Origin of the sequence: Paenibacillus thiaminolyticus, assembly GCF_003591545.1 — a bacterium.
Taxonomy (GTDB): domain Bacteria; phylum Bacillota; class Bacilli; order Paenibacillales; family Paenibacillaceae; genus Paenibacillus_B; species Paenibacillus_B thiaminolyticus_A.
In genome coordinates this window covers 1-54,996 of record NZ_QYZD01000035.1, presented here as the reverse complement: position 1 = coordinate 54,996, position 54,996 = coordinate 1, and the positions used below count along the sequence as shown (strand labels likewise).

Below are 54,996 nucleotides of genomic sequence, written 5' to 3'. Positions count from 1 at the left end.
CGCGACCGGACTCTCACCGGCTAGATGATGCGTGCTTCGCTGGGCACGCTAAAATGCAAAAAACACAGAGACCCCCATCTCTGTGTTTTTCCCGCTTCCAAAGACGTTATGTTTTCACCTTTTCCAGGTAGAAATACACCAACCCCATAAAGACGCTTCCCCCGATGATATTGCCTAAGGTGACGGGGATCAGATTATGCAGGGCGCCGTATACGGAGATGCCGGGCCGGTGCTCCATGATCAAGGCGATCGCAAATGAGGTCATATTGGCGATGCTGTGCTCAAATCCGGAAATGAAAAAACAGTACACAAACAGAATCATCGCAAACAGCTTTGGCCCGTCCCCCTTGAGGCTCATCGGGATAAAGAACGCCATGCAGACCAGCCAATTGCACAGGATTGCCCGGAAAAATAACTGAAGCGTTGGAGCGTCCATCTTATGTGCCACCACATCATAGAAAAATACATTGCTGTGCGGTTCCCGGAATAACCCGGTGCCCCACAAGAGGGCGGCGAAGAGGAGCGCGCCAATAAAGTTGCCCGCATAACTGGCCCCCCACATCTTTAGTACGTCCCCCCAGGTCGTCGATCCGCGCAGCGTAGAGAAGGTAAAGTAAAACGTATTTCCCGTGAACAAATCACCGCCCGCGTAACCGATCAAAATAATAGCCGCGCCAAATGTGACAGCGGCTGCCGTATAGGCAAACGGCGAAGCGCCTTCGTCGAACAGATTACCGGTCTTAAACGCAACAACAATGCCGAACCCGATAAACATACTTGCCAGGATGGAACGAAGCAGATACTGGAACTTGCCGGAGTCCCACGCCGCCTTCTTTTTTAATGCCAAGGCCTCCACCTGATCTAATGCATGCTGCTGTTCCATAACCTACTCCTTGTCCCGCTTCTTTTCCTGTAGCATGCCTCTAAGTCTTATCTCCCATACGTGAATATCCATTCATGCGAGCTGAGCCCCAACCAAGGCTTCGTTCTTCCAGCAAGCGGCCCACAAAAAGCCCCGATACCGAAAATATGCACCGGAGCCCTATATTCTTTGTTGAGCACTAATTGATTCGCGGCATCCCCAATCGTGCCTTCTTTTGTTTTTTCCGTGCTCTCTTTCTCCCTGAAGCCATCTAGATCAACGTTAATATCCGACGAGTCGCTGTTCGCGGTAAGCATTAAGGAAGCGGGAGCCGCTTTATAAGACACCGCGATATCTCCTGATGCCCCCGAGGATGCTGAAAAAACAGAATCCAAACATAATGGTTAGCTTGGCTTGCATGAATACGATTCGAATCAAAAAAATCGTTAAAAACATTAGGGCGGCAGAATCCGGAAACATCGGTTCACCTTCACCGTGAGGGCCTCACGCCATCAGCGCAACGGCAGCGAAAATCGCCACAATACAATACAAATGCTAATCCTCTAAAATAACTGGATACATTACTTTTTTCCCACTCTAGTCTCATCAGTTCAAGCATACAGATTGCCTCCATGAATTAGATTGATGAAGTACAGGTTGAAATATTGATTTCACTGGACTGCATCTCAAACAAAATATAAAGTGTTATGAGGATATTCGTTCATATAGAATCTCCTTGGGGACATCGGACTATTACCATAAAATATCTCCCACAAAATAGATCAATGAAGCTTCGTGGCAATGGGGATGCCTATGAAGAACACATGCGTGGAGGGAACAACAAGCGAAACACCTGACATTCCATGATAATTGGGTGTACTAATTCTTAAAACGCTCCACTGCATCCATAAAACGCCCATCCATCAGCCGAACGATGTGGTTCACGATCGCCTCACAAGGCGTTTTCATCCCATCCTCAATCCAATCCAGCAGCGTTCCTGCAAAAGCATGGCTGTAAAATTGAACGATGAACGTCTTGTTCTCTTCCGAAATCGCACGGGAATCCGACACTTCATTGATGACATTGCTTAGAAGTTCAAACAAAACCTGATTTAAAAACATCTCCAAATGCTCTTTTCCAAGAGAACGACATGTGTTCATACAGAGCGCCTTGTTCCTTTCCACATATTCTAAAATGATCAATAGCCCCTGCTGCCAAGTCGCATAGGATTTGTTATTCTGGATAGCATATCCTTCAATGCATCAGCCAATGCATGCTTGGTGTACGGATGAATTGGAACCCCCCCTTACGTTGCAATGTTTCTTACTATTTTACCATAATCTATAGATTTTTTTAGACACATGGCACCTGACGTTGAAATTTTAGACACAGGGCTTTCACTGTCTATTTTTATTCTATTCATATTCCTATAAAGTGGAGGTGTCAGGAACACTAAAGGAGGTTGTAAGGATGTATTATAGCAATGGTAACTATGAAGCATTTGCCCGTCCAAAGAAACCACTCGGTGTTGATCAAAAATCCGCCTATCTGATCGGCTCTGGTCTTGCATCACTGTCCGCAGCCGCGTTCCTCATACGTGATGGTCAGATGAAGGGGGAAAACATTCATATTCTTGAGGAACTCGATATTGCCGGAGGTGGATTAGACGGCATCTACGATGACGGCCGGGGTTTCATTATCCGCGGTGGCCGGGAAATGGAAAACCACTTCGAATGCCTTTGGGATCTATTCCGCTCTATTCCTTCACTTGAAACGGAGGGTGCATCGGTATTAGATGAATTTTACTGGCTCAACAAGGAGGATCCGAACTTCTCCTTACAGCGTGCTATCCTCAATCGTGGTGAGGATGCACATACCGATGGCAAATTCACACTTACTCAAACCGCTTCGATGGAAATTATCAAGTTGTTCTTTACTCCAGAAGAAGCGCTTGAAGATATGAAAATTACAGATGTCTTCTCGGAAGATTTCTTTAACTCGAATTTCTGGCTTTACTGGCAGACGATGTTTGCGTTTGAGCCTTGGCACAGCGCCATGGAAATGCGCAGATATATCGCTAGATTCATTCATCATATCGGGGGATTGCCAGATTTCTCAGCGTTGAAATTTACAAAATACAATCAGTACGAGTCTCTTGCACTGCCGCTAATGAAGTATTTGAAAGGCCATGGTGTCACTTTCCAATATGCAACGACCGTAACTAATGTTGAGTTTGATATTACGGAGAACAAGAAAGTTGCTAAAAAGCTGGTCTATGTTCAAAACGGACAAGAAAAACACATTGACCTGACTGAAAATGATCTGGTATTCATCACCAATGGCAGCAATACCGAAAGCTCCACTTTAGGCGACAACAACACTCCCGCCATTATGAACACCTCCCTCGGGGGAAGCTGGGAGCTTTGGAAGAAGATCGCGGAGCAAGATCCTGCCTTTGGTCGTCCAGACAAGTTCTGTGGCAACATTGCGGAAAGCAACTGGGAGTCTGCCACCATTACAACGCTAGATGACCGGATTCCGCCTTATATCGAAAAAATCTGCAAGCGCGATCCATTCAGCGGAAAGGTCGTTACCGGCGGTATCGTGACGGTAAAAGATTCAAAATGGCTGATGAGCTTTACCTTGAACCGACAGCCTCACTTCAAATCCCAGCCAAAAGACCAGCTCGTCGTATGGGTATACAGCTTGTATTGCGACGTGCCAGGTGACTACATCAAGAAACCGATGAAGGACTGCACAGGTATCGAGATCACGGAAGAATGGCTCTACCACATCGGCGTACCTGAAGCAGAGATTCACGATCTTGCCGTAAACTCCGCAAACTGCGTCCCTTGCATGATGCCTTATGTTACATCTTACTTCATGCCAAGAGCTGCGGGAGATCGTCCGAATGTAGTTCCTGATGATTGTGTCAACGCTGCCTTTATCGGTAACTTTGCCGAAACACCGCGAGACACGGTATTCACCACAGAGTATTCGGTACGTACCGCCATGGAAGCTGTGTACACACTTCTTGACATTGACCGCGGCGTACCAGAAGTATTTGGATCCGCTTATGATGTCCGTGTGTTGATGGATTCCACAGCGAAAATGATGGACGGCAAGAAACTAACCGATATGGAGCTGCCTCCAGCAATCCAATTAGCTGCAACGACGGGTGTGCAAAAAGTTTCTCACACCAGAATCATGCAGCTGCTTAAAGAGTATAAGTTGATCTAAACGAAAACGAATAGATGTAAAGCGATGAGGTTGTTGCACAATGGTGAGAGAATCAAATCACCGTGCTTCAGCCTCATTTTTTGATTATATAAAATTGTCATGATTTTAGATAATGCGCGCATTCATCATGCCAAACTGCTGCAACCCTTTTTGAAAGAGAATACTCGCTTACGCTTTTTCTTCTTGCCTGCTTACAGCCCGCACCTCAATATTGTAGAAGAGCTTTGGAAGTGGCTGAAATCCGATGTGATTAATAACGTGTTCTACCACACTGTTGGTGCCATTCCCAAGAATGTTCGAACCTTTATGGGCAATATCATGCTCGATCCTATGAAGACTATTGATCGACTATGCATCCGGTTCGAGTCGGGACATTTAGTAAATCATTAGTTCAATTTATATAGATTCAATATCATTTTCATGATAGTTGTTTTTCCAGCCCCATTCGGACCTAAAAACCCATAAATTTCTCCCTTGTTGACGTGCATATTGACATTCGAATGGATAAGTTTGAAACGAGGGAAGCACAATGGAATCGGCAACGTTAACCGTGAAGCATCAACCTGTAGATTGCACAGCCAAGGAGCTGGAGTTACTTCATTTCTTCTGCAAGCATCCGAATCATATCTTCACAACGGCTCAGCTCTACGAATTGGTATGGGGAAACGAAGTGTTCGGGGAAGAAAAAACGGTTACGATCCATATCTCCAAGCTGCGAATAAAAACTCGATTCACAATACATTTCGCATTAGGGCTGATTCTGTGGATGCTTGGGACGGGATTCATCATTATCACGTTATTTTAAGGCCTTCTTCCCCTGCTCGATATCCATGTCAGTCCAGACAATGAAGGATTGCTCGTTGGATGGATATTTGTGATCAGCACCTTGCTTTGTAATGGTCTATTTAGGTGGTATTTTGGCGGTCCGATCGGCTTCATTATGGCTGGATTCATCAACTCTCGCAGGACAATTACAAGCAGCCTGCCGGCTTGCCCCGCATGTATACCCGCAAAAGGAAGCTTCGCATGCGATACCGTCTGTATCAGGATGTGCTCCAACATCTCCAATCCTTGGGGGTCACATTGCAAGCGAGCGAAGTGGAGAGAACCAAAATCGAACAAGCCAAACAAGATTGGATTGCGGGAATTTCCCATGATCTGAAAAGCCTTCAACCTATATCAAAGGCTACTCCACCCGTTTATTAAATGAAGAGTATGAGTGGTCGAAGGAAGAGGCGAGATATTATATCGGGGAAATTGATATGTCAGAGGAAAGCATATGGAACAACAATTAATTTTCAAGATCTAAGCCTCGTCATCCAGCTTAATCGCGCGGACGGTGCCTTGTCATTACAGAAGACGAGCCAGGATGTCGTCGAATTTACAAAAAGGGTTGTGGCCGATATCTGCAATAATCCGCAAGCAAGCAACTATAATCTGCACTTTCAAACGGATACGCCTGCCATTCACGTTGACTTTGATTCGAAATACGTGCAGCGCATCTTGCAAAATATATTAATGAACTCCATTATTCACAATCCTTAGGATACAGATATCCATGTACAGCTTGCGGACAAAGGGGAATATGCAGCTATCCGTATCATGGACAATGGCGTTGGCATGCCCGCTCATACAGTAGAACATCTGTTTCAGCAATATTGCCGCGGCACCACCACGGATTCCTCCTCTGATGGCACCGGACTCGGAATGGCCATTGTCTACAAGCTGATTCAAGCCCATGACGGCACCATTACGGTCGAGAGCGAGCCTTCGCAAGGAACATCGTTCGATATCCGGCTGCCGAAAAAAGGACGGTCATAAAAAGGAGCGGGGCGTATCAGGGTTATTGTTCCGATAGGCCCCAGATCCTTGGACAACTCTTCTTATAGACCATACGTGTTCCTTCGTTTACATTGCTTATGTTTATTCATCGTCCCACTTTCTTTACTCTTACCGAAAATGGGTAGATTCAGCGCTAATCTAGTATTACATCTTATACTGCGAATACTGATACACCTCACAACTCAATCAGTTTCAGCGTAACACTACACGTTATAGCCTTCACGCCAGTGATGGTGGATCGAAAAAGCGCTAATTCAAACGAAAAATATCCGTAGCAATTAACTTACAAAAATTACTTCAACCTGGCAAAAGCCCCCCCTAAGGGTGGGCTTGTAAGATTTTTATTTGAGAACTTGCTGAACTTACTAAGTTACCGGAAAATTAAATTTGAAGTCCCAATTTGATTGTTGTCCTCTTTGAATTTTTGCAGTAATATTAATCCCTACGGTATAACCTAGCCCGTATTTCAGAATCGGAGTCCATCCATAATTTCTAACCAATTCAGTCCCCGAATCCTCAATGTTTATTGTCTTATCCTGTTTAGTAATAGCCTTCATATCAGGATAACCAACACCATTTTGTGCTATTTGCATTTGTTTAAATGAAACTTTATAAGAAGAGTCATTAATTTCAAATCTATGGCTAACTTTGTCAATTCCCACAAAGTTAAATCCATCCTTGTTTGTTGTAGTAATATAGTATATAGTGGCATAAACTTTCATTCCTAAACCCTTATCAGATTCACTTCCTGATTGTTGGTTATTTGTAGTTGAGTCTTCTAAAACGACATCTGTTCTAAACGTTGAAGCGGTTTCACCGGTTCGTGTATTTATAAGATCGTTAATTTTTTCAGTTGAAGTACTTTTCACTTCTACATTTAGAAGTTCTCCAGTTGTCTCATTAGTAAGTACCCCATTTCCATTCAAGAAATTGATTAGACTGTACTCATTAGGGACAATTCGTTCATTGTTGTAGTAAGTCTTTATAATCTGAAAATCTTCAAAGCCTTTTACAGAAATGATTTCACTTGCGTTTTGGCTTTCACTTGCGTTAGCGATTGTTCCAATGCCCAATGATGTAACCATAATAAGTAAGCTTAGAACAGAAACGAGAAATTTTCTTTTTTTCATAAAGAAACCTCCATCTGTTTATTTATGGTACAAATGTATTATATAATAAGAAAAGAAAAATATGAATCATTTATTATATATTCATGCAATATAATAAAAGCACAACACACACCTCCCTCTGTTGGCCACTCAAGAAATCATCTAGCTTTGATGTTAAGCACAAACTAAATTTCCTTACACCCGATTCGATATTTTAGATAGTTGAGTGAAATATTTTCAGAACTATCTGGTCGTAAAAAGGCTAAGAGGTAAATTTGTTCCCAACACACCTGTGGAGGTGAGCCATCAAAGAACTGCTGAAGTACTAGAGCCTATGCGAAATGTATAATTCCGATGGGACAAAAAAGGAGGTAACAAGAAATGAAGGGATTTAGATTTTTAATAGTCTTTTTATTAGTCGTAATAGTTGTGTCTGGATGCTCAAAATCAAGTGAAGAGGCGAGAGAAAAAGGTAAAAGTGACCATTGGAAAGCTGAGTATATCATAACTCATGGAGAAGATGCCGAAAGTTACATGATACTATTCAACCTTTCATTTACCGACCCTTCTCAAGTTGTTTATGATATGTCTTATGATATAACTAGCGAAGGGATTGGTCCTCAACTAAGTGGATCATCAAGTTCTTCAGATAAAAGTGGCAAAACTTCAACATTAATAAACAATACAATTTCAACTTCAATTAGTATGTACAGATTGCCAGAAGAAGGTAAGAAAATTACGATCACGATCAAATGGAATGGTGATAAGCAGGAAGAAATAATACTTATCCCTTAATAAACTTCAACTAATAGTAATAAAAAGGTTAACCTAATGAGAGAAGAAATTGAACAGAGCATTGTGCTCAATTTTATAAGTGGAACCCTTAATACTGGAATACACTTGAATAATGAATAGAATCTATAACTATCCGTTACCATTAAGCCAAGCAACATAGTGCTTGTCCGCCATTCCACCTGCGTGATCGCGAGCAGACATCTGATCTCTTCATGCTACCCTACCGTTATACGCAGGGTTGCTTTTTTGCCGCCATATGTAAAGGTAATGACGCCCTTGCCTTTGCTCACGGCGGTAATCGTGCCCTGATTGGCGGTCGCCTTGCCATTCGACTTGGATTGGGCGAGCGACGTTACATCGCTGATGTTCCCACTGCTGGATACAGCCTGTACCCGGTAAGTCGTCGTCTGATATGGAGCAAGCTTCGAGTTCGATGCCGTGACCGTCAGCTTCTGCAGCTTAGGTGTGACCTGAACCGGGATTTCAAATGTGCGATCGCCATAAACGCCGACGATTTTTGTCGTGCCTTCCCGTAGCCCTTTTATGCTGGAGCCTGTTGCTTTGGCGATTTGCGCGTTTTCGGATGTCCATGCCACCTTGCCTGCAAGCGACACCTTTTTACCGCTGGAATAGGTGCCGATCACTTTGATCGGTTTAGAGGCTCCGGCTCCAATCACGAGAGACACAGGTTGCACCTCGATGCTCGCCAAGTTCTCCTGCAAGATGACTGGGAGTGACACTCCTTTTCCTCCATAGTACAGTTTTACGCTGGCACGCCCCTGGGACTGGCCCGCCGCCGTAACTGTGCCGTTGCTCACTTGAATGCCTTTGCCGGCTGCTTTAGCCGTCACCTGTGAGGAGACATCCACCGTGCGCCCGCCTTCGTAAACCGCTTGAACGGAATAAGTGGCCGGCTTACCGGGAGTCAGCACCAGCTTTGCAGGCGTTACGATTAGTTTTTTAATCTTCGGCGTAACCTGCACGGGAATTTCGAACTTTTGCTGGCCGACAACGCCCGTAATGGTCGTACTGCCTTCCGCCACTCCCTTAATCGTTGCGCCGCTAACCGTCGCAACTTGAGCATTTCCGGATTTCCATTGAATTTTCGTTGCGATCGATGCTTTTTTTCCATTGGAGTAATAACCCGTTACTTTAATCGGCTTAGAGGAACCCGCACTTAATGTGACGGAAGACGGCTCCACTTCATACTTCACGAAATCCTCTTGTATATGAACGGGAATGGTAACCGTTTGATTGCCGTACGTGCCTTTCAGCTTCGCCGAGGCGCCATATCTGCCGCTCACCTTGCCTCCGCTGAGACTCAACACATCCGAACTGGGCTGCCACGTGACAGATCCAGTCACGTCCTCGATTCTGCCGTCCTTATATATAGCATTCACCTTAGGAAGATCGGTTTCTTTCCCGATGACAAGATATAATGATTTGGTCGCAGGTTTCAATTTAAAGGTAGCCGCCGCGGCATTGCTCTTGGCTTGTATGCTTGCCGGCCACGATAGGGTAAGGATAAGTATGGCACACACAACGAACACACCAAAACCGAAGCGGCCTTTTCCTGATTCAAATACTGACTTCAATACTGACTTCATAAGCTTCTCCTCTCTCAACTGCCTGGGTGCACATTTCAAGGCCTTATTCCGATCCCTAATGATTAGACCGTGTTCCTATCCGAAAAGATTCATATGATCCTGAAAGGCACCACTTCTTATATCGGCTGTTAATGGGAAAAGTGTTGCTTTTTCTTACAATATATTCTTAGGATTGATCTGAACGACAAATTACGCATCGATGTCCTCTGTGAAAATTAGAACAAATTGGACTATTGATTTGTGAAAAAAATCACAGTAAACTGTATGTGTGAAATAAATCACAATAACATTCAACCATTTGGTTCACCTAGATTTTACACTCGAGGAGGAATAACAATGAAAATTGCAGTGATTGGATGTACTCATGCCGGAACGGCAGCGGCGGTCAATGCCGCCAAGCTGTACCCCGATGCCCGGATTACCGTTTACGAACGCAACGACAACATATCGTTTTTATCTTGCGGGATTGCTTTGTATGTGGGCGGTGTCGTGAAGGAGCCGGAAGGGCTGTTTTACTCCTCCCCGCAGCAGTTGGCGGATTTGGGCGTCGTCACCCACATGCGTCATGAGGTCCTCTCTGTCGATACGGATGCGAAAATCATTCAGGTCCGCAACCTGATGACCGGAGAGGAATTCAAAGATAGTTTCGATAAGCTGATTGTCACGACGGGCTCTTGGCCGGTCATTCCACAGCTTCCAGGCATGGAGCTTGGCAACATTCTGATGTGCAAAAACTACGAACATGCCAATGCCATCATCGAAAAGGCAAAACACGCGAGCCATATTACGGTGGTCGGTGCGGGATACATCGGCGTAGAGCTTGTGGAGGCGTTCCAGCAAAGCGGGAAGCAGGTGACGTTGATTGACAGCGCAGACCGGATTCTGAACCGGTATCTGGATACTGAATTCAGTGGCCGGATCGAGGATGCGTTCCGCAGCAAAGGCATCGAGCTTGCGCTTGGGCAGACCGTGAAAGCTTGTAAAGGCAAGAACGGTCTTGTAAACCTCGTCATCACCGACAAGGGCGAAATCGCAACCGATATGGTCATTCTTTGTATCGGATTCCGCCCGAATACCGAACTGCTTGCGGGTCAGGTGGATATGCTGCCGAATGGTGCAATCATCGTGGATCAATATATGCAGACCAGCAAGCAGGACGTGTTCGCCGCCGGCGACAGCTGCGCCGTACATTACAATCCGACCGGCAAAGCAGCTTACATTCCGCTGGCCACCAATGCAGTGCGGATGGGAATGCTGGCGGCCCGCAATCTGATGGGGCCAACGACAAAGTATTTGGGCACGCAGGGCACGTCGGGCCTCAAAATATACGATCTCACCCTGGCTTCGACGGGACTTACCGAAATCGCATGCTCCGACGAGAACATCAATGCGGAGGCGGTTACGGTAACCGACGCCTACCGGCCAGAATTTATGCCTACGGCAGAGACGGTGACCTTGAAGGTTGTGTATGAACAAGAAAGCCGCTGTCTGCTGGGTGCGCAAATCATGTCCAAAGTCGATCTGACCCAAGCGATGAACACCTTGTCGGTATGCATTCAAAACGGGATGACGATCGACGAGCTGGCTTTCGTCGACTTCTTCTTCCAGCCTCACTTTAACAAGCCTTGGAACTTGCTGAATACGGCCGGCCTTGCCGCGCTTCCCAAGATCGTAGACGGGGAACGGCAGCACACATGAATGGACTAGCATCAATTTATCCTCCTCGAGCAATACTGGATGAGGACAACAGTTAAGAAGGCGTGCCCTACTGGGCACGCCTCTTTACGAATCCTTAATTATCATTGTTCTGAAACCACGTGTCAAAATCATCTTCGTCGGCTTCATTCTTACGTTTTCCTCCGGAAGAAGCGGCTTGCTTCCCCGTAGTAAGAGTTCCTGCATGAAGAGATGGATTCATATGCAAGATCCACCCTAATGTAAATAGGATAACAGCAAACAGCATATACTGTGCACAGTTTGTCATAAAGAAGTTAACAATTTCATATCTATTTTCACTGGCCACCAACTGATTCATCGCTATCATTTCGGAAATATAACCATAACTGTGGGACGCTGACCAAGCCGTATAGAGCATGAGCAACCCGGCGAGAGCATATAGAACCATACTCAAAATGGGAATCTTCTTTTTTCTCATGTTTTCCTTCTCTTTTCGCTAGATTTTTTGTTAAAAGTGCAGATGACTAAGTGCGAGCTGTCAATGTTCAATCCTCACGGCCACGACTTAGTCCGTTTCTCCAACTAAAAACAGTCTTCCCGCATGTATCCCCCAGACCTCATCAGCAATCGATGTAACCTTCTTTGAGTGGGTAACGATAATGACGCATTTGCCTTCATCATGGGCAAGCGAAGTGAAAATTTTTAAAATCTCAACTTCCGTATCTTTGTCCAAATTTCCGGTTGGCTCGTCGGCTATGATAATGTCTGGATGATGCGACAGCGCCCGTGCAATTCCAACGCGCTGCTGTTCGCCGCCCGATAACTTCAGTACCGGCCGATCGGCTGTTTCACGATCAATCCCAACTTTAGCAAGAATTTCATAGGCAAATGCCTTCTTATCCTTTTCAGGGCTCTTGCTGATGTTCATCGAGAGCACAATATTTTGAACCGCCGTAGCGTTAGTAAGCAGGTTATACGCCTGAAAGATAACGCCGATGCTTTTAGCCCTGTAATCGTCGCGGTCAATTTTTTTCAGATCATCGCCCCGATAATAAATTGCACCTTCCTTACAAGTGTCAAGACCTGACATCAGCGACAGCAGGGTGGACTTGCCAGAACCCGACTTGCCAATAATCGTATACACCTTTCCTGGCTCGAACGCTGTGTTTACCTCTTTAAGAACGTGCTTTTTGGCACCATCATATTTGTAGGAGACGTTTTTTAATGTCAATACACTCATATTTATCACTTAATTCCTTTCCATAAGAATTTTGATCGGTTCGTATTTTGTAATTCGGCTGATAGATATGAGACTGGCGACAGATACAAGCAGCAACGCGATACCTATAATTTGAAGAGCCGAGCTCATATTTAAGGAAAGATCGATGCTGCTGAGCGGTTCCACGTCAGTGCTGGAAAAGGAGCTCTGTGGAGCCATCATCATCATGCCTCCGCTTGGTTGCTGATTCGCTGCCTCTTCTGCCAATTCAATCTGGTTGGCAAGCAAGGCATTGGTGACAGGCTGCGCAGACAGGCTGCCCACGCCAAGTCCGACCGCCAAACATACACAAGTGATTAACATGATTTCAGACCACAATCCAAAAGCAACCTTCCCTTTTTTCAGCCCCATCGCCCGCAGGACGCCGATTTCATATTTGCGCTCTCGGATAGACATCGAGGACAGAAGTGCGATAATGATGCCCCCGAGGATTAACACGACCGCCATGAACGTGACAGCAATGCCTCTCAGTCCTTCCACGGGACCGATGATTTTGTTATAGGAAGCCTCATCCGTAGTAACGTTAAAGGTTTTCTCCAACCCTTTATCATATACTTCCTCAGCGAACGCATCCAACATGTCGGGTTGCTTCAAATAATAGGTCGCTTCAACCTTGATACCCGACATATCTGGTTGGATTTCCTGGACAACCGTATCATAGGTCGTAAGTATTTCATTGCGGCGGTTGGTAAAAGCGTTTTTCATTGAGCCTTCAGCGTATTCATCCGTCACGTCATAATAGGTTCCCACTACGGTCAATTCATATGATATATCCGCGCGCTTCCCTTCCATCATATTGTTCAATTCACCATATAACGATAGCTTATCCCCGATTTGAATCCCGTTTTGCTCCGCTAAATCCGTACTAATGATAGCCTCGTTACGTTCTTCCGGCATTCTCCCTTCCGCAAGCTCCCGCATTCCACCCTCAAATTCAGTAAAATTATTTCCGAGAAGACTCAGCATGAACTGCATCGGTTCATCCTGGGACATACCTGGACCGCCACCCATCCTCATCATGCCGCTTCCCGGGCCAAGCTCCGCATCAATCGCGGTTATATTTTCGCTATTTACACCTGTTCTGGCTGTATATACGCTGTTTTGCAGATATTCCGATTCACCGAACGCAATATATTGGTCAGCAGGGATCGACGGAATGGTTATCATCACCCGCCCATCTTTGCTGTTTGCCATTGCCTCCTCTCGTATCTTCTGCATGTCAGGTTCAAGACGCACTTCCGCTCCAAAACGGCCTTTATAGTCGTCTATGATGCCATTTGCGGTGTTGCGGATCATTATCGCAATCACGGTAGTCACGATAACACCCAAAATGATTGCGCCGATCAGAATGTTTCTGCCTCTATTTTGACTAACATTGTGAAGCGCATTTTTTAAAATATACATGTTCTCTCCTCCTGAAAATCCTTTTGCGACGAGCCCCGACTTCTCATCGGAAAACAGCATACCGTCCCAATCTAACTTTAATCTAACTTTGGATTTCAACATAAAAAAACCGGCAGGTTCTCCTGCCGGTCAATCGGTTAGACATCATTCCATTCGTGTGGTAGATCCATGCGAAATAACACGCCGTTATTCACATTTTCAAGCGTAAACGGGATTCCCATTAAATCGAGAGCTTTTTTCACAATGGTAAGGCCCAGGCCGCTGCGCCCCTGACTCCGCCTTCTGGCTTTATCCTCGCGGTAAAAAGGCTCAAAGAGCTTAGGCAGCATTTCCTCTTGAATCCTCACTCCGTTGTTGAAGACACAAAGACGAACGCATTTTTTCATTTCCTGCGTATAGATATGGATTCGTCCGCCTTCCGGCGTATTTTGAACCGCGTTCATGACAATGTTGGACAACGCTTTGCGGAACAGCTTCGGATCCAATGTGCAGCACAGGTTCTCTGGAATGTCCACATCGATGCGCTGCTCTCTTACATCGGCTAACGTGCGGTAGGAAGAAAGAATCCCGGTCACCAGCTCATTTAGCTGGATGCGCTCTTGTTCCTGTCCCGTCATGTCATTGCTCAACGTCACAATTTCTAAGATCTCCGAGACCAGTTTATTTTGTTCATTCATCATTTTCAAGCATTCGCGTACATATTTTGGATATTCCGCGGGCGGAATCACATTTTCCAGCATCCCCTCCAGCAATGCACTGGTGGCGGCGATGGGCGTCTTTAACTCATGCGAAGCCGCAGAGAAAAAATATCGCTGATTTTCTTCCATCTCTTTTTCCCGTTCAATTTCGATTTCCAATTGCTGAATCGTGACTTGCAATGTTTTATACATTTTGTAGACGTCTCCGGCAAGCTGACCAATCTCGTCTTTGCGGGGATCTGGAGCAGTAACTGGCTCCAAATCAGACATTTTCTTGGTGTCTTGCGCGATTTTTTCAATAGGCTTTGCGATTTGTCTCGCAAATAGGGCGGCGGCAAGGAGACTCGCCATAAATATCATCAAAAAAGCGAAAACCATTTTTTCTATAAATTCGTGGTAGACGGAAGCTCCAGATATCGTACCGGTAACATATAAGGTTACGCCCCCGGAAGCCTTCACCAGGAATTGAAACCGCTCGCTGGAATCGGCGGTTATAAAATGAAATTTACGCTCCGTAAATGCAGTTCCTTTGATAATTACATTGTTTGATGGCGGTAATTCGATATCAGTTCTCGTCATGGTAAAATTTTCAGTCTGATATAAAATTTGTCCGTCGGCAGCCTCCAAGCAAAATTCAAAGGAGGTGTTTTTTTCGTGAAAGTTTTTAGCTATATTCATAATCTCATCATCAGATTTTCCATGCAGACGATTGAGAAGAGGTTGAAATACATCTGATAATTGCTGTCGCTGCGTTGACTCAACGACTGATTTGACCTGGTCGAAGAAAAAGACGAACATGAAAAAGATAACAAAAAGCAATATCAATGCGGTATAGAAAAACACTTTTCCATAAATTCCAAACAATCTACGCTTGATGATCCTCGACCTCCAAACAATAGCCAATCCCCTTTACGGTCTTAATGAGGTTTTTAGGCAATTTATCCCTCAGCTTTTTGATGCTCGCGTGAATAATTCCCTCGTTGCCGTCAAAATCATATCCCCAAATCTTAATCAGTAACGTTTCATGTGACACAATTTTATGTCTGTTTTGTGCAAGCAGCATCAATATCTCGAATTCCTTAGGCGATAACTGAATTTTTTCGCCGCTATATTCCACTCCGTAGGTTTCGGGGAATAAAGTCAGCTTGCCCGCTGTAATTTCTTTTTTGATGGCCCCGCTGCGTCGTAGAAGAGCTTCAACACGTTTGACAAGAATCGGCATAGAGAACGGCTTGGTGACGTAATCGTCCACTTCATTGGTAAAAGCGGTCAGTTGATTCCGATCATCGCTCAATGCGGTCATCATCAATACCGGGGTGTCGTTTATTTTACGAAACTCCTTCAAAAGCTCCTGCCCGTTCGTGCCGGGCAGCATAATGTCCAGTATGATGAGGTGATACTGTGTGTTATAAAATTGCTCTAGCGCGTCATCGCCATCCGAACACGTATCGATACGATAACCCGCGTTTTGCAAAAATATTTGCACCATCGTTCTGATATGCTCATCATCCTCGACAACCAAGATTCTAATCTCCATAATCTCACCCGACACCACTATAACATGATCATCTAACTTTCATCTAACTAGGATGTAACATCATGACCCTGAATCATTTTCCAGAACGCATAAGAAAAATATAATTTGCAACTGTAAATTACTGTACATGCCAAAGTTCACTATAATTAAATGCAAAAAAGTGACAAACTTTAGGACAATTTGAAAAGCCCCCTTGACACTTCTTATGTGTTGTAACTATAATGGTTACACCGTGATGGTGTCAGTAATGAAACTAAGCAGCAGATTTTCCAAAGCGGTTCACATTCTTTCATTGCTTGTTCCAGCCAAGGATGCGTACTGCACGTCGGAATGGATTGGTAATAGCGTCGGCCCAAATCCGGTTATCATTCGGAAAATAAAGTGAACCCATTTTTTTGGAGTAGTTGTAATAAGGTTGGTTACAACATCAAATCTCGAAATCCATGGAAAGGAGAGACGTTGATTACGACATGCATGACATGCTGCTAGCCCAGGCATGAGCCGGGATCAAGCGATTGTGATAAACGAACATCTTAGCGGTAAAGCGAAGGAAATCGGGCACGGCTTGGAAGGAATCGCAGTCGTTGAATCTGTTGGGCAATGCCGGGAGCGAATCTGAGTAAGCAGCTTGTGCTGGCAGCGTTACGTTACTGTTTCTATAATTTTAATCCATATAAGGAAGAAGGAGATTTGCAATGTTTAGTAAGAAATCATCGATGGGAATTATTTTATTGCTTTGTATCACGTTATTGCTGAGCGCCTGCTCCGGCGAGGCGAGTACGACGAATACCGCGAGTGAAGGAACTCAGACGCCGGCGGTGGACCTCAAGATCACGCCGTTCAACCCTGGAGAAAGCGGCCTTTTCCCCGTCACCTCGAGCCTGATCGAAGGACCGAACGAGGTACTGCTCGTCGATGCTCAGATCGAAAAGAATAACGCCGAGCAACTGGTCAAGATGATCCGCGACACCGGAAAGAAGCTGACTACGGTTTATATCAGCCACAAGGATCCGGATTTCTACTTCGGCCTGTCGACGATCCGCGAGGCATTTCCTGACGTGAAGATCGTTGCCACCCCGGCCACTGTGGAAGAAATCAAGGCAACCATCCAGCTCAAAAGCGATTACTGGAGTCCGATTCTAAAAGAAAACGCCCCAACCGCGCTGATCGTCCCTGATGTCCTAGAAGGGGACAAACTAACGGTCGATGGCGAAACCGTGCAGGTGATCGGTCTCGACGGTTCAGCTCCGTCTCATACCGTCCTTTGGGTTCCGTCGAAAAAGACCATCCTGGGCGGTGTGCCGATCTACGAGAACCTACATGTCTGGATGGCAGACAACCAGACCCCGGAGAGCCGTGACCAATGGCGGGAGATTCTGGAGCGGATTCTTGCCCTGAAGCCGGAACGGGTTATCCCGGGCCATTACCTGGACAAGAGCTCCGAAGACACATCCAGCGTCGTCTTTACCCGTGACTACATTGCAGCATTTGAAGCTGCGGCAAAGCAGGCCAAGAATTCCGCTGAGCTGACTGCAGCGATGCAGAAGGCCTATCCGGACTTAAAGAACACAAGTGATCTGGAAATGGGCGCCCAGGTGATCAAGGGTGAGCTGTCCTGGCCATAATATAACGCCGACGCCGCACGTTAGGTGCGTAGATGGTTAAGCCGTAATGGTGACATTTCACCTGCTTCGACCCTTTCTTCCGCTACGATATTCGCTCGGTCGTCATCGTAATAGCGGGCCGTCACGCCGCCTGTGGAGCGTTCCACCATCAGGTTATCTCCATTGAGCGGTAGCTGACGGCCTTTCCTTTTCGGCCGACCTGCGTGAGGCGGTTGCGGCTCTCGTATGCATAGCTCGCTCCCTGAATGTTCAGCACTTGCTCGATAACCACGCAATCATAATGGTTTGCCAATTGGTGCGATTTCTTATGTAGAAACTCTTTTCGTTGGTTTGCAATCCTTTCGTGCAGCTTCGCTATTTTCAACTGTTGTTTATGCCAAGAGAGGAACCTTTCTTCCAGCGTGACAAGACACGCTGTTATTTGGATAATTTGCCCATGTCTTGATGATAGCAAACGAGGGTCGTTGGCTAAGCTGAAAAAATGCACCTCGCAGGTCTGATGCTCCCCTCACAAGGTGCATTGCATTTTCTTCAATCGTTCGCGTTGTGCCAAGAACCCAATAAAATCAACGCTTTCCGCCGCTCACCCTTGGGGTTTGTGTGAAACGACATCTCCTTCGTAAGGCGGGTTCAAACATCAATTACACTATCAAATGGCGTACTGAAGTTACGTTCAGAAGAGAAGCTGCCGTAGATATCAAACCATTCGTAATAAGTTGCATTACCGGCATGTTAAGAGCAAGGAACACCGAAAACATCTACAATAAGATCGAACGGAATTTGAATCGTGATAAATGCCCGATTGATTCCGCTATAAATCCGTAAACGAACTCCATTTGGCCCTACATTCAACAAACAGCCTGTAAATGATCCAAATAATGTGCGAACAACTACTACGCTACCTGCTAAGCCTCGAGCCAATCTCCTTACTTTTCTTTGCGTAGTGGCCGATACTCTTCTTGAAGTTGTAACTCTAAATTGACCATTCTCCCAGCTCCCTAATCAACGTATTTAATTTGACTCCTTATACATATAAATGTCCGGTGTCCGGTTCACGCAACTTGCGATGGGTAGATGCTGATAAGCATGATATTTGATAAAAAAGCCCACCGGAAGCCCATTCGTGAATACGAAAGTATGTCAATTCGGTCCATATAAGACATCTATTCCCTAACCATTCACCATGAAGCGCGGAAAAATAATAAGTGGTGAAAAAGAGGGAGGCTGCACTTGAATGAGCGACCTTCGCGGACAAGTTTATTCGCATAGCTAGAGAAAATAACTGAATAACTAAGAGAGGTTACTGACCATGTTGGAGGAACACCTACGGATACTAAATTTGAATGATTCGGGAATTGGGGTCATTTAATCCAATTACGGGTATATTAGAAGACCTTCTCTCATAAATTTACCGCTTAAACTAACGGATACGAAGTTAAACATAAGGGCTCCACATATTAGTTATCAATAATATGTGGAGCCCTTTATTTTTTGATGATTCTTGAGTTTAGGACTTGATAATGAAAAGTTGTAGCTTTATAACAAAGTTTGATCAAAAAAAAACCATAATCCCTAATTCCACTATAAATAAAAAGAATTAATTTTGAAAAAAAGTTTGATCAAAATGGATATTTCTCCAGCAGATATGCGATCATGTTTTATAAAAAAGTTTGATCATTTCTACCTATCTTACTCAACAATTTTGCTCAATTATTAAATAAGAAAAATACAGCTAAACAAGATTATAAAAAAAGAGACTTTTCTATTATTTGAGCCCCCCTATAATATCCAACTCTTTCGCCATTTAGAAATTATCCTCTATTTTCTAGCAAGTAATAGATACGAACCCTCTATTTAATTACTAAAATAACATGTTAAATGTATGCCAAACGTATCTTTTAAATATGCATCAGTTGCAAGAATAATTTGTTTCATTGAATTTGTAATCTCTGATATTGAGACTCCTGGCTGAACAATTGATATTTCAAATTCCGTATCAAATCCAGATTTAACCATTTTTTTCAACATATGAAGAGTTTGTAAATCTCCCTTCTCAAACCGTGTTTCAGTATAGTTTCTCTGTCTTATATTTTCTCGTTCAATCATTCTTTGAACAATTTCTAAGACATTGTCGTTCCACATAATTGATTTTTCAGCTTGACCACATACTTCATATAGGTCTGAAACACGAGCACCGGCATGTTCTCCGTGTGAGTACTTACAATGATATAGATGAAATACGACTTTCCGATGTTCTATATCAATTTTAACCGAAACGACATCTGCAATTTCTCCCGATCCATCATCATCAAAAATAATATCTGATGTCTGATCTACAATATTATGTATCGTAGCGTATTGAATTGAATCAGTCTTTCTTTCTCTCCCTTGAGATTCACATTTAATATTAACTCCTAATATACCCCAGTTAATAGCAAACAAAGAATCTAGGGGCAAATCAATGCCACTTTTTGGTTTGATAACTGTTTTCAAATTTTCTTGGACCACAACAATAGTTCCATCACTTTGTATGAACGATATTTCTGGTGAATATTCATACAGATAATCAGTCATTTTGACAGTTTTATTACCGGATTTCACTCTTAGCTCTTCACCTTCTATTTGCTTAAAACTATATGTGCTCTCATTAATAATCTGCTCAAAGATAAATTCTCTCTCATTTATCCAAAACTCAAAGCGAAGATTTCCATTAACTAAACTCGGGTTCTTTACATCCGTTTGAAAGAACGGAAATGCCTTTTGTTCTTTAGAGAGATACAACTGCCTTGTAGAAGAATTGGAAATTTCAATTGTTTCTGGCAACAATATTTTATAAGGGATACCTTCTGGGAATTCCTTAATAACTTCTAATGCGAGCGAATTATTTAATATATTGTTCGTATCAATGGTATCATCCAATACCTTCTTCCCTATATTCTGACACCAACCTGTCCAAAAGTTTATCCGTTCTACCCAACGCATCCAGACTTTTCCTTTGTATGAACAACCAATACTAATTCGTCCTCCAGCTTGATAGCCATAACCGAATAAATTTGATTTAGTCGAACCAGACACAACTGCCTCACTAATTCCAGACTTAATATCAGTCCCCGCAAACATTCTAAAGCTAATTCTACCGCTAGGTTGTTGCTTCAATCCCAAAGTTCCAAGCATTAATCGATTAATCCCATCTAAGCTACGATATATTGAATCACCCTTCATTGCCAGCGCTTTCGGGAACATACTTTCCACAAGTCGATTTCCTTTTCCAGCATCAGTTTCGTTTATATGAATGATTCCATTTTCTTTATCAAAAAACAACACAAAAAAATCATAATCATATTGCACTATATCCTTCTGATCTGACCAGACTACTTTTGTTTCAATTTCCTCAATGAAAATGTAAACAGAGTCTACTTCATTTATTAATGGGGTAGTTCTATTTGGATCCAAGACTTGTTTCCATCCCTCTACAAAAGTTCTTTTTAAAGGGTATCGAAACATTCGTGTACTTATTTTCATCTTTAGTTGGGATAAATCTATCTCCTTCATATGGCCTTTTTCAAATTTACCAATGAATTCACTGAGTTCAACTTCTTTATTGATTGCCTGATGTGAATGTATATTAAGAAGTTGATTCCAATCAGAATCTTGACGATACAACTCTTCAATCGATTCCTTCAAATCGTCCATTGCCACATTCGTAATAAGCTTTGCATTGCCCAAAATATCACTACTTGTTCGTGCGAAACGTCCAATGAATTGAAGTGTAATCGGAAGAGACTTATATTTATCATGAACTGCTGCAATTTTCAATGTTGGAATATCAATGCCTTCACCAAACATATCCACACATACCACAATTTTTGTTTTACCATCCCTAACTTGCTGCAAGTATTTATTTCTCTGCACCGATGGAATACCGGTGTGAATTATCACTGGATTATACTCTTTATATTGAGAGTATATTTTTTCATACAACTCATCAGCGCGTTTACGGCTCCTCGCTCTCGCTAGAAGTACATGCTCGTATCCTTGTTCCAAATCTTCACCCAAATGCTGAATTGCAATTTTTGCGATTTCTTCATCAGATTTTTGTTCATCAAATTCTTGAATTGGATAAAAGTCGATCGGCTTGAAATATCCCGCTTTTTGTGCCATTGCTAAACCATAATTAAAAATTATTTTACCATCGACCTTTTTGCCATCATTTCTAAACGGAGTTGCGGTAAATTGTAGAATCTTCTTTCCTAAAAATCTTTCTCTTACCGTTCCCCATTCGGGTGCTGCGAGATGATGTGCTTCGTCAAAAATCACAACTTCTACCTTTTCAACTAGTTTATCCCGAACAGACGGAGGCATTTTGTTTATCATGCCAGGGGTTGAAACAACTATATTAGCCTCCTCAAGTGCAGCAATCATAGCTACTTCATCCTTAGCTTCTACTTTTGATTTATAAAGAAGAGTAGTTGGATAAATAATTCCATCTGAAATCATTTCTAATTTTGGTAGTATACCAAAATGACTCGCTCCTTTAAATATTTGTTCCTCAAAAGATTAGATGGTACAATCACTAGTGTTGAAGCTATTCTTTCAGAAATAATCGTAGCATACATTGTTTCAGATTTTCCTGTTCCTGTAGGTAGGACAATTGTTGCTGGGGAATTTGATGTCGCCCAATGTGCACGAATTGCAGATAATGCTCCAAATTGAGGCAAACGTAAGCCAATCTCATCTTCATTCCGAGATACTTTCTCTATGTACGACACTTTCCAACTGTTAACAATTTCTTCACGACTGAAAACATTACCCTCAGCGTTCGTACAGCGACTTAACTTATTCTCACGACCTATTATTGAGATTACGTTTTTATATGTTACCAAAACAAATCCCTTCTCTCTGCAAAATTAAACAGCTCATTTTATGAATTCTATATTTTAACAGATACAAAAGAAACTTTATGTTACACCTTTTCAAAACCTATACATGCCACTTCAACATTAGAATGACTTGCTATATTTGTATTCATAATTTCCTCAATCAATCTAAGCACCCCTTATACTATTAAAAGATGATTAAAAAGGACTCAATTTTTGCTACCACACACCCCTCACCGCATTCACAATCTCCACAAGCTGTTTCTGCTTTGCTCCATCGAACAGCCTGATAAAACTATGCGGACGATCGAAAGGAGGCTTCATCAACACAGCTGTTGCTTCAATATACCCATTCTCCATAATGTTGTAATCGATCACTTTCCGTACGAACGCAATCTGGGCTGACGTTAGCGACTGATCATTAATAACTGTACAGAATGCCTTCATAGCAGCTTCGTGAGCTAATTTAGCAATCTTCCTAACGAGTAGACTGAAGGGGTAATGTATCCTCACCATTCAGCGGGTACTGTTCTCGAATATCGACAACATAATCAGAAAACTCTAATATATAAAAATAGTTCCTTTCTAAATCTGAAAGAAACTCATATTGCCGTGGGACTTTGATACCTTTCAAGCGTGTAGAACGACCAAGTGATGCTACATCTTGAATCTTTAGCCATGGTTTATAATCGATTCCCTGACCTTGACCCCGACCATCCTTAATCTTCTTTTCAATCGACTCTGTTCTTTTTCGCTTAGCCATTGTAATCACCCCACAAAACAAAATAAAAAAATAGCCCTCGAGGATAATATATCCTCAAGAGCTATTATTATCAAACATTATTATAAATAATCAAACTTTGTTCTAAATTATCAAACATTATTTTAAAGCTACAAAAGTCTTGTCAGGTGATAAAAAAGTCATGAACCAATTTTGTTGATTTTACTGCGTTTGCCAGAGCACGTGATAAACACGATAAATAAAAAGTCTGAAACCACCACAAATTACCATAAAATGAAAGTTGGAAACTTGTACTGTTACGATAATATAATTTTTATAACCATTTCCTCAATATACTGAATGTCGCATATAACGTGCTTAAATGATCAATTTTCTTTTTCAAAGAATTAACTCTAATAATCTGTCCATCTTTAGTCCATTGTCCATATATTTGAACTAACCGCCCTGTAGTTCGTGAGAGTTCAAGAAGTGCTGTCTTCAGATGCTTTTTTTGAACTAATGTATTTCTTTAAATAGTGAACTTAAGGAAGGTAGATTACTATTCCAGCCTCCTGATTCTAATACTGAAAAACGTTTCGGTATAATACCAAAAGTCTTCTCCAAGAGCTTCACGTTTCCTTTTTATCTCTTAATACCCTGGAACTAAACATACTTCGGTTTGGACATCTTTGTACTCTAATTCAACAGATTTATAGATTGATTTTCCGCAAAAAGTTAAAAGGTAGCTCAATTTATCTAAGTTTGGTTTCGCTAAATTCTTTTTCCCATTAAGTTGACCCTTGTGAACATAGTCCATAAGTGAATCAATTATATCCACCATTAAACCGATAAACTCTTCCTTCTGATCTTCCTTAAATTTTTTTGTCATAATAAACTGACAATTGGCTCTCGTTCGAGATATTTGAGACAAGTGTATTTATAAGTAACGAAAGATGTGATACGCAACAATTAGGAATAATTTTTCTGATTATATACCTTTTATAAGGATAACTATTTGAAGGTGTAATTAAATATTCAAACTCACTCATTTTTAAGTTCTGAAGCCAATTTTCAAAATTCTCTTTTGTTACCAAGGCTAAAGAATTTATAACAGTTTGAACTCTTCTGTCATCTAGTGAATTCAAACTATCTATTATTGGTTTAATATTAGTAGGTAATGGAACAAAGTAATCACCCCCTTCATCATATTCTTCGTAATCGAGTTCAGTTCCGTTAACGTCTTCTTTTGTAATTGTTGATTCTTCCTCTTCAATGTTATAAACCAGTTTGCCAATTGCAGGTACAGGTATTATATCCTCTTCGTCTGTAATCGTTCTAACTTTATAAATTCCATTATCGTGCTTTATTACTTTTATTTGTTGTTCTAAGGCTTCCAAGGTATCTAGTGTCACGGGAGCCGCACAGTCTTCATGCCATCATACGATATTAAAAAAACCTAATGAGGTTAGCCTATTGTTCATTCAATTAACCGTGAGTGAGATAATGATCTGAAAACAAAAAACTGGCACAAAAAATATCTCGATGGACAAGCCTTGAAAAAACAGCATCATTTTACGATAAATCTAAATGGGATTTATGCAGGAAATGCAGGATATAAAGAGAGTCTTAAAAATCTCAATTCCGTTTATTCGACCCCTTTTACAAAATAAAAAACTACCAAGCAGATTTGGGTGGTAGTTTTATCCAGTAGTTATTTCAATGCCTTAGATATTCTCACTAGCGTTGCATAAAACATTGACAGACAATTCAGATAATTAGCATCTACCATGAGAACCAAAAGGTCGAGCAGCCACTAAAGGTAGCACTGTCCATTTGAAAATTTATGTATATTTACTTGGCTTTTGCGTCAGACAACGCCCTTCGGGCCGGCTCGGTTACGTAGCTGGATTTGCAGGAGGGAGTGCTCTACGTTCGCGTCCAGTTTGGCCAGCATAAGCAGGCAAAAAGCGATGAGTGTCCGCCAAACCTGGTTGTGCACGGCCTGTTTGCTTGTTCCATAGAAATGCTTAATCTTCAGGTGCTGCTTCATCCATTTGAAGAAGGTCTCAATGGCCCTGCGGCTGCGGTACATCTCACTGATTTCATCGCAAGACAGATCGAAACGGTTGGTGAGCAGAATGAGAAAATTGCCCTGTGAATCGGTTGTTGCCATCATGCGAAGCTTGTGCTTCATCCGCTTTTGCGTGGAACCTACCAGCACCCATTCATCCATGGTGACCTTGCTGTCCTCTGGAATTTCAAGCGATTGGAGCGGTTCGATCACCGTGTTCTCCTTTAAGCGAGTCACGAAGTATATCCCGTCCGAGCAATAACGATCGAATGATTTGTAGTCCACGTAACCGCGGTCAACACATAGGTGATTCCGGCATCTTCGATAAGGTCATCCATCTGTGTCCGGTCATTTTTCTTGGCTGTCGTAATGGTTGCCTTCTCTGGCAGGACCTCATGAGCATCTGCAAAAGCAAGGCGGAGGTGAAGCTTTATACCTGCCTTGGTCTTGCGAAAGTCGGCCCACTTGTACCTCCGCAAGCAAAGAGCAACGGTGGTAGAGTCGATAATCCGGAGTGCTTTGCGGTCTGCTATCGAACAACCATGCCTAGACAAAATCTGCATAGCCAGCCGCTCGAAAACCTGCTGGAGCAGGTTCGGATCCACCTGATTATGCTTGCGGCATAATTTTGCCGGTGAGATCGATTCCAAGCCTAGCATTCCTGTTGAAATTCCTTACTCAGAACGTCGTCGGCTATCTCTCTCAGCCCTTCCTGCGGCCTATTTCGGCCATTGTATTTCGGAACTTTTCCCCTATGAGGTAGTAGTAAACGAGTAGCCGCGGCGCACTAATAGATATCTGTATTTCTTCCTGTAGTCTTCGTGTGCCTTTTGTTGTTCTTCTGGTGTCATAGTCAAAAGATTAAACTCGTCTGCAACGATCGGCAATTACTTCTTTTCGTTTTTAGGGTATTCGGATTTTATGGTGGAATTATCTCTGTTTAAATGGTTTGATTCTTAATATACCAAAGGTAAACTAAGATTTCTGTTGTGTTTTGTTGATTTTCCAATAAATTGAATAGTTGCTCAGCGGCACTTGACGTCAGATTCCTGTGGTGGATTTTTCCCTTTCATTTGAAAAAAACACCCGGCAGGATGCGTACCGAGAGAAATACGGCATACACCCAAGCCGGGTAAGGGATTAGAAAATAATATCAATGGCCTCTAGCACATCTTGCTCCTGTTCGGATTGCCCGTTCAGGGAAATATCATTCAACAGCACCGAAGGCTGTTCGCAAATTTGGGTGATGATCACGAGCAGGTCCTGAGCGAAATTGTCGATCAGATTGCACGTAAACAACTTGGTGGCATATTCAAACTGCCCGTTCATTCCCTCATCCAGCAACGAAATGACCAAGGTAAGATCAAATTGGGAAACCGTATGCGTTTCCGGATAAGATTCGATTTGGATATCCCCGAAGCTTTGAACGTTATCTTCCTTCGTTTCCAGAGCAAACATGACATCGAATACAGGATTGCGGCTTTGATCTCGCGGCGCCTGCAGCTTTTTCACAAGCTCCTCGAACGGATAATCCTGGTGGTCGTAGGCCCCCAGCATCGTTTCTTTGACTTCGTTCAAGTAAGCGAGGAACGTCTTCTCCCCGGACGGATAATGGCGAATCGCCAAAGTGTTGACAAACATTCCGATGAGCGGCTCCAGGTCGGCATGTGTGCGGCCCGAAACCGGCGTGCCTACAATGAAGTCTTCTTGTCCAGAGTACTTGCTGAGCAGGATTGAATAGGCCGCAAATAACACCATATAAAGGGTGGCACCGTTCTCAACAGCGATGCGCTGCAAGCTGTCGGTCATCTGCTTGTCGATCCTGAAAGGCAACACATCTCCCTCAAAACTGCGAGCGGCAGGTCTGACAAAGTCCGTAGGCAGTTCAAGCGTCGGCAGTTCGCCTTCCAGCACGTCCAGCCAGTAGGCTTCCTGACGTTTCAGCCGCTCTTTTACAGGTTCGGACTGCTGCCAAGCTGCGAATTCCTTGTATTGAATCCGAAGCGGTTCCAGAGTCTCGCCGTTATACAGGCGCAGCAGCTCTTCGACGAAGATGCCCATCGACATGCCATCCGTGACGATATGATGAATGTCCAGCATAAGCAGATGCCGTTCCGCTTCCCATTCGACTAAGCCCACACGCAGCAGCGGCGGCCGCTCCAAATCAAAGACGCGCACAAAGCCGTCTACGATGCTCTTCGTTTCACTTTCCGTCGCTTTCGTATACTCGACGGCAAACTTCAAGTCCGGATAAATCCGTTGTACCGGTTCGCCGTCGACCATTTCGAAGCCGGTTCGCAAAATTTCGTGACGAGCGATTAATCCTTTGAGCGCCGCCTCGAATTGATTCCGTTCCAAGCGCCCGACGAGAACCGTCATGCCGGACATGTTGTAGCTAAGCTCGGCGCCTTCCATCTGCTGCTGGATGTACAGCCGTTTTTGCACGGAGGAAAGTGGATAGTAATCCCTCTTATCCAGAACCGGAATGGAGAGGTGTTCCTGCCGCTCCAATTGGCTGATCGCTTCGGCCATCGCTTCGATGGTCGAGTGCCGGAACACATCGCGCAGCGGCAGGTCCACGCTCAGCTCCTTGTGCACCTTGCTGACCAGCGTCGTCGCCCGCAGGGAGTGCCCGCCGAGGTCGAAGAAGTTGTCCGTCACGCCAATCGTGACCGGCCCGAGCACGTCCTGCCAGATGGCGACCAGTTTCGCCTCCAGTTCGGTGCGCGGCACCACGTATTCGCGGCCTGCGCTTGCTCCCCCTTCCGGCGCCGGCAGCGCCTTCCGGTCGATTTTCCCGTTCGGCGTCAGAGGCAGGCGCTCCAGCTCCACGAAGTACGACGGGATCATGTACCCTGGCAGCTCCTGCGCCAGCGCGCTGCGCAGAACGTTCACTGCCAACTCCGCTCCGGTATCCGGCGTGTAATACGCGCATAGCGCCTTCTGCCCGTTCGCGTCACTTCGAACCAGCACCACCGCTTCGCGCACGCCTTCCACCCGCAGCAGCTGCGACTCGATCTCGCCCGTCTCAATCCGGTAGCCCCGGATTTTCGCCTGGTTGTCGATCCGGCCGATGAAGTCCACGTTCCCGTCCTCCATCCACCGCGCCAAGTCGCCCGTGCGGTACAGCCGCTCGCCCGCGGCGAACGGGCTGTCTACGAACTTCTCTTCCGTCAGCTCCGGACGGTTCAAGTACCCGCGCGCTACCCCGACTCCGCCGATAACCAGCTCGCCCAGCACCCCGACCGGCACCGGGTTCAGGTGCGCGTCCACAATGTAGAATTTCGCATTCAGCCACGCTTTGCCGATCGGCACATGGCCGGTCTGCGGCAGCTTCGCCAGCTCCTCGTCGTAGAAGCTGGAGTCGATCGCCGCTTCCGTCACGCCGTATGCGTTGATGATCCGGAACAACGAGCCGAAGCGTTCCTGCAAGGTCCGGTAATCCGCCACGCTGCAGCTGTCCGAGCTCGTGATCAACAGCTCCATCCAGCTCATATCCAGCCCCTGCTCGTGCACGTACTCCAGGAACGGCACGATCAGTGCCGGCGTCGATTCGAAGATGGTGACCCGCTCCCGCTCCATCCAGTGGTGCAGACGAGACGGATCGATCCGGTCGTCCTTCGGCACGATCACCATCGTGCCCCCGTTGTACAGCGTCCGCGCGATATCTCCCACGAACACGTCGAACGAGAAGCTGGCGAGCTGCAGCAGGCGCACCGGGAACTGATCCAATCGATATTCCCGCCGGTAGCCCGCCGCCGTGTTCACCAGGCTGCGGTGCTCGATCATCACGCCCTTCGGCTTGCCCGTCGTTCCCGACGTGTAGATCACGTACGCCAGATCCTCCGGACGGGCTTCATGGAAGCTGCCCATGCCGACATTCGGATGGCTCTCATCGCTGGCATCCACAGCATCCGTCAGCTTGCCGGAGACCATGCCGGAGCCAATCGGCGCATTCTCCCGCTCCTCGCTGTACGACGCTTCGTCGTCGAGGTACAGCACCGCCGCCAGCGCCAGCTCCTCTTCGCCGAGCCAGGCTTCGGCGCGCTCTCGCAGCGGCGTTTGCGTCAGCAGCACCTTCGCTCCGCTGTCTTCAAGCATGAACCGCACGCGGTCCGCCGGATAATCCGGGTCGAGCGGCACATACGCCCCGCCCGCTTTCCAGACGGCCAGCACGGCCACCAGCAAGTCCACCGAACGTTCGGCGAGAATGCCGACGATCGTCTCCCGGCCGATGCCGCTTGCGCGCAGCGTGGCCGCCAAGCGGTTCGCCCGCTCGTTCAGCTCCGCATACGTCAGCCGGTCGTTCTCGTACACGACGGCTGCCGCTTCCGGCGTGCGTTCCGCCTGTTCCTCGAACAGCCGGTGGAACGCGGCCGCAGGAGCCGCTTCCGGCTGCGCCGGGTTAAACGCGCCAAGAATTTGCTCTTTTTCCGCTGGTGTCAAAATGCCCAGCTCGGCAATAGTCACCGACGGGTTGTTGAGAATGGATTCAAGCAGCTGCAAGTAGTGAGCGGCCAATTTCTCTACCGTTTCGGTTTTATAAAGAGCAGTGGCGTATTCAAACAGATATTCCAAGCCTTCCTCGGTCTCCGTGACGTCCAAGCTGAGATCGAATTTAGAAACAATTTCTTCGCTGGCAGACGTCGACAAATGGAGTCCGGGAAGCTGGATTTCCAAATTCTCTGTATTCTGCAAAGCAAACATCGTATCGAACAGCGGATTGCGGCTTAAATCGCGAGCCACGTTTACCTTATCCACCAGTTCCTCAAACGGATAATTCTGATGTTCAAAAGCGCCCAGCGTCGTCTCCTTGATTTCCTTCAAGTAGTCAAGGAACGTCTTACCGGCAGCCGGATAACTGCGGATGGCCAGAGTATTGACGAACATCCCGATGAGCGGTTGAATGTCGCTGTGATTTCTTCCCGCAATCGGTGTACCGACCACCACGTCTTCTTGCCCTGTATACTTATGCAATAATATTGTATAACCAGCAAGCAGAACCATGTAAAGCGTTGCGCCGTTCTCGGCTGCAAGCCGTTTCAGACCCTCGCTTTTCTCGCTATTCATAAACAATTGCAGCGTGCGGCCCTCATAGCTCTGCATAGCCGGGCGCGGATAGTCCGTCGGCAATTCCAAAATCGGCAGATCTCCGCGGAACATGTCGAGCCAATAGGCTTCCTGCTTGACAAGCTGAGCTTTCTGCTCGTCCGATTGCTGCCATACCGCATAATCTTTGTACTGAATGCGGAGCGGCTCCAACGGCTCCCCGCTGTACAAGCGGACGAACTCGTCGATCAGTACGTCCATCGAAACGCCGTCAGATACGATATGATGCGTATCGAACATCAGAATGTGCCGGTCCGGCGCCATTTCGGCAAGGCCTACCCGCAGAAGTGGCGGCTTCGCCAGATCAAACGGACGAACGAATTGGCGCACCGTTTCTTCCACCTGCTCCCCGCTAATCTGCACATATTCCACCTGGAAGGCGCCTTCTTCATAAATCCGCTGAACCGCTTCGCCTTTTACCATCTCAAAGCCGGTACGCAGCGTTTCATGACGAGCTACGAGCCCGCGGAACGCTTCTTCAAACCGCTGCCGGTCGAGCTCCCCTTCGAGCAGCATTGCTCCCGGTATGTTGTAGCTCAGCTCGCCTCCTTCCAGCTGGTTCAAGATATAGAGACGTTTCTGAGCGGAAGATAGCGGATAATACTCGCTAGGTTCCGCAGCCGGAATAGCCGTGAACGAGCCGATCTCCAGCCACTCCATAGCCGCGGCCATTTCCTCAACTGTCGAGTAGCGGAATACGTCGCGAAGCGGGAATTCAATGCCTAGCTCCTTATGCATTTTGCTGACAAGCGTCGTCGCCCGCAGGGAGTGTCCGCCGAGGTCGAAGAAGTTGTCCGTTACGCCTACCGCCTTCTCCCTAACAAGCACCTCCTGCCAAATGGCGGCCAGCTTCGCCTCCAGTTCGGTGCGTGGCGCCACGTATTCGCGGCCTCCGCCTGCTCCCCCTTCCGGTGCCGGCAGCGCCTTCCGGTCGATCTTTCCGTTCGGCGTCAAAGGCAGGCGCTCCAGCTCCACGAAGTACGACGGGATCATGTACCCCGGCAGCTCGCTGGCAATCGCCCGCTTCAGGTCCGCCGCCGTCAGGCCTTCTTCCGCTGTATAATAAGCGCACAAAGCTTTCTGACCTTCTTGATCTTCCCTGACGACAACGACCGCTTCCTTCACGCCACCTACACTCAGCAGCTTCGCTTCGACTTCGCCCGTCTCAATCCGGTAGCCCCGGATTTTCGCCTGGTTGTCGATCCGGCCGATGAAGTCCACGTTCCCGTCCTCCATCCACCGCGCCAAGTCGCCCGTGCGGTACAGCCGCTCGCCCGCGGCGAACGGGCTGTCTACGAACTTCTCTTCCGTCAGCTCCGGACGGTTCAAGTACCCGCGCGCTACCCCGACTCCGCCGATAACCAGCTCGCCCAGCACCCCGACCGGCACCGGGTTCAGATGCGCGTCCACAATGTAGAATTTTGCATTCAGCCACGCTTTGCCGATCGGCACATGGCCTGTCTGCGGCAGCTTCGTCAGTTCCTCGTCGTAGAAGCTGGAGTCGATCGCCGCTTCCGTCACGCCGTAGGCGTTGATGATCCGGAACAATGAGCCGAAGCGTTCCTGCAAGGTTCGGTAATCCGCCACGCTGCAGCTGTCCGAGCTCGTGATCAACAGCTCCATCCAGCTCATATCCAGCCCCTGCTCGTGCACGTACTCCAGGAACGGCACGATCAGTGCCGGCGTCGATTCGAAGATGGTGACCCGCTCCCGCTCCATCCAGTGGTGCAGACGAGACGGATCGATCCGGTCGTCCTTCGGCACGATCACCATCGTGCCCCCGTTGTACAGCGTCCGCGCGATATCTCCCACGAACACGTCGAACGAGAAGCTGGCGAGCTGCAGCAGGCGCACCGGGAACTGATCCAATCGATATTCCCGCCGGTAGCCCGCCGCCGTGTTCACCAGGCTGCGGTGCTCGATCATCACGCCCTTCGGCTTGCCCGTCGTTCCCGACGTGTAGATCACGTACGCCAGATCCTCCGGACGGGCTTCATGGAAGCTGCCCATGCCGACATTCGGATGGCTCTCATCGCTGGCATCCACAGCATCCGTCAGCTTGCCGGAGACCATGCCGGAGCCAATCGGCGCATTCTCCCGCTCCTCGCTGTACGACGCTTCGTCGTCGAGGTACAGCACCGCCGCCAGCGCCAGCTCCTCTTCGCCGAGCCAGGCTTCGGCGCGCTCTCGCAGCGGCGTTTGCGTCAGCAGCACCTTCGCTCCGCTGTCTTCAAGCATGAACCGCACGCGGTCCGCCGGATAATCCGGGTCGAGCGGCACATACGCCCCGCCCGCTTTCCAGACGGCCAGCACGGCCACCAGCAAGTCCACCGAACGTTCGGCGAGAATGCCGACGATCGTCTCCCGGCCGATGCCGCTTGCGCGCAGCGTGGCCGCCAAGCGGTTCGCCCGCTCGTTCAGCTCCGCATACGTCAGCCGGTCGTTCTCGTACACGACGGCTGCCGCTTCCGGCGTGCGTTCCGCCTGTTCCTCGAACAGCCGGTGGAACGCGGCCGCAGGAGCCGCTTCCGGCTGCGCCGGGTTGAACGAGCCAAGAATTTGCTCTTTTTCCTCTGCCGTCAAAAGCTCCAACTCATTCACGCAGATGTTCGGGTTAGCCGCAACATTCTCCAGTGCCCGGGCAAAATGACCGTGGATCAGCCTGATGTCTTCCTCTCTGAACGTCAGCGCATTGTACGTAAACCGCAGCAAAATATGCTCTTCCGGAATGACGGTAATGTCCAGGTCGTAGTTCGTTTGCTCCGGCGACTGGATATTAGCGATTTTCAGCGCTTCTTTGTCTCCGCCGACGACCTGCTCAATCTGTTCTTCCATCGGATAATTTTCAAAGACCATGATATGGTTGATCAAGTCGCGCTTTTGCTCGCTCAGCGACTGAATTTCGAACAGCGGGAACGTTTCGTAAGCTCCCGATGCCAGCGCTTGATCCTGGATTTTTCTCAAAATATCGGCTACCGTCTCCTCGGCTTTGCCTTGAATACGAACCGGGATCGTATTAATAAACAGGCCGATCATGCTTTCGATGCCCGGAATTTCCGCCGGACGCCCGGATACGACGGAGCCGAATACGACATCCTCGCTGTTGTTGTATACCTGCAGAACCAGTCCCCATACGGTCTGCATGAACGTATTAAGCGTCACCTGCTGCTGGCGCGCCACCCGCTTGATTTGCCCGGTCAGTTCCTTGCTGAGTTCCACATCGAGTTCAGCCGCTTCAAAAGCGCCCTGCTTCAGCTGCGTTTTCTCCTGGGGCAGCTTGGTCTGCTGATCGTAACCCGCCAAATACTCGGACCAGTAACGCGAAGCTTTCGCGGCATCTTGAGCTTCCAGCCATTCGATATACCGGGAGTACGAGGTAACCGGAGGAAGCTCCAGCGTCCGCTTCTCCTGGAACGCGAAGTAGGTGTCGAACACTTCCTTGATCATGAAGGACATGCACCAGCCATCCATCAAAATGTGATGGTGACTCCAGATCACATGGTAGGACTCGTCGCCCGTGCGCAAAACTGTCACGCGCATAAGAGAGCCTCGGGCCAAATCGAACTTGTTCGCTTTATCCGCGCTGACGAAATCGGCTATCGTCTTCTCGAGGTCTTCATCGCTTACCGAGCGAATATCTTCGAAGTACACTTCACACTTCCGCTCGCGGAATACCACTTGAATCGGCTCGTCTCTCCAGCCGGTAATAAAGTTGGTCCGCAGCGCCTCATTCCGCTGCACCAGCGTATCCAATCCTTGGGTGAAGGCTTCGACATTCAGGCTTCCATACAGATCGAAGGTCACCTGTTCGAAGTAAGCTTCCAAATCGGCATCCAGCAGGCTGTGGAACAACATCCCTTTTTGCAGCGGAGTCAGGGTGTAAACATTCTCCAGTTCGCCGAGCGCCGCCGTATGTTCAGCCAGCCGCTCCAGTTCCTCCACCGCCACATCTTGAAGCAGTACGTCGCTAGGCGTAAGCTCCGGCCGCTCTTTCGATACGCAATGGCTGATGACTTCACGCAAGCTCGATTGAAGCAGGGTGCCCAGGCGCTCTACCGTTTCCCGTTTATACTGGGTTTCCCCATACCGGATCGTGAGTTCCAGCACTCCTTCCGACACCATACCGTTGATATCGAGGACAAAATCCATCACTGCATTCGGGCTTGAATCGGAGCCCGGGCTGAACGGAGACGGCTGCGAGCCGCTGCTTTCGTAATCCTGGTCGAACTGACCCAAATAGTTAAAGCTGATCTCCGGCTCCAAAGCGAAGCACTCGCCGTCACGCGGCACCGATAAATAACGCAGGATGCCGTAGCCGATTCCTTTGTTCGGAATGCGGCGCAAGCTTTCTTTAACCTGTTTCACCTGGTGACCGAGCGCCTGGGCGTGACCCGGCTCCAGAACGACAGGGAATTGGCTTGTAAACCAGCCTACCGTGCGCGTAATGTCCACATCCGGCAAAATATCTTCCCGGCCGTGGCCTTCAAGATTCACCAGCACGCGTTCCCGGCCGCTCCAAGCTTGTACCGCGAGGCCAAGCGCGGCAAGCAGTAAATCGTTCATTTCTGTATGGTAAGCACGGTGTGCCTGCTTCAGCAGCTGTTCGGTTTCCTCCGCTGTCCAGCGAACGGTTACGTGCCCGCTATCCTTTAGCTTGGATCTGCCTTGTTCAAAATCTTTCGGAAGCGGCTCATAGGTCAATTGCTCGATATGCTGCCAATACTCTCTTTCGCTTTCCATCGCCGGACCGTTCGCATAATCAGCGAGCTGTTTCGCCCACGTTTGGAATGAATCCGTTTTGAGCGGCAGACGGATCGGCTGCCCTTGCAGCACCTGCTCATAGCCGGCAGCAAAATCTTCAAGCAGAATCCGCCAGGATACGCCGTCTACGACCAAGTGATGGATCGCGATGAGCAGGTGGTCGCCGTCGTCGCAGCGGAACAAGCCGAGCTTCACCAGCGGGCCGTTTTCCAGATCGATGCTCGCTTGAATGTCATTCGCCTTAGCCTCTACCGCGCCTTTCACGTCGCAGACTCCCCTGAAATCTACAACTTCCAGATCGAACAGTGCTTCGTTCTCCCCGGCGCCGCGGTTCCAGGCGGTATAGCTGTTTTCGGTTTGGCGGTAAACCGTACGGAGAGCATCGTGATGCACGACAAGTTGACGCACCGCTTGGCGTAAAGCTTCTTCGTCGAAGCCTTGCTTGGAGAACTGCATGAATGCCTGGTTGCTGTGATGCACGTCGGCCGGATTTTGTTCAAAGAACCAGCGCTGAATCGGGGTCAAGATGACCTCTCCCGTCACTTCGGCCTGGCTTGCCGTTCTCTCCGCCGTTTGCAGCTGCAAACTAAGGGCGGAAATCGTCGGGTAATGGAACAAATCTTTCATGACCAGCTTGTACCCCGTTTGCAAAAGACGGGACGATACCTGCAAGGCCTTGATCGAATCGCCGCCGAGCGCAAAGAAATTGTCCATCGTGCCGACCTGATCCACGCCCAGCACTGACTGCCAGACCAACGCAAGTGCTTGCTCAGCAGGAGTACGAGGCGCCGTGTATGCAGCCTCGGCACAAATGCTTCCTTCCGGCACAGGCAGCCCTTTACGGTCGATCTTCCCGTTCGGCGTAAGCGGCATTTGATCCAGGTGCATGATACGCGAAGGCACCATATGGGAAGGCAGTGCAGCGTCCAGATGGGCCACAAGCCCTTCCAGATCGAAGCTGGAATCCGCTACGACATACCCGCACAAATATTTCTGCCCCCGCTCGTCCGTCCGGTCGATGACAAGCGCTTGACGCACGCCGGCAAAATTTTTCATGGCCGCTTCAATTTCACCAAGCTCGATCCGATAGCCGCGAATTTTTACCTGGTTGTCGATCCGGCTGATGAAGTCCACGTTGCCGTCCGGCATCCAGCGCGCCAGGTCGCCCGTCCGGTACAGCCGCTCCCCAGCGGCGAACGGGCTGTCTACGAATTTCTCCGCCGTCAAATCCGGGCGGTTCAAGTAACCGCGGGCCACACCCGCTCCGCCGATAATCAGCTCGCCCAACACCCCGACCGGTACCGGCTTCAGATTCGCATCCACGATGTAGAACTTGGCGTTCAGCCACGCTTTCCCGATCGGCACGCTGCCCGTCTTCGGCAGCTTCTCCAGCGGCTCGTCATAGAAGCTGGAGTCAATCGCCGCTTCCGTTACGCCGTAGCTGTTAATAATACGGAACTGCGAGCCGAAGCGCTCCTGCAAGGTGCGGTAAGCCCCTACGCTGCACGCATCCGAGCTTGTGATCAGCAGCTGCATCGAGCTGAGGTCCAGACCTTCAGCATGTACATGCTCCATGAACGGCACGATCAGCGCCGGAGTCGATTCGAACACCGTCACGGCGTAGTCGCGAATCCAGCCGTAGAGGCGGGTTGGATCGATCCGGTCGTCCTTCGGCACGATGACCATGGTGCCGCCGTTGTACAGCGTCCGCGCAATGTCGCCGACGAACACGTCGAACGAGAAGCTGGCGAGCTGCAGCAGCCGGACCGGGAACATATCCAGGCGGTAGTCCCGCCGGTAGCCCGCCGCCGTGTTCACCAGGCTGCGGTGTTCCACCGCCACGCCCTTCGGACGGCCCGTCGTACCGGAGGTGTAGATGACGTAAGCCAAATCGCGCGGCTTGTTCACATTCGCCGGATTCGATGCGAGATCCGCCGCTTGTACGTTCTTCTCGGCTTCTGACGTGGCGGACGTTTCGGCAGAAGCCGTTTCCGCTTGCGCCAAAGCCTCCGCCTCTGCGCCTGCTTCGCCCAAAGCTTGTACGCCCACAGCCGCTTCCGCCGCTCCGAGGCTGTACGTCGCAGCGTCGTCAAGTGCAAGCACCGTTTGCAGCGCTAGAGCTCCGTCGCTGCGCCAAGCTTCCGCCTGCTCCAGCAGGCGGGTCTGCGTGAGCAGAACCGACGCCCCGCTGTCCGTGAGCATATACTCGATCCGCTCCGCCGGATAGTCCGGATCAAGCGGCACATAAGCGCCGCCCGCTTTCCATACGGCGAGCACCCCGATCAACAGCTCCGCCGAACGGCCGGCCAGAATGCCGATCACCTGCTCCGGCTTCACCCCGCGCGCCCGCAGTGCATACGCCAGACGATTCGCTTTGGCGTTCAGCTCCGCATACGTCAGCTTGCTGTCTTCGTAGACAACCGCCAGCGCTCCCGGAGTGCGCTCCGCCTGCTCCTCGAACAGCTCGTGGAACGTTCTCTCTCTCCACGACTCATCCGCTTCCAAGCCTGTACCCTCTGCGGCGGGTTGCTTCGCAAGAGCCGAAGACGACACGTCAAACCCGACCAGCAAATCATGTTTTTCGCTGTCCGTCAAGATATCCAAATCCACAATCCGCGCACCCGGCTGAGCCAGGATCGACGCCAAAAGCTGCTCGTAATGACCCGCCAGCCGTACCATCGTTTCCTGTCTAAACAACGAGGTAGCGTACTCGATCTTGCAAACCAGCTCGTTATCGGCTTCCACGATATCTAAGCTAAGATCAAACTTTGCCGTCTTTTCCTCGATGTCGAACAGCGACCATTGCAAGCCTTCCAGGGTTAAATCCAAGCTTTCGTGCTTTTGCAAAGAAAACATGGTGTCAAACAGCGGATTCCGGCTTAAATCCCGTCTCACCTGAAGAGCATCCACCAGCTCCTCGAACGGATAGTCCTGGTGCTCATAGGCTCCAAGCGTCGTTTCCTTCACTTCCTGCAAGTAATCCAGGAACGTCCGCTCCGCCGCCGGACTCAAGCGAAGGGCCAGTGTATTGACGAACATGCCGATAATCGGCTGCAGGTCGGTGTGAGAACGGGCGGCAATCGGAGTGCCGACCACTATATCTTCCTGTCCCGCGTATTTATGAAGCAATACGGAGTACGCAGCCAGCAGAAGCATGTACAGTGTCGCCCCCGAATTGCCGGCAAACCGTTTGAGAGCTTCGCTTTTCTCCGCATCCAGCGTAAACGTGAGCGTTCGACCGTCAAACTGCTGGGCGGCCGGGCGGGAGAAGTCGAGAGGCAGCTCAAGAATCGGAAGCTCGGAGTTGAATACCCCGCGCCAGTATTCCTCCTGCTGTTTGATACGCTGGCGCTGTTCCTCGGATTGCTGCCAAACGGCGTAATCCTTGTATTGAATCCGCAGCTCCGGCAATTCTTCCCCATTGTAAAGCCGCACGAATTCGCGCAGCAGCACGTCCATGGAAAGGCCGTCGGAACCAATATGATGAATATCCAGCGCAAGCAGGAATTTCTCTTTCTCCAGTTCGATCAGCAGGGCGCGCAGCAAAGGAGGCTGAGTCAAGTCAAAAGGCTGAATGAAGCCTTCAAGAATGGCCGCAACCTGATCTTCACTTGCTTGAAGCTTCTCGATCTTGAAAGCTACGTGCGGATGAATACGCTGTACTGGCTCCCCATTCACGATTTCAAAACCGGTGCGCAGCATATCGTGCCGGGCCACCAAAGTAGTCAGCGCCTTTTCCACTTTGGCCTCGTTCAAAGCCCCTTCCAATTGCAATGCGCTTGGGAGGTTGTAATTCAGCTCCGAGCCATCCAGCTGGTGCAGGACGTACAGCCTTTTTTGCGCAGATGAAACCGGATAGTACGCTTTCTCTTCCGCTTTTGGAATCGAGCTGTGCCGTGTTTCTTCCAAGCTGGCAATAGCCCCGGCCATCGACTCTACCGTCATATAGCGGAACACATCGCGCAGCGGAAGTTCGACGTTCATTTCCTTCCGAATCTTGCTGACAAGGTTCGTCGCCCGCAAGGAGTGGCCTCCGAGCTCGAAGAAATTGTCCAGGACTCCAATGCCGGAGTAGCCCAGCACTTCCTCCCAGATCTTCACAAGCTGGGACTCCGTCCGGTTACGCGGCGCTACGTATTCGACGCCCGTTTGTATGCCGCCTTGCGGCTCCGGCAGCGCTTTGCGGTCCACTTTGCCGTTGGTCGTCAGCGGCATGCGCTCCAGCTGCACGAAGTACGACGGGATCATGTACCCCGGAATTCCCTGGGCCAGCGAGGTTCTCATTTCGCTGACCGTCAGCGTTCGGTCCGCCACAAAGTAGGCGACAAGCGCCTTCTCGCCCCCGCCGTCCTGACGGGCGAGCACCACCGCTTCTTCCACGCCCTCGACGTTCAGAAGCTGCGTCTCGATCTCGTCCAGCTCGATCCGGTACCCGCGGATTTTGACCTGGTGGTCGATCCGGCCCAGGTATTCGATGTTGCCGTCCGGCAGCCAAGCCGCCAAGTCGCCCGAGCGGTACAGCTTCTCCCCCTCCGCAAACGGGGAATCGACGAACTTCTCCGCCGTCAGATCCGGACGGTTCAGGTATCCTCTCGCAAGGCCTTCCCCGGCCACGTACATTTCGCCCGCTACGCCGATCGGCACTGGGCGGCGGTTTTCATCCAGGACGTACACCCTCAGCGTCGGGATCGGCTTGCCGATATTGCTCTTCGCCGCCTCCATTTCGACCCACGTAATTTCCTTATACGTCACGTGAACCGTCGTCTCGGTAATGCCGTACATATTGATCAGCTTCGTCTCCGGGTACTTCGTCTTGAAGCCCTTGAGCAGCAGCGGACTCAGCGCTTCGCCCCCGAAGATGACGTTGCGAATCCGCAGATCGTACGGATGGTCCGCCAAGACCTCACGCAGCAGCTGGTAGAAGTACGTTGGCGTCTGATTCAAAATCGTGACCTGTTCGCGGCCCAGCAGCGCCAAGAAATCGGCCGGATTTTTCGCCGTGAGCGGCGGTACGATGACCAGCTTGCCTCCGTACAGCAGTGCTCCGTACATTTCCCAGACGGAGAAATCGAAGCAGAACGAGTGGAACAGCGTCCACGTGTCGGACGGCCCGAAGTCGAACAGGTTCTTGTCGTTGAACAGAAGGCGCACGACGTTCTTATGCTCGATCAGCGTTCCTTTCGGTCTGCCGGTCGTTCCCGACGTGTAGATGACATAAGCCAGGTTGCTCGGCCCGGAAATCGGCTCCAGGTTCGAAGCGTCCAGCGCACCTTCGGAGTCCGCCCCTCTGTTGCCCCAAACAAAATCATCCAATTCGAGGCGCGTTCCTGCGAAGTCGGTCTTCTCGTGCAGATGCTTTTGAATCAGCAATAACGACGCGCCCGAATCCTCAATCATGAAGCGGATGCGCTCCTCCGGGTAGTCGGGATCGACAGGCACGTAGGCTCCGCCCGCTTTAAGAATCGCCAGAATGCCGACGACCATATCAAGGGAGCGTTCGGCCAGAATCGCTACCAGTTGGTCCGCTTCTACTCCCGTCTCCCGCAGCTTCCGTGCAAGGCGGTTGGATCGCTCATTCAGTTCACGGTAGGTCAGCTGCCGCTCATTCATGACGGCGGCCACGTGGTCCGGGTAAAGCTTCGCCTGATCTTCGAACAAGCCATGAATCGTCTGCTGCAGCGGGTAGTCCGCCTCCGAATCGTTGAAACCGCGCACCAGTTCGCGGATTTCCTCCTCCGTGAGCATTTCCAGCGAGGCAACGTCACTGTCTGGCGCTGCTGCGATGGTTTCGAGCAGCTTGTCATAATGTCTGGCGAACCGCTCCGCGGTCTCCTGTTTATACAAAGCCGTAGCGTACTCCAACCGGCATTCGAGCTGACCATCCAGCTCCGAAATGTCCAGGAGCAGCTCGAACTTGGATGTTCGGTTTTCCAGCGGATAAAACGATTGCTCCAGCCCCTCGATGACAATTTGCTCATTCTCCGTATTTTGCAGGGAGAAGAATGTATCAAAGAGCGGATTCCGGCCAGTCGCGCGCGGAATGTGAAGACTTTCCACCAAGTCTTCGAACAAATAATTTTGGTGTTCGAAAGCCCCGAGCGTGATGTCCTTGATTTCTTCCAGGTACGAAAGGTACGGCTTGGAACGCTCCGGACGACTGCGAATGGCCAGCGTATTGATAAACATTCCTACGATCGGCTGCACTTCTTCCTGCGTTCTTCCGGCAATCGGCGTTCCGACGATCAGATCTTCCTGACCCGAATATTTATGCATAAGGATGGTGTAAGCCGACAGCAGCACCATGTACAGGGTCGTCCCCGTCCGTGCCGCCAGCTCTTTCAGCTTCTCCGTCCGCTCTTTCCCGATATAAAACTTCACGGTCCGGCCGTCAAAGCTTTGCACCGCAGGCCGCGGGAAGTCCGTCGGCAGCTCCAAGACCGGCAGCTCGCCCGACAACTGTTCCAGCCAGTACTCCTTCTGCGGCTGGAGCAGTTGCGCGTAAGCTTCGGAATGCTGCCAAACGGCATAATCTTTGTATTGAATGCGCAGCGGGGCCAGCTCCTCGCCCCGATACAGGCGGCTGAACTCGTCGAAGAGCAGCACTGTCGAAATGCCGTCCGAGACGATATGGTGCATATCGAACAGCAGAATGTGGCGATCCTCGGCGACTTCGATCAGGCCGATACGGAGAAGTGGCGGCTTGGTCAGATCAAACGGGCAATAGTAAGCTTCCACCACTTGGTCCACTTCCCGCTCGCCCGCCTGGAAATAATAGACAGCAAACTCCACCTCGTCATAGATGCGCTGGACAAGCTCGCCTTGAACCTGCTCGATCCCGGTACGCAGCGTCTCATGACGCTGAATCAGAGCCCGGAACGCGTGCTCGACGCGCGTGCGGTCCAGTTTGCCTTCGAGAAGAAGCGCCGCCGACATATTGTAGCTGCGCTCGGCCCCGTCAAGCTGGCGCAGGACGTACAGACGCTTTTGCTCGGATGAAACCGGATAGTACTCGGCCTCAGCCGCCTTTGTAATCTCATGCGTCTCCTGCTGCTTTAAACCGCCGATTCTTTGGGCCAGCTGTTCGATCGTGGTGTAGCGGAAAACTTCCCGCAGCGGAACCTCGACTTGCAGCTCTTTCCGAATTTTAGAAACAAGCGTGGAGGCCCGCAAGGAATGACCACCCAAGTCAAAGAAATCGTCTTGGACTCCAACTCGCGCAATACCCAGCACCTGCTGCCAAATGAGAGCAAGTCTTGTTTCCAGCGTTGTGCGAGGAGCCACATACTCACGGCCTGCTTCTACCTCTCCGGTCGGTTCAGGCAGCGCTTTACGGTCAATTTTGCCGTTCGGCGTGAGCGGAAGCTTATCAAGAGACACCAGCCGGGCCGGGAGCATATGGGCCGGCAGCTCTTGCTTCAATTGGGACAGCAGATCGCTCAGCTGCAAGGAAGCATCCGCCACCACGTAGCCGCACAAATACTTTTGCCCCTGCCCATCCGTACGGTCGGTCACCACAGCCTGCTTGACGCCTGGGAAACGCAGCAGAGCCGTTTCAATTTCGCCCAGTTCGATCCGGAACCCGCGAATTTTCACCTGATAGTCGATCCGGCCGATGAAGTCGACGTTGCCGTCTTCCAGCCAGCGGGCCAAATCGCCTGTCCGGTACAGACGTTCGCCCGGCACAAACGGGCTGTCCGCAAACTTCTCGGCGGTTAGGTCCGGACGGTTCCAGTACCCGCGCGCCACCCCGGCGCCGCCGATGACAAGCTCGCCCGGAACCCCTACAGGAACCGGCTTTAACGCGGCATCGACAATGTAAAACCGGGCGTTCAGCCAAGCTTTGCCGATCGGCACATGACCCGACGGCGGCAGCTTATCCAGCGGCTCATCGTAAAAGCTGCTGTCAATGGCCGCTTCGGTAACTCCATAGCTGTTGATGATTCGGAATTGTCCGCCGAATCTTTCCTGCAGCAATCGGTAATCGGTGACACTGCAAGCATCCGAGCTCGTAATCAGCAACTGCATGGAGCTGACGTCCAGCCCTTCTTCATAAATATGCTGCATGAACGGCAGGATGAGCGCAGGCGTCGATTCGAATACCGTAATGTCTTGCTCCCGAATCCAGCCGTATAAGCGGTTCGGATTAATCCGGTCGTCCTTCGGCACAATGACCATCGTGCCTCCGTTATACAGCGTCCGCGCGATGTCTCCGACGAACACGTCAAACGAGAAGCTGGCCAGCTGCAGCAGCCGCACCGGGAACTGATCCAACCGGTACTCGCGACGATACGCATCCGCCGTATTCACGAGACTACCGTGCTCGATCATGACGCCTTTCGGGCGTCCCGTCGTACCCGAGGTGTAAATCACATAAGCCAAGTCTTGCGGGGCACTATCGGCAGATTCAAATTCCACGGCTAAGGCATCCCTGTTATAAATCTGTTCATCGTCCATGGCATAGACAGCTTGAAGCTTCAGCCGGTCATCGGCCAACCAACCTCCGGCCCGCTCCAACAGATGACGCTGCGTAAGCAGCACCGATGCTTCGCTATCGCTGAGCATGTACTCAATCCGCTCCGCCGGATAATCGGGGTCCAGCGGTACATAGGCTCCGCCGGCTTTCCAAACGGCGAGCACCCCGATCAGCAGTTCCACCGAACGCTCCGCCCAGATCCCCGTAATCGTCTCCCTTCCCACGCCCTGTTCACGAAGGAGAGAAGCCAGCCGCTCAGCGCGTTCGTTCAATTCGCCGTAGGTCAGCTGTTTGTCCATGTAGACGACTGCCGGATGATCCGGAATTTCCCGGGCCAACTTTTCAACATACCGATGAAACGCTTCTCCCTCGCTCAGCCCTGCCACAGGCGGGTTAAACACGTTGAGAATGCGGTGTCTCTCCTCATCGCTCAGCAGAGAAATCTCGCGTACTGGCAGTTCGGGAGTCTGAAGAAACTGGTCCAGAACAGTTACATACTGTTCCATAATCCGATCAATCTCGGCCGTCTCGAACAGGCCGGTACGATAGGAAGCATGGAGAATGACATGGCCTTCACTCAGCATATGGTCGAAGCGCAGCAGCAAATCGTCCATCTCGTGCCTAGCGAAGTGAGCCTCCAGACGCACCTTGATTTCTTCGTACTCCACGATTTTCAAAGGCAGATATTCCAGAGACGTGCGGAACAGCCCCGAAAGATCGTTGCGGCCGTATTGTTCGCGTAAATCCTGAATCAATTGGTTATAAGGGTATTTCTGATACCGCAGATCCGCCGTATTTTCCTTGGAAACCGTTTGGATCAAGGAAAGCACGTGCCCGTCTGGATTCAGACGAATCCGCGTGGCCACGGTGCTGACGAACATGCCGATCGTTTCTTTTTCCTTTTTGCTGGTGCGATTGGCGAAAACCGTGCCGACCGGAATATCGGTGCTGTCGGTCAGCTTGTACAATAAGGCATACATAGCGGACAAAAATAACGTATATAAGCTGACCTGATATTGTTCTCTGAAGGCCAGAATGCGTTCATACCGGGAACCGTCCAAAGTGATGGACAGTTTATTGGATTCGCTGCCGATCGCGAATGGCGGATACGATTTAATGCCGGTCGTTTCAGGCAAAGTGCTGTACTTCGTCAGCCAGTATTCCTTGCCTTTTTGATAACGCTGCGATTGCTCATATTCACGCTCCGCGGAAATATAATCCAGATAGGAAGGGGCCTGGTAACTGCTGGAGATGCCTTTGCGCAGTTCCAGGTATTTTTCCATCACCGCATGCAGCAAGGCAGTGACGGACAAACCGTCGGCGATAATATGATTTATCGTCAAATTGAGCCATACTTGGCCGTTCGCGAAATGGATAATCGTAAATTGGTGGAGGTATTCGTCAAACACGCTGGCCGGTTTTTCGCTTACTTCTTTCACCCAAGCATAGAATTGTTCGGTTGTGCTTAATTCGAGGCGGCTTATCCTGGCTTGGACATTCTCCGGTTCTTCGAACCACTGCGTTGGATTTTGCAAATCCCCGCTAATGCGGATTCGGAAAGCGTCATAGGTTTTGACGATCTCTGCCGCCGCTTGCTCCAGAAGCTGTGTGTCGATCTTGCCCGTAATCTGGTAGGTCGCAGAAAGCATCGTGATGGACGTGCCCGGATTCATAATTTCCATGAACCATATCCGGCGCTGGGCTTGCGTTAATCCATATTGCTTGTTAGTATTCTCTCTCACATCGACACACTCCCGTTTTAGAGATTGTTTGTAGATAGGCTAACCGTACAGCCGAGCGTAATAACCCCCGAGCGCCAGCAGGTCCTGATGGCGGCCCCGCTCGACGACCGTGCCTTGGTTCATGACGGTAATCAAATCCGCATGTTCCACGGTGCTGAGACGGTGCGCGATCAGAATGGTGGTGCGCCCCTTCATCAAAACGTTCAGGGCCTGCTGTACCCAATGCTGGGACTCGTTATCCAGCGCGGAAGTCGCTTCGTCCAGCAGCAGAATCGGGGCGTTTTTGAGAATCGCCCGGGCAATCGCAATTCGCTGCCTTTGTCCGCCCGACAACGACGCTCCTCTCTCTCCCACCGGCGTTTTATACTGTTCCGGAAGTTCCTTAATGAAATGGTGAGCACACGCCGCTTTGGCCGCTTCAATCACTTCTTCATCCGTTGCATCCGGGTTGCCGTAGCGGATGTTTTCCTCAATCGTGCCGGTAAATAAGAACGGCTCCTGCGGAACGTATGCAATCTGCCTGCGGATTTCGTCCAGCGTGTAATGGCCGAACGGTTTGCCTTGGAGCAGGATTTCTCCGCTATCCACAGGATAAAAGCCGAGCAGCAGCTTGATCAGCGTACTTTTGCCGCTGCCGCTGGCCCCCACAATAGCGGCGACCTGGCCGGGAAACACCTGCATGGACATGTCGACAAGCACCTTTTTATCTGCCTGATAGGAAAATTCCACATCGCGAAACTCCACCGCAGCCTCTGACATGAGCTCGCTATGAGGAGATCCCAAACGCTCCGGTTCCTCTTCCTCTCTTAGTACCTCTTGAATCCGGTGAGCGCCCGCGAGCGAATTTTGGGTCATCGACAGAACCATCCCCAAGTTCAACAAGGCGTGCGTCAGATTCACTTGCAGAACCGCCAGGGCGGCGACGCTTCCCATTCCCATCAGTCCGTAGGCATAAAGAAGACTGCCGATGACGATGATGCCGCAGAACGTGACGTAGCTGATAAAATGGTTCACCGCAGCCTGCATGCCATTCTTCTGCGCAGTTTGCCGAAGCGTCTGCGTCATTTGTTCGTTCAACGCTTCGTACTGGTTGTAAATCGTACGGATGCGGAACAGCTTCACAATTTGAATGCCGCCCATAAAATCTTTGAATTTTTCGGTCATTTTACCGAGCGTTTGCAAGCCTTGTTCGGACAAGGCTCGAATATCCCGCGCAAATTTCAGGCTGACCACGGAGGACAGCAGCAGAATGACGAAGGATAGGCCGGCAAACCGCCAATCGATCAACACCATGGAGACAATGGAGCCGATGCAAAAAACAATTTGAAGCAGCAAAACGAAGTAAACCTGCGAAAATGTAAACTCAACGGTCGTTACGTCGTTGTTCACCCGCGACAGCAAGTCCCCATGGTGCGTCTGTTCCAGAAATCTCGGCCGCACCCGGCACAGCTTGTCGTAAAGACGTTTGCGGATATTCAGCACAGTCAGTTCGACACTGCGCTGGTATAAGTAAATGAACCAGGGAGAAATCACATTTTCCAGGAACAGCGCCGCACCCAAAATAATAAAGGCTTCCACCATCAGGGACGTATCTCGAGACACGGCGAAATCAACCAAGTTATGTACGACCAAACTGAAGGCGATCAGGAACAATGTCTGGGTGAGTGCCGTCACGGCCAGGCCAATGGCGTACTGGGTTTTGCGCTTGCGGTTCATAAAGGTCAGCAAGTAGCCGAGTTCTTTCACTTGCGAGAGCCATCCGCCCTTTTTCATGTGTACGCCACCTCCCTGCGTTCGGCAGAATCGGTAAATTCCTGGTAGTACGACTGGGCGTACAGTCCCTTCCTCTCCAGCAATTGTTCATGAGTGCCCTTTTCAACAATATTCCCCTGTTCCATGACCCAAATTTCGTCGGCGTTTTGAACAGTAGAAAGCCGGTGGGCAATAACCATGGTCGTTCTATTCTTCATCAATACGTTGAGCGCTTCCTGAACCGCGCTTTCCGACTCCGGATCAAGAGCCGACGTTGGCTCGTCCAGCAGCAGAACGGGAGCATCCTTCAGAAAAGCCCGGGCCATTGCAATGCGCTGGCGCTGCCCGCCGGACAAAAAGCCTCCGCGCTCTCCGACATACGTCTGATAGCCGTCGGGAAGCTGCATAATGAAGGAATGCGCCTGAGCGGCTTTGGCGGCTTCGATAATCTCGTCCATCGACGCTTCTTCCCGCCCGTAGCCGATATTTTCGGCGATCGTGCCGCTAAACAAATATGAATCCTGGGTTACCACGGAAAAATGCGACCGAAGCTGCTCCGGATCGGCGCCGTGGATCAGGCTGCCGAACACGCGGATCTCACCCTGGTCCTCCGGAAGCGGATAAAAGCCGCATACAAGCTTAAACACCGTGCTCTTCCCTCCGCCGCTCGCTCCGACAAGCGCGATCGTCTTCCCTTCCGGCACCGAAAAGCTAACATTCCGCAGGATTGGGGAGCTCTCCTCATACCCGAAGGTTACCTTCTGAAACTCGATGGGGGCGGCACTCGCCTTCGGAAGCGAACGGCCATTTTCCGTTTCGGTCGGCTGCTCGACGATTTCGGAGACCCTTCTGAGGGCACCGGCCATTTCGAACGTCCGTGTGATGAGCTCGGGAATATGCTCCAGCGGCTCCAGACACAGATTCAGCAAGTACAGGAAGGCGACCAGTTCCCCCGCGCCTAGCTGCCCTTGGTAGATCAAATAGCTTCCGTAACTGACGGCGAAAATGATCGGGCTGATCATCAGCGTGGAAAGCAACGGATTGACCCAGGCTTCCCGCTTTTTCACGGCCAGCTTTTTTTGGGCCGTCAATTGCAGCAGCACTTGGTAGGAGCGAGATAACATGCCGGATAGCAGGTAGCTTTTTACAATAGGCATACCCCCGAGCGTATCCTGGAGGTTGACGTTCATTCGGCCCATGTTCGCCTGGGCTTCCTCCGTCAACCGTTCCAACTGCTTGCCGATCCATTGGGAAACCAGCAGCGCTAAGGGAAATAACAGCAGGCTGTAAAGCATCAGCTCCCATTGGAGGTAGATCAAATAAGCGAAACAGCCAATGAACAATAGCGGATGATAAAACCACTGGGCAAGGTCCCGAATCATAAACTGCTGGATGAGCTGCAGGTCGTTGTTGATACGCGACAACACGTCGCCGGAGTGCTGCTTTTCCAAATAGGAGACCGGGAGTTTGCCGATATGACGCATGACATGGTTGCGGATATCCTGCACCGCAGAGGCGCTGCTTCGCTCCACCCCGAAGCTCATGAAATACTTCGCCGGCACACCGATCAAGATGACCACAAAGACCGTGTACACGATTTGCAGAACGATTGGCCCCGTCCCCTTCTCGGCCTGGGTGGTCAGCTGCTCGATCAAACTTCCCGTCCATATCTCAATAACGGCGGCGGCAATTGCAGACAAGGTACCGACGATCATCCAGCCTTTGTGACGGCTTACATAGCACATCAGCCAGCGGAACGCTTTCCAGGTAGCGTAAGCGGATTGGCGCTTGGAAGGCGCCGCTGTGCCTTGTTCTTGAACAGACTGCTGCCGGTCAGCTTCCATGCAGTACCCCGGCCTCCGCTTCGATCTGCCGCTTGACTTGCTCTAAGATGTCCCGGATTATAACGGCCGTTTCGTCCACGCGCGCGAGTTCCAGCAATTCCTCGTGCGCGCCCTCCAGCCGGTAATCGGCGTAAGCTTGCGTCGTTGCCCCCCGCCAGGACGGCAATTGGTGCTCCAGGCGGAACGCTTCGCTGTCTTTCGCAATCAGTTCGTAAATCCGGGCCGGGATCGTGCCGGAATTAATAAGCTGCGCTTCGTACGTCAAGGTCGCTTTGACCTTCCGATGAACCCGCTCCCGCACGAGCGGATTGCTCATTAATTCCTTCTCTTCTTCGTCGAAATCGGCAAGCGTTTCTTCAAGCTCTTTCTCCGACGTTTCGGGAGGCGTCAGCGTGTCCTTAATCCACGAATCCACCATAAGCACGTCCGTTACGGAATACCCTCTTTTCTCCATCGTTTTGGCTACCTCGAACGTGAGATTGCCTCCAAAGCAGTAGCCGAGCAGCACGTAAGGTCCTTCGGGCTGGATGCGGACGATCTCGTCTACATAACGGTTCAGCATGACCTCGTAATCGGTGGCATCGTCGATAAAATCAATGCCGTAGAGCACGAACTGGCCGTCGAGTCTGCTTGCGAGCTCTCGGTAACCGATGCCGAAGCCGCTGCCTGGAGGGAAGCAGAACACGTTCAGATCTCCTGCTTTATTCAGCTTGATGAAGGAGTATCCCCCCTTATCCAGCCCCAGATCCCCCTCTCCGAAAGCCATGGCTTCAACTGTTACATGATGGAATTGGCGGTTCAGCGGTATCTCGATGCCCGTTTCATCGTAAACGGCTTGAACGAGCCTCATCAGACTTAATGAATTGCCACCCAACTCAAAAAAGTTATCCTTTACGCCGACCTGCGGAACGCCAAGCGTATCCTGCCAGACGCGGGCGATCTTCATTTCGAGCAGCGTTCTCGGCGCTACATATTCCGCTCCTCCGGCCGCGGCTTCCTCCGGCGCGGGCAGCGCTTTGCGGTCGATTTTCCCGTTCGGAGTCAGCGGCATCCGCGAAAGCTGCACGAGGTGCGAAGGAATCATATACCCTGGAAGCTGCTTGGCGAGCTCCTCCTTGAGTTCATGCGCCGCCAGCCTCGTTTCCGCGACGTAGTAAGCGACAAGCTGCTTTTGGCCGTTCGCGTCGTCGCGGTCGAGCACCTTGGCTTCTTGCACGGCGGCGATCTTCAGCAGCTGCGTCTCGATTTCGTCCAGTTCGATCCGGTACCCGCGGATTTTGACCTGGTGGTCGATCCGGCCCAGGTATTCGATGTTGCCGTCCGGCAGCCAAGCCGCCAAGTCGCCCGAGCGGTACAGCTTCTCCCCCTCCGCAAACGGGGAATCGACGAACTTCTCCGCCGTCAGATCCGGACGGTTCAGGTATCCTCTCGCAAGGCCTTCCCCGGCCACGTACATTTCGCCCGCTACGCCGATCGGCACTGGGCGGCGGTTTTCATCCAGGACGTACACCCTCAGCGTCGGGATCGGCTTGCCGATATTGCTCTTCGCCGCCTCCATTTCGACCCACGTAATTTCCTTATACGTCACGTGAACCGTCGTCTCGGTAATGCCGTACATATTGATCAGCTTCGTCTCCGGGTACTTCGTCTTGAAGCCCTTGAGCAGCAGCGGACTCAGCGCTTCGCCCCCGAAGATGACGTTGCGAATCCGCAGATCGTACGGATGGTCCGCCAAGACCTCACGCAGCAGCTGGTAGAAGTACGTTGGCGTCTGATTCAAAATCGTGACCTGTTCGCGGCCCAGCAGCGCCAAGAAATCGGCCGGATTTTTCGCCGTGAGCGGCGGTACGATGACCAGCTTGCCTCCGTACAGCAGTGCTCCGTACATTTCCCAGACGGAGAAATCGAAGCAGAACGAGTGGAACAGCGTCCACGTGTCGGACGGCCCGAAGTCGAACAGGTTCTTGTCGTTGAACAGAAGGCGCACGACGTTCTTATGCTCGATCAGCGTTCCTTTCGGTCTGCCGGTCGTTCCCGACGTGTAGATGACATAAGCCAGGTTGCTCGGCCCGGAAATCGGCTCCAGGTTCGAAGCGTCCAGCGCACCTTCGGAGTCCGCCCCTCTGTTGCCCCAAACAAAATCATCCAATTCGAGGCGCGTTCCTGCGAAGTCGGTCTTCTCGTGCAGATGCTTTTGAATCAGCAATAACGACGCGCCCGAATCCTCAATCATGAAGCGGATGCGCTCCTCCGGGTAGTCGGGATCGACAGGCACGTAGGCTCCGCCCGCTTTAAGAATCGCCAGAATGCCGACGACCATATCAAGGGAGCGTTCGGCCAGAATCGCTACCAGTTGGTCCGCTTCTACTCCCGTCTCCCGCAGCTTCCGTGCAAGGCGGTTGGATCGCTCATTCAGTTCACGGTAGGTCAGCTGCCGCTCATTCATGACGGCGGCCACGTGGTCCGGGTAAAGCTCCGCCTGCTCTTCGAACAAGCCGTGAATCGTTTTCCCCTGCTCGAACCCGGTTTCGGTGTCATTAAATCGCTTCAGCAGCGTCTCCCTCTCGTCTGGGGACAGCACATCGGCTTGTCCAAGCTCCAGATCCGGCTGAAATAAAAGCACGGACAGCAGCCGAACAAGATGGTCGGCCGCCTGTTCCACAAATGCCCGCTCGTACCGCTGCCCGTCAAAGTTTATTTCCAGCTTGATGGAGTGGTTTTGGCGGTCAAATTGAAAAACCGTATCGGCCGCCACCCGGTTACCCAGCGGTACCGGATGAATCGGGGCGAAAGATGCGACGGTGTTGACGACCGGGAGGCCGTCCCCCGTATAGTCCAGATGGAGCGGCTCCACCATTTTTCGAAAAGGCAGATGCTGATGCTCCAGCGCCTCGCCGATGGAAGCTTTGATGCCCCCGAGCAGCGTTTTCAGCGTAGTCTGGCGGCTTACGGACGTCTTGATCACCAAGATGTCATGCGGCGGCGGAGTCCCGTCGGGGTCTGCGCTATAAGAAGGCATGCCGACCAGCACTTGGTCCTGCCCGGTATATTTGAACAGCAGGCTTTTTACTCCTGCCAAAACAATCATGTACAAAGCCAAATCCGAACCGTTGGCGAGGCGAATGATTCTCTCCGAGAGTTCGCTCGGCAGAGTACGGTGAAGCAAGCCCGGCTCGGCCGCAGCTTCCCCGTCGGCGGATAATTTGGAGGATTGACTGTAGGGAAGGAAGCTCAGGCTGTCATCGGCGTCAAACTTGCCGCTCCAGTACCGTTCTTCCTTTTCAAATAAAGATTTCATTCGTACCTCCCCTAAAAATGAAGTAACCCCTTGCCCAGGCGCAGGTCCGAAAAAGCTTGCTTTCGGCCTGCGCGTTTACGGGCTTGGACTTTTTTCGCCGTCTTCCTTGGGATGCGCGCCGCTTTCGCTTGACGTCGGAGGCGCGCTTGTAAGATTAAAACGCGAATTCGATCGTATCGACGGCACTCTTTGCGCCTGCCGACGGTTTGTGACATTCAATCCGGCTTAGCTCGAGTTGCGGATTTTCCACAATTTGAGACAGTACCCGCAGGTAATCCTCAGTCAAGGTGCGGATCATCGCTTCTTTGAACAGCTTGGTGGCGTAGAAGAAGCCCCCGCTCAGCGCCCCGTTGTTTTCATACATAAACAGCGTCAGATCGAACTTCGCTTCTTCCAAATGGTCAAGCTCGTAAGTCTTCAGGCTGACCCCTTCCAGTTCGGCGTCTCGTTCTTCAATATTTTGCAAGTCGAAAACGGCATCGAACAGCGGGAAGCGGCCCGGCTCCCGCTTCACATTCAAACGCTCCACGAGTTCCTCGAATGGATAATCCTGGTTTTCGAAAGCGCCCAAAGCCGTTTCCTTCACTTCTTCTAGGTAGGACAAGAACGTTTTGTCGCCCGACGGACGATTGCGGATCGCCAGCGTATTGACAAACATCCCGATGACCGGTTCCAAATCGGCGTTTGTTCTTCCCGCCACCGGGGTGCCCACGACCAAGTCCTCCTGCCCGCTGTACTTGGACAGCAGCACGGTATAAGCCGCAAGCAGCACCATGAACAGCGTGCTTTCACGCTCGGCCGCCAATTCGCGCAGCCGCGCAGAGAGAGAAGCTTCGACGTCGAACTCCAGATGCGCGCCTTCGTAGCTGCGAACCGCAGACCGTTCGTAATCCATCGGCAGGTCCGCCGTCGGCAGCTCGCCTTCGAAGGTTTGCAGCCAGTACGCTTCCTGCCGCCCGATCCGCTCTCGGTGGGCCTTCGACTGCTGCCAAACGGCATAATCCTTGTATTGAATGCGCAGTGGCGGCAGTTCTTCCCCGGCGTAGAAACTCGAGAACTCATCGATCACAATCGCCATCGATACGCCGTCGGACACGATATGGTGCATGTCGAAAAGGAGAATATGCAGGTTCGGCTCCAGCCCGATGATCCCGGCTCGCAACAGCGGCGGCTTTCCGAGATCAAACGGACGAACAAAGCTGCGAACGATCTGCTCGATTTGAGCCGCATCCTCTTTATCCGCTTCATGATGCTCGATAGCAAAATCGACCTGCGGGTAAATCCGCTGAACCGCTTCGCCCTTCACGATTTCAAAACCGGTGCGCAGCGATTCGTGCCGTGTTATCAATTTCCGCAAGGCGGCTTCCAACCGGTCTAAATCAAACTCGCCTTCCACCTGCACCAACTCCGGCATGTTGTAAAGCTGATCCGCTCCATCCAGCGTGTGCTGAATGAACAGCCGTTTCTGTGCAGAGGACAGAGGGTAGTACTCTCTCTCCTCCGCTTGAGGAATGGCCTCGTGCTCCCGCCGTTCCATCCGGGCGATCGCCTCGGCCATCGCCGCAATCGTCGAGTGACGGAATACGTCGCGCAGCGGCAGGTTGACGTTTAATTCCTTAAATACCTTGCCCGCCAGCGTCGTCGCTCGCAGGGAGTGGCCGCCGATGTCGAAGAAGTTGTCATGAACGCCAATCTCCTTCGCAAGCCCCAGCACCTCCTGCCAAATCGCCGCCAGCTTCGTTTCCAGCTCATTGCGTGGTGCGACGTACTCCGTTCCGCTTCCCGCTTCCCCTTCCGGCGCTGGCAGCGCCTTCCGGTCAATCTTTCCGTTCGGCGTCAGAGGCAGGCGCTCCAGCTCCACGAAGTACGACGGGATCATGTACCCTGGCAGCTCCTGCGCCAGCGCGCTGCGCAGAACGTTCACTGCCAACTCCGCTCCGGTATCCGGCGTGTAATACGCGCATAGCGCCTTCTGCCCGTTCGCGTCACTTCGAACCAGCACCACCGCTTCGCGCACGCCTTCCACCCGCAGCAGCTGCGACTCGATCTCGCCCGTCTCAATCCGGTAGCCCCGGATTTTCGCCTGGTTGTCGATCCGGCCGATGAAGTCCACGTTCCCGTCCTCCATCCACCGCGCCAAGTCGCCCGTGCGGTACAGCCGCTCGCCCGCGGCGAACGGGCTGTCTACGAACTTCTCTTCCGTCAGCTCCGGACGGTTCAAGTACCCGCGCGCTACCCCGACTCCGCCGATAACCAGCTCGCCCAGCACCCCGACCGGCACCGGGTTCAGATGCGCGTCCACAATGTAGAATTTTGCATTCAGCCACGCTTTGCCGATCGGCACATGGCCTGTCTGCGGCAGCTTCGTCAGTTCCTCGTCGTAGAAGCTGGAGTCGATCGCCGCTTCCGTCACGCCGTAGGCGTTGATGATCCGGAACAATGAGCCGAAGCGTTCCTGCAAGGTTCGGTAATCCGCCACGCTGCAGCTGTCCGAGCTCGTGATCAACAGCTCCATCCAGCTCATATCCAGCCCCTTCTCGTGTACGTACTCCAGGAACGGCACGATCAGCGCCGGCGTTGATTCGAAAATGGTGACCCGCTCTCGCTCCATCCAGTGGTGCAGACGAGACGGATCGATCCGGTCGTCCTTCGGCACAATCACCATCGTGCCT

At 50.2% G+C, this 54,996-nt stretch carries 25 protein-coding genes and 7 pseudogenes; 8 read left to right on the top strand and 24 right to left on the bottom strand.

The features are described from left to right. Positions 1-106: 106 nt before the first annotated feature. From DQX05_RS25105 to DQX05_RS25090, 3 genes are all read right to left on the bottom strand, one after another. The gene (locus tag DQX05_RS25105; RefSeq protein ID WP_119796080.1) at positions 107-883 is read right to left on the bottom strand and encodes a formate/nitrite transporter family protein; all 777 of its coding nucleotides are present in this window, start codon (positions 881-883) and stop codon (positions 107-109) included. Between the two features lie 47 nt (positions 884-930). Beyond that, the gene (locus DQX05_RS31105; protein WP_397336019.1) at positions 931-1,257 is read right to left on the bottom strand and encodes a DUF4097 family beta strand repeat-containing protein; all 327 of its coding nucleotides are present in this window, start codon (positions 1,255-1,257) and stop codon (positions 931-933) included. Between the two features lie 484 nt (positions 1,258-1,741). Next, a complete protein-coding gene (locus DQX05_RS25090; RefSeq protein WP_119796079.1) occupies positions 1,742-2,065 on the bottom strand; it encodes a TetR-like C-terminal domain-containing protein in 324 nt (107 codons plus the stop codon). Positions 2,066-2,333: 268 nt separating this feature from the next. Here DQX05_RS25090 and DQX05_RS25085 point away from each other — a divergent pair, with 268 nt between their 5' ends. Together DQX05_RS25085 and DQX05_RS31495 are read left to right on the top strand one after the other, a co-directional pair. Further along, positions 2,334-4,103, top strand: coding sequence for an oleate hydratase (locus DQX05_RS25085; protein WP_119796078.1), 1,770 nt, complete (start codon positions 2,334-2,336; stop codon positions 4,101-4,103). 90 nt (positions 4,104-4,193) lie between these two features. After that, positions 4,194-4,493, top strand: a pseudogene (locus DQX05_RS31495) (transposase); the annotation flags it as partial. A 5-nt stretch (positions 4,494-4,498) separates the two neighbouring features. Here DQX05_RS31495 and DQX05_RS32565 read toward each other — a convergent pair. Continuing rightward, positions 4,499-4,645: pseudogene (locus DQX05_RS32565) on the bottom strand (ATP-binding cassette domain-containing protein); the annotation flags it as partial. On the opposite strand from DQX05_RS32565, the pseudogene DQX05_RS31100 reads away from it, so the two are divergent. Beyond that, positions 4,636-4,827: pseudogene (locus tag DQX05_RS31100) on the top strand (winged helix-turn-helix domain-containing protein); the annotation flags it as partial. The pseudogenes DQX05_RS32565 and DQX05_RS31100 overlap by 10 nt on opposite strands. Before the next feature lie 878 nt (positions 4,828-5,705). After that, on the top strand, positions 5,706-5,924 hold the full coding sequence (locus tag DQX05_RS32560; protein WP_259392219.1) for a sensor histidine kinase: 219 nt from the start codon (positions 5,706-5,708) through the stop codon (positions 5,922-5,924). A 386-nt stretch (positions 5,925-6,310) separates the two neighbouring features. Here DQX05_RS32560 and DQX05_RS25065 read toward each other — a convergent pair whose 3' ends face one another. Continuing rightward, on the bottom strand, positions 6,311-7,075 hold the full coding sequence (locus DQX05_RS25065) for a hypothetical protein (protein ID WP_119796077.1): 765 nt from the start codon (positions 7,073-7,075) through the stop codon (positions 6,311-6,313). Between the two features lie 360 nt (positions 7,076-7,435). On the opposite strand from DQX05_RS25065, the gene DQX05_RS25060 reads away from it, so the two are divergent. Continuing rightward, positions 7,436-7,849 carry a hypothetical protein gene (locus DQX05_RS25060; protein WP_119796076.1) on the top strand — a complete coding sequence of 138 codons (414 nt, stop codon included), beginning with the start codon at positions 7,436-7,438 and terminating at the stop codon, positions 7,847-7,849. A 215-nt stretch (positions 7,850-8,064) separates the two neighbouring features. Here DQX05_RS25060 and DQX05_RS25055 read toward each other — a convergent pair whose 3' ends face one another. Continuing rightward, positions 8,065-9,456 (bottom strand): Ig-like domain-containing protein, encoded by a 1,392-nt coding sequence (locus DQX05_RS25055; protein WP_259392218.1) that lies wholly within the window; start codon positions 9,454-9,456, stop codon positions 8,065-8,067. A gap of 336 nt (positions 9,457-9,792) precedes the next feature. On the opposite strand from DQX05_RS25055, the gene DQX05_RS25050 reads away from it, so the two are divergent. Beyond that, entirely contained in the window at positions 9,793-11,154 is a 1,362-nt protein-coding gene (locus DQX05_RS25050; protein ID WP_119796075.1) for an FAD-dependent oxidoreductase, read from the top strand. Between the two features lie 94 nt (positions 11,155-11,248). Here DQX05_RS25050 and DQX05_RS25045 read toward each other — a convergent pair whose 3' ends face one another. The 5 genes from DQX05_RS25045 to DQX05_RS25025 form a co-directional block, all read right to left on the bottom strand. Further along, positions 11,249-11,611: a hypothetical protein gene (locus tag DQX05_RS25045; protein ID WP_119796074.1), complete on the bottom strand. Its 363-nt coding sequence runs from the start codon at positions 11,609-11,611 to the stop codon at positions 11,249-11,251. A gap of 87 nt (positions 11,612-11,698) precedes the next feature. Beyond that, positions 11,699-12,373 carry an ABC transporter ATP-binding protein gene (locus DQX05_RS25040; protein ID WP_119796081.1) on the bottom strand — a complete coding sequence of 225 codons (675 nt, stop codon included), beginning with the start codon at positions 12,371-12,373 and terminating at the stop codon, positions 11,699-11,701. A 9-nt stretch (positions 12,374-12,382) separates the two neighbouring features. Further along, entirely contained in the window at positions 12,383-13,816 is a 1,434-nt protein-coding gene (locus DQX05_RS25035; RefSeq protein WP_182914896.1) for an ABC transporter permease, read from the bottom strand. Between the two features lie 137 nt (positions 13,817-13,953). Further along, positions 13,954-15,378 carry a HAMP domain-containing sensor histidine kinase gene (locus DQX05_RS25030; RefSeq protein WP_119796072.1) on the bottom strand — a complete coding sequence of 475 codons (1,425 nt, stop codon included), beginning with the start codon at positions 15,376-15,378 and terminating at the stop codon, positions 13,954-13,956. Between the two features lies 1 nt (position 15,379). After that, the gene (locus DQX05_RS25025) at positions 15,380-16,051 is read right to left on the bottom strand and encodes a response regulator transcription factor (protein WP_119796071.1); all 672 of its coding nucleotides are present in this window, start codon (positions 16,049-16,051) and stop codon (positions 15,380-15,382) included. Positions 16,052-16,298: 247 nt separating this feature from the next. Between DQX05_RS25025 and DQX05_RS32555 the strand changes: the two are divergent. Together DQX05_RS32555 and DQX05_RS25010 are read left to right on the top strand one after the other, a co-directional pair. Continuing rightward, positions 16,299-16,430: pseudogene (locus DQX05_RS32555) on the top strand (Rrf2 family transcriptional regulator); the annotation flags it as partial. Between the two features lie 316 nt (positions 16,431-16,746). Beyond that, positions 16,747-17,676, top strand: coding sequence for an MBL fold metallo-hydrolase (locus DQX05_RS25010; RefSeq protein ID WP_119796069.1), 930 nt, complete (start codon positions 16,747-16,749; stop codon positions 17,674-17,676). Positions 17,677-17,824: 148 nt separating this feature from the next. On the opposite strand, the gene DQX05_RS32550 is transcribed toward DQX05_RS25010, so the two are convergent. The 13 genes and pseudogenes from DQX05_RS32550 to DQX05_RS24945 all read right to left on the bottom strand — a co-directional run. Then, on the bottom strand, positions 17,825-17,968 hold the full coding sequence (locus tag DQX05_RS32550) for a hypothetical protein (RefSeq protein ID WP_259392220.1): 144 nt from the start codon (positions 17,966-17,968) through the stop codon (positions 17,825-17,827). Positions 17,969-17,989: 21 nt separating this feature from the next. Further along, positions 17,990-18,163: pseudogene (locus tag DQX05_RS25005) on the bottom strand (hypothetical protein); the annotation flags it as partial. Between the two features lie 1,367 nt (positions 18,164-19,530). Then, positions 19,531-22,173, bottom strand: a complete 2,643-nt coding sequence (locus DQX05_RS25000; protein ID WP_119796068.1) for a DEAD/DEAH box helicase — start codon at positions 22,171-22,173, stop codon at positions 19,531-19,533. A gap of 2 nt (positions 22,174-22,175) precedes the next feature. Next, the gene (locus tag DQX05_RS24995; RefSeq protein WP_119796067.1) at positions 22,176-22,559 is read right to left on the bottom strand and encodes a DEAD/DEAH box helicase family protein; all 384 of its coding nucleotides are present in this window, start codon (positions 22,557-22,559) and stop codon (positions 22,176-22,178) included. Positions 22,560-22,772: 213 nt separating this feature from the next. Next, complete coding sequence (locus DQX05_RS31095; protein WP_259392216.1) at positions 22,773-23,000, bottom strand: type I restriction-modification enzyme R subunit C-terminal domain-containing protein; 228 nt, start codon at positions 22,998-23,000, stop codon at positions 22,773-22,775. A 37-nt stretch (positions 23,001-23,037) separates the two neighbouring features. Further along, positions 23,038-23,316: pseudogene (locus tag DQX05_RS31090) on the bottom strand (heteromeric transposase endonuclease subunit TnsA); the annotation flags it as partial. Between the two features lie 830 nt (positions 23,317-24,146). Then, positions 24,147-24,686 carry a hypothetical protein gene (locus DQX05_RS24980; RefSeq protein ID WP_119796065.1) on the bottom strand — a complete coding sequence of 180 codons (540 nt, stop codon included), beginning with the start codon at positions 24,684-24,686 and terminating at the stop codon, positions 24,147-24,149. 455 nt (positions 24,687-25,141) lie between these two features. Further along, positions 25,142-25,908 (bottom strand): annotated as a pseudogene (locus DQX05_RS32545) (IS4 family transposase). A 577-nt stretch (positions 25,909-26,485) separates the two neighbouring features. Next, the gene (locus tag DQX05_RS24965; protein WP_119796062.1) at positions 26,486-45,430 is read right to left on the bottom strand and encodes a non-ribosomal peptide synthetase; all 18,945 of its coding nucleotides are present in this window, start codon (positions 45,428-45,430) and stop codon (positions 26,486-26,488) included. 39 nt (positions 45,431-45,469) lie between these two features. Continuing rightward, a complete protein-coding gene (locus DQX05_RS24960; protein WP_119796061.1) occupies positions 45,470-47,203 on the bottom strand; it encodes an ABC transporter ATP-binding protein in 1,734 nt (577 codons plus the stop codon). Then, positions 47,200-49,026 (bottom strand): ABC transporter ATP-binding protein, encoded by a 1,827-nt coding sequence (locus DQX05_RS24955; protein ID WP_119796060.1) that lies wholly within the window; start codon positions 49,024-49,026, stop codon positions 47,200-47,202. Before DQX05_RS24955 ends, DQX05_RS24960 begins: the two co-directional genes overlap by 4 nt. Next, a complete protein-coding gene (locus DQX05_RS24950) occupies positions 49,016-52,324 on the bottom strand; it encodes a non-ribosomal peptide synthetase (protein WP_119796059.1) in 3,309 nt (1,102 codons plus the stop codon). Before DQX05_RS24950 ends, DQX05_RS24955 begins: the two co-directional genes overlap by 11 nt. Positions 52,325-52,478: 154 nt before the next feature. Then, the coding region (locus DQX05_RS24945) for a condensation domain-containing protein (protein ID WP_147385228.1) at positions 52,479-54,996 on the bottom strand (2,518 nt) is incomplete at its 5' end.

Excerpts from the sequence above, each read along its gene's own strand:
- DQX05_RS25035 (WP_182914896.1), bottom strand. The coding sequence starts at position 13,816 with ATGTATATTTTAAAAAATGCGCTTCACAATGTTAGTCAAAATAGAGGC.
- DQX05_RS25010 (WP_119796069.1), top strand. The coding sequence starts at position 16,747 with ATGTTTAGTAAGAAATCATCGATGGGAATTATTTTATTGCTTTGTATC.
- DQX05_RS25045 (WP_119796074.1), bottom strand. The coding sequence starts at position 11,611 with ATGAGAAAAAAGAAGATTCCCATTTTGAGTATGGTTCTATATGCTCTC.
- DQX05_RS25000 (WP_119796068.1), bottom strand. The coding sequence starts at position 22,173 with ATGATTTCAGATGGAATTATTTATCCAACTACTCTTCTTTATAAATCA.
- DQX05_RS25025 (WP_119796071.1), bottom strand. The coding sequence starts at position 16,051 with ATGGAGATTAGAATCTTGGTTGTCGAGGATGATGAGCATATCAGAACG.
- DQX05_RS25040 (WP_119796081.1), bottom strand. The coding sequence starts at position 12,373 with ATGAGTGTATTGACATTAAAAAACGTCTCCTACAAATATGATGGTGCC.
- DQX05_RS24960 (WP_119796061.1), bottom strand. The coding sequence starts at position 47,203 with ATGAAAAAGGGCGGATGGCTCTCGCAAGTGAAAGAACTCGGCTACTTG.
- DQX05_RS25105 (WP_119796080.1), bottom strand. The coding sequence starts at position 883 with ATGGAACAGCAGCATGCATTAGATCAGGTGGAGGCCTTGGCATTAAAA.
- DQX05_RS25055 (WP_259392218.1), bottom strand. The coding sequence starts at position 9,456 with ATGAAGTCAGTATTGAAGTCAGTATTTGAATCAGGAAAAGGCCGCTTC.
- DQX05_RS25065 (WP_119796077.1), bottom strand. The coding sequence starts at position 7,075 with ATGAAAAAAAGAAAATTTCTCGTTTCTGTTCTAAGCTTACTTATTATG.
- DQX05_RS31095 (WP_259392216.1), bottom strand. The coding sequence starts at position 23,000 with ATGAAGGCATTCTGTACAGTTATTAATGATCAGTCGCTAACGTCAGCC.
- DQX05_RS25060 (WP_119796076.1), top strand. The coding sequence starts at position 7,436 with ATGAAGGGATTTAGATTTTTAATAGTCTTTTTATTAGTCGTAATAGTT.
- DQX05_RS25085 (WP_119796078.1), top strand. The coding sequence starts at position 2,334 with ATGTATTATAGCAATGGTAACTATGAAGCATTTGCCCGTCCAAAGAAA.
- DQX05_RS24955 (WP_119796060.1), bottom strand. The coding sequence starts at position 49,026 with ATGGAAGCTGACCGGCAGCAGTCTGTTCAAGAACAAGGCACAGCGGCG.
- DQX05_RS24950 (WP_119796059.1), bottom strand. The coding sequence starts at position 52,324 with ATGAAATCTTTATTTGAAAAGGAAGAACGGTACTGGAGCGGCAAGTTT.
- DQX05_RS32560 (WP_259392219.1), top strand. The coding sequence starts at position 5,706 with ATGGACAATGGCGTTGGCATGCCCGCTCATACAGTAGAACATCTGTTT.
- DQX05_RS25050 (WP_119796075.1), top strand. The coding sequence starts at position 9,793 with ATGAAAATTGCAGTGATTGGATGTACTCATGCCGGAACGGCAGCGGCG.